The sequence below is a fragment of the Bradyrhizobium sp. BR 10289 genome (assembly GCF_019455385.1).
Lineage (GTDB): Bacteria > Pseudomonadota > Alphaproteobacteria > Rhizobiales > Xanthobacteraceae > Bradyrhizobium.
In genome coordinates this window covers 56,461-111,237 of sequence record NZ_JACOFR010000017.1, presented here as the reverse complement: position 1 = coordinate 111,237, position 54,777 = coordinate 56,461, and the positions used below count along the sequence as shown (strand labels likewise).

Sequence of the window (54,777 nt, the reverse complement as noted above, 5' to 3'; positions counted from 1 at the left end):
AGCAGTACCTCAAGACCATCAAGCGCACCGGCCTTGGCAAGGGGCTCTTCTCCGAGCAGCGCTACAAGGACGACGGCAGCGAGAATCCCGACTTCGTCCTCAACCAGCCCGCCTATCGCAATGCGAAGGTGCTGGTCGCCGGCGATAATTTCGGCTGCGGCTCGAGCCGCGAGCACGCGCCCTGGGCGCTGCTCGATTTCGGCATCCGCTGCGTGATCTCGACCTCGTTCGGCGACATCTTCTACAACAACTGCTTCAAGAACGGCATTCTGCCGATCCGCGTGTCGCAGGAAGACCTCGACAAGCTGTTCGACGACGCCGAGCGCGGCGCCAACGCGACGCTGACGATCGACCTGCCGAACCAGGAGATCCGCGGTCCCGACGGCGGCAAGGTCAAGTTCGAGATCGATCCGTTCCGCAAGCACTGCCTGATCAACGGCCTCGACGACATCGGTCTGACGATGGAGAAGAAGGCTTCGATCGACAGCTACGAGGACAAGCTCAAGCGCGAACGCGCCTGGGCCTGATCGCAGATTTTCGTTTGAGCCCCGGTGCCGCGAGCGCCGGGGCTTTTTCTTTGCCTTCGTTATCCCGTAAGCTTGCGCGCATGCCGCCTGACATCGTCACCTTCTGGCACGGCCCGATGGACGCACTGCGCCAGACCTGTCTGCGCTCGCAGCTCGCAGCCGGCCACAAGGTCACGGTCTACAGCTTCGACACCATTCCCGGCCTGCCCGCCGGCGTCGGCAACGCAGATGCCGAAGCGATCCTGCCGCACGCCTTCTCCGAACGCTTGCGGCCGCCGCAGCCGGACGGCAGCTGGCGCGACTGGACCACGCTGCAGTTCAGCGATTTCTTCCGCATGAAGCTGATGGCGAAGAATCTCGGCCTTTGGCTCGACGCCGACGTGCTGCTCTTGAAGCCCGTCGAGATCGATCCGGCAAAACCCTATTTCGCCTGGGAGCGGTCCCGCCAGCTCGGCAATTCCGTGATCTATCTGCCACCCAAGCACGGCATCGTTCGCGCGTTCGAAGAGCTGATGGAGCAGGAGGAGCTGACGCCGAACTGGCTGTCGCTGCGCCATCGCATCACCTTCGCGATGCGCCGCCTGCGCGGCGGCTCGAACCGTCTCTCGGACATTCGTGTCGCGATCTACGGGCCGGCGGCGCTCACCGCACTCGCCCGCCGCACCGGCGAATTGCACAACGCATTGCCGAAGCAATCGTTCTATGCCGTGCACGCCGAGCCAAAACTGTTCTTCGATCCTTCGAGCTATCTCGGCCTCGTCACCAACCCCGAGATCATCGGCCTGCATATCTCACCCAAAGGGCGCGGCGGCGAAAAGCCGATTCCGGGCAGCCTGTATGCGTGGGCGGCGGAGAGGTTTGCGTAACTCCCTCCGTGTCCCGGACGCGGTGCAGCGTGTAACGCTGCTCCGCAGAGCCGGGACCCAGTGATGCGGAGGCCTGGGCCCCGGCTCTGCAGCGCATCACTGCGTGCTGCGCAGCGTCCGGGGCACGAGATCGTTTCCTTGGCGGCGTTCCAAATTTGATCCAGCGCAACGCGCGCCTGCATCATTGTGCCTAGACTGGCTCCAATTCCAAGACTCCAACGGAGCTTCGCCATGAGCACCGCAAGCAGGCCGTATCCCCGCGTTCAGGATCTCATCGAGACCTTCGCAGGCTGGGTGAAGCATCGCCGCGAGATGAACGAGATGCGGCAGCTTGACCGCGCCGATTTCGACCGGATCGCGAGCGATCTCAGGATCGCGCCAGACGATCTCGAGGAGCTGATCCGTCACGGCAAGCATGCCGCCGACGAGCTGCCGAAGATGCTCGAACAGCTCGGCATCAGCGCCGAGGCGCTGGGACGCGCGCAGCCGCTGCTGCTGCGTGACATGGAGCGGGTCTGCTCGCTCTGCGGTCACAAGGGAGAGTGCGACCGCGACCTCGCTGACGGCACCGCTGCGGAGAATTTTCACGGCTATTGCGCTAACGCCGCGACGCTGGAATCGCTCGAACGCGCGGATATCGCGCCGCGCTGAGGCGGCTGCGGACAGTCGCTGCTGGAGCACTGATAGTGGCACCATGACAGGCTTCCTGCAGGCCTGACACGAGACAGCCTGCACTCTTGCCTGTAGCTTCACCATCGCTCGATTCGGATGGTGAACCCTGACATGCTCGATCTGCATGCGCTCCTATTGTTTTCGTTAGCGTGCCTGGCTCTGACCGCGACGCCGGGGCCGGATATGCTGCTGATCGCAAGTCGCAGCGTCGCGCAGGGGCGCTCCGCGGGATTTGCAACACTCGCGGGGATACAGGCCGGCACCTATTGCCACGCATTGGCCGCGGCCTTCGGCCTCTCCGAGTTATTCCTGCTGGTCCCGCTCGCCTACGACGCTGTCCGCTATGCGGGCGCCGCTTACTTGTTGTTCCTGGCGTCGCAGGCACTTCGTTCGAATCAACTGCTCGCTCTGCCGGCCGGCGAAAACCGACGCCGCTCCACACTGGTCGTATTTCGACAAGGACTCCTCACGAACTTGCTCAATCCGAAGATGGCCCTGTTCGTACTCGCCCTTTTTCCCCAGTTCGTCCGAACCGAAGCCGGATCAGTCGCGCTGCAAGTGATGATTCTGGCGACGGTGCTCAACGCAATCGGGCTCATCGTGAACGGGGTGGTCATCGTGCTCGCAAGCCGCGTCGGCACAAGGTTCTTTGGGAATAGCAAGCTTGGTCGCTGGCCTCAGTATTTGCTGGCAACCGTATTCGGCAGCCTCGCGCTGAAGCTGGCCTTCGACGGGAAACGGTGAGGTCCGCCTCAGCCCTTCCCCATCGCCGCGATCGCATCCGCGATTGCGATCGTCCGCCGCGCCATGTCGGCGTGCAGGCGCTCGACCATCGCGCCATCGAGGCGGATCGCGCCGCGCGAGACGTTCTCCGGCAGCTCGAACGCCGCGATGATTTTTCGGGCGCGCGCGACTTCTTCCTCGGGCGGTGTGAAGATGGCGTTGCAGGCCTCGATCTGCGAGGGATGGATCAGCGTCTTGCCGTCGAAGCCGAGGTCGCGGCCCTGCGCGCATTCGGTGGCGAAACCATCGGGGTTGGCGATGTCGCTGTAGGGACCATCGAGGATCTCGAGGCCGGCGGCGCGCGTCGCCAGGATGCAGTGGGTGATCATCGGCAGCATCGCGGCGCGGCCGGGCAGCATCCTGATGCGGGTCTCGCGCGAGATGTCGTTGGGACCGAACACGAAGCCCGACAGCCGCGTCTTCGGATCGCGTCCGGCCGTCGCCAGTTCCTCGGCATGCAGCACGGCCCGCGCGGTCTCGATCATCGCCCAGACTTTCACGGTCGGCGCGGCGCCGAGTTCGGCGAGATGGTGGCCGATGGTCTGGAGATCTTCGACGCTTGAAACTTTTGGAACCAGGATGCCGTCCGGCGAGGCCTTTGCGGCCATTGCAACGTCATCGGCCCACCAGGGCGTATCGAGGCCGTTGGTGCGGATCAGGATCTCGCGCTTGCCGAACCCTTTCTCCGCGATCGCGGTGGCGATGCCGTCACGCGCCACTCCCTTGAGGTCGGGGGCGACGGAATCCTCCAGATCGAGGATCAGGCCGTCGGCGGCGAGATTCTTGGCCTTTTCCAGCGCGCGGGGGTTGGAGCCGGGCATGAACAGATGGCTGCGGCGCGGGCGGGTCATGCTGATGGTCCTTCCGGTTTCCTCGTCTCTGGCTCTTCCCGAAGCCGATAGCATCTGGCATGCCTGTCCGAAAGGCTTGTTCGTTTCGCGGCTCTATGGTTAGGCATAGCCCATGATCACATTTCCGAAGCATTTGCTGGAAGGCTACCAGGCCTTCGCCACCCAGCGGCTGCCGACCGAGCAGACCCGCTTTCGCGAGCTCTCGGTGAAGGGACAGTCACCGGAAGTGATGGTGATCGGCTGTTGCGACAGCCGCGTCTCGCCCGAGGTGATCTTCGACGTCGGCCCAGGCGAATTGTTCGTGGTCCGCAACATCGCCAATCTGGTTCCGGTGTATCAGCCCGACGGCAACGCGCACGGCGTCTCGGCCGCGCTGGAATATGCCGTGACGGTGCTGAAGGTGAAGCACATCGTCGTGCTCGGCCACGCGCAATGCGGCGGCATCCGCGCCTTCGTCGACAAGATCGAGCCGCTCACGCCCGGCGACTTCATCGGCAAATGGATGCAGATGTTCATCAAGCCGGGCGAGGTGGTCGAGCAGCGCGACCACGAGACCATGGCGCAGTTCGTCGAGCGCATCGAGAAGGCCGCGGTGTTCCGCAGCCTGGAAAACCTGATGACGTTCCCGTTCGTGCGCAAGGCCGTGGATGCCGGCCAGATGCAGACCCACGGCGCCTATTTCGGGGTCGCGGAGGGGTCGCTGTTCGTGCTCGACAAGGCGAGCAAGGAATTCAAGAGCGTCACGGCCGCGCCGCCGGTCTAGCTTCTAACGATCCCGCCTCAAGCAGGATGAGTTTGATTGCATCGGTGCGAACCGAGAACTCTGATCACCTCTCCCGTGGGGAGAGGAGACCTCGTATGCCGATCGAACCTGACTTCATAGCGCTCTAGAAGCCTTGCAGGTCGGTGACCGGCTTGAGGCGCCGGGTACCGATGATGCGGCTGATGGCGCGGTTCACGACGTCGAGATTGTTGTCGAAAGAGCCGTGATTGGCGGGGATCGTTTCGTCCTTCTTCGGCTCGCGACGCGTCGGGACTTCGGTGTCGCTGATCGCCGGATCGAGGACGACGTCCGAGCCCACATCGAACCATTTGTCCAAGATCCTGTCCGAGCCCGACATGAAGGTGTCGTCGTCCGCCCGCCAATTCCGCCAGACCTTCTGCAATCCCAGGATCGGGGTCTTGTGGTCGGGCTCGAGCGCCCGCGAAACCAGATACAGAAGCGATTTGGAGTAGAGCGCAGGGACGCATGGGTCGCTGGTCTCGTTGGCGTCGCTGAGCACGTCGACGAACGTCGTCTTGGGATCGGCGACCTTGTCGGCGAAGGCGCTGCCGTATTTGTCGGTGGCAAAGGCGACGGTGCAGGCCGGCGCCCAGAGATGGATCGAGGTGGCCTTCAGCCCGCGGGCCTTCATCGGCGCCAGGAAATATCCCTGCATGATGGCGCCGGCGGAATGTCCGATCAGGTGAATCTGCGGCCGCTGGCTCCTGGTCATCGCGCCGAGCCCGCGCTCGAGCTCCCGCGCCGCGACGGCAAGGCCGCCGCCGGTACCGCTCGCGCCGGCGGCCCTGAATTTCATGTTCTCCCAGATCGCCTTGACGCCAGCATCGCGCGCGAACACCTCGAAGGCACGATCCTTGACCTCGTCGATCTTGCTGCGCAGCCAGCCCTTGTCCGCTGCCGACGGCGCCACCAGCTTGTCCACGGCGGACTTCAGGATATCGCCGGCCGATTCCAGCAGGCCGGTCTGCCACACCACGAAGATCGGCATGACGCGATTGGCCTCGAACCACGGGCCGAGCACCCGCGCCCTGGCGATACCGTCCTCGCGGCTGTTCAGCCCGCCGTGAACAATGATGGCCAGATCGGTGAATCCCTCCGCAGCGACCCGGTCCAGGCATTTCTGGACGACATGGGCGACGGCATCGTCGCCGGAGCCCGCCTCGACCAGCTCGCGCTCGGCACTGCCGTTGTGCCCGATGAAGATGATGTGCTCGGCTTCCTCGCCATGGATCCAGGGGGAAACCGCGCTCTCGTCGGCGGCCGCCTCGGAGCGAAGGATCGCCCGCTGGCGCAGCCGCTCGTCCAGCGACAGATCGGTCCGCATCGCCGGGCTGGCGAAGCGATGCCCGACCGGCGTTGCAGCCTTTTTAGCCGCGCCTTTGCCGGCCGAGCCCGTCTTGCCCTTGATCGGCGGCAGGATGACGCTCATGGGGGCGCCCAGTGTCAGTGCCCACGCATCGGTCCCGTAGCGGGTCCAGTCCTGATAAGGCAGCAGGCCAAATCCGTGGAAGCCCCAATCGGGCCCCCACGAGTTCTGCACGATGAAGCCATCCGAGGTGTAGCCGACCAGCGCGAAGGCGTGGCCGCCGACATCATTGGGCTTGTTTGGAGGCAGAATGAGCGCCGCGCCGAGCGTCTTGCAGTTCTTGCGAACGCGGTCCCAGCCATCATGGACGTCGGCGGAGACGTAGATCGCGTGCGTTTCGTAGATCGCCGACTGCATGTCGACAATGGATTTTCCATCGATGCGATAATAGGCCCCGAGCGGTGTGAGCGGCGCGTCCGTATCCCATCCGCTTTTGGGCAGTCCGGGCTTCTGCCGCTTCTCGAAGTTCGGCCAGAAGTCCACGCCGCAAACGCCATGCTTGTGAAATCCCTTCATGGCACCGCGACAGCTCGAGCCTTCGTAATCCTCGCCCTTCCATTCGTCATAGAGACGCGCGTTCTGGTACAGCATCCGCGCACTTCGCTTGGCGATCGGCTTGACGGCCTGCGGGTTGTCGGCGGCGATCGGGTCGGTGTTCTCCAGCTCCCATTTGAGATAGTTCACGACCGCGGCGAGGCCGAACCCGGTGCAGGATCCCTCCTGCCCCTGATCGAGAACCATGTCGGCGTGGCGATAAACCCCGAACCAGCGATCGATCAGCTGCTGGGACGGATAGGCCTGCGGCAGGCTCACCAGCCGCGCGCGATAGGGCAGGTCACGAAAATCGAAGCGATCCGGACGTGCGTCGAATTTGCGGTCGAAAAGGACCCTGGTCGGCATGCAATACCCCCTTGTTTTAAAAGCGGGACGGCTCCGGGCGGCAATATCACCCGCGCGCTCACGCAACCACTAATTGTGATCCAGCGGAGGCGTCCATGCAATCGGGGGTGTGGAGCAAAAATGGCGGACTTGCGCGACATGTCGGCGCAGCAGGCGGCGCCTCCAGAAGGGAGGTCCTTTGCGCGTAGGGCGGATCAGCGAAGCGTAATCCGCCACTGTCCGCGTCCGCAGAGACAGAAGAGGTGCATTACGCCTTCGGCTAATCCACCCTACGCTCTTTGTTACGCCGCCTGCTTCTTCGCAGCAATCAGCTTGCGGTTGATCAGCACCTCCGCGATCTGGATCGCATTCAGCGCTGCGCCCTTGCGCAAATTGTCGGACACGCACCAGAGCACGAGACCGTTCTCGACCGTCGCGTCCTCGCGGATACGGCTGATATAGGTGGCATCCTCGCCGGCCGCTTCATACGGCGTGGCGTAGCCGCCGGGCTCCTGCTTGTCGATGACGAGGCAGCCGGGCGCCTTGCGCAGGATGTCGCGCGCTTCGTCCGCGCTGATCGGGTTCTCGAACTCGATATTGACGGCCTCGGAATGGCCGACGAAGACAGGCACGCGCACGCAGGTGGCGGTGAGCTTGATCTTGGGATCGAGGATCTTCTTGGTCTCCGCCATCATCTTCCACTCTTCCTTGGTGAAGCCGTCTTCCATGAAGACGTCGATGTGGGGAATGACGTTGAAGGCGATGCGCTTCGGAAACTTCTTCGCGACCAGCTCGTCGTTGGTGTAGACGGCCTTGGTCTGCGAGAACAATTCGTCCATCGCGTCCTTGCCCGCGCCCGACACCGATTGATAGGTCGAGACCACGACGCGCTTGATGGTCGCCTTGTCGTGCAGCGGCTTCAGCGCCACCACGAGCTGCGCGGTCGAGCAGTTCGGGTTGGCGATGATGTTCTTCTTCTTGAAGCCCTCGGTCGCAGCCGCGTTAACTTCGGGCACGATCAGCGGCACGTCCGGATCCATCCGCCAGGCCGAGGAGTTGTCGATCACGACGGCACCGGCGGCGCCGATCTGCGGCGACCATTCCTTCGACACTGCGCCACCGGCCGACATCAGGCAGATGTCGACGTCGGAGAAATCGTAGTGCTCGAGCGCCTTGCACTTCAGGGTCCGGTCGCCATAGGAGACCTCGACGCCGACGCTGCGGCGTGACGCCAGGGCCACGACCTCGTCCGCGGGGAATTTGCGCTCATCGAGGATGCCCAGCATTTCCCGTCCGACATTGCCGGTCGCGCCGACGACTGCGACTTTGTAACCCATCGTTCACTCTCCGATGAAAAAGCCCGTTCCCGAAGCTGACGCTTAAACAGGAAGAGCAGCGCTTCTATGCGAGAACCGGCCTCAAGACAACGTTGGACCATGCCTGAAGGCCGTGGATGCAGTCGCCTGAGGCCAGCACGGCCGTTAGCCCCACCCAGATCCATCTGGCGCTTGCCAATTTCGCCGACGAGGTGGTCGGCACGCTGGCCCGCCTGTTCGCCTATGTAGGGGCCCTGGTGCTGTTTGCCATCCTGGGTCTTGCCGGCCTCGACCAGCTGCCTGCCTTGCGCGACGACGAGCCGGCGGAAAAGCCGGGCTGGAGCCAAGCCTCCCGCTCGCATCCGGCCTTCGCCGTCAGCCGGCTCGATTCATCCGAGAAAACAGCCTCTTATATCATCTTCCGGCACCCCGAGGGCGGCCGCAGGGACGTGCTGCGCTGGACGAGTGAGGCGGACAAGCCGCTGGCCGAGCTCGAGATTTACCGGCAAGGCGGCGAATTCGACGTGACCCGCCCGGCAACCGAGGGCCTTGCCGTCCGCATGGGGCTCAGCACCTCGGCCGGGCTCGAGCAGGCCGGCCTGATCGACACCAAATTCGGCCCCGTCGCCCTGTTCCGGCCGACCGGCACGGCGGGGACGCCGTCCTGCCTCGGCTATCTCAAGCGCAGCGAGGAGCCGGCGCTGCAGATCTCCGGCTTCTCCTGCCAGGGCGATACAATGCCCGCCCAGCGCGCGGCGGTCGCCTGCACGCTGAACCGGCTGACCCAGCTCGCCTCGGGCAACGAGCCGAAGCTGGCCGAATGGTTCGCCCGCGCCGAGCTCAAGCGCCAACCCTGCTCCGCTTCCAGCGCGCCGGACTGGCTGATGGGCGCCGCCAACGCGCAATTGCGCGGGACGCTTTGATCTGCCTCAAGCCTCTGCATCAGGCTCAAGTCGCTGGTATCCATGCAACTTTTGCCGGCGCGCACGATTATTCCCCCTTGGTGTGACCCAATAGACCTAGTTGCGGCCACCCCGGCCGGGCTAGTATGGGGGCGAAATCGACTGGCGGCTTGCCGCCGAAGGGGACGTGATGAGCTCGACATTTGCTGGTGTTAACAAGTTGGTCGCGAACAAATTGGCGACGCTGCTTGCGGCGGGGGCCGCGATTGCGATCGCCTTCGCGACGCCGGCTTCGGCCGACACCAAGCCCAAGCGCTATGACGATCGCGGCCGGCCCTATTACGGCCCGAGCGGCCCCAACGCGGTCTATCAGCAGGGCCGCACCCGCCTCTATGTGAGCAAGCGTTCCTGGCTCGATGGCGGCACCGAGGTCAATCCGGGCGACCGCAAGTTCACCGACTACGCCTTCCCGCCGGCGGTGGGCTATCCGTCCTTCGCGCGCGAGAACAACAACCGCCCGATCGACCGCCAGCCGCTCCCCACGCCGGCCGATCTCGGCGGCTATCCGCAGAATTTCCCGCTGTACTGAGCGGGGCTTAACGACTGAATCGAAAGGCCGGGCTCGCGGCCGGCCTTTTGTTTTTGCGAGATGAGTTCGATCTACGAATTGGCGGCCGGATCGTAACGCCGGCAAAACTCCTCGATCGCCTCGGAGCGGAAATCGGCGAGGCGCTCGAAGATCAGTTCGTCCGGCCAATCCCACCAGGCGATGCGGCGCAGGCTGGCCGCGACGGCGTCATCGAAGCGCGTGCGGATGGCGCGCGCGGGAACGCCACCGACGATGGTGTAGGGCGCGACATCGCGGCTGACCACCGCGCCCGCGCCGATCACCGCGCCGTCGCCGACCGTGACCCCGGGCAACAGGATCGCGGCGTGGCCGATCCAGACATCATTGCCGACGATGACGCGATCGCCGCGCCTTCCTGCGAAGAAGTCGCGGTCACGGCTCGCGCTCGCCTCATAATATTCGGGGACGTAAGTGAAGCGATGCTGCGAGGCGCGGCCCATCGGATGGTTGGGCGCGCCGATCCGCACCGCATTGGCGATGGCGGTGAATTTGCCGATGGTCGCGTCGGCGACATCGCAGTGCTCGCCGAGATAGGAGTAGTCGCCGAGCGAGGCGTATTCGATGCGGGTGTGGCTCAGGATCTCGCAGCGCCGCCCGATCTGCGCTTCGCGCTGACGCACCGTTTCATGGATGAAGGTTTCCGCGATCTTGGGGCGGGGTGAGGCATCCATGAAAGTAACTCCGAGAGCAGGTGCCGTAGGGTGGGCAAAGGCGCGGAGCGCCGTGCCCACCATCTCTCTCCAACAGCGATGAAGCGTGGGCACGCTTGCGCTTTGCCCACCCTACGAGAGCTGTGTTTGCCGCTACGCGTGCAGCTTCTGCAATTCCTTCAGAATCGCTTCGCCCATCTGCGTGGTCGAGGCAGCGGTCGTCCCTTCCGACTTGATGTCGGCGGTGCGCAGGCCACTGGCGAGCACCGCAGCGATCGCGGCGTCGACCTTGTCGGCGAGATCGCCCATGTCGAAGGAATAGCGCAGCGCCATGCCGAAGGACGAGATCATCGCAATGGGATTGGCGAGCCCCTTGCCGGCAATGTCAGGGGCCGAGCCGTGCACGGGCTCGTACAGCGCCTTGCGCTTTTTGCTCTTCGCATCGACTTCGCCGAGCGAGGCCGAGGGCAGCATGCCGAGCGAGCCGGTCAGCATCGCCGCGATGTCGGACAGCATGTCGCCGAACAGATTGTCGGTGACGATGACGTCGAACTGCTTCGGCCATTTCACCAGCATCATGCCGCCGGAATCGGCCAGCTGATGCTCGAGCGTGACATCGGGATATTCGCGCTTGTGGACCTGAGTCATGACCTCGTTCCAGAGCACGCCCGACTTCATGACGTTGCGCTTCTCCATCGACGTCACCTTGTTCTTGCGCTTCCGGGCAAGCTCGAAGGCGACGCGGCCGATGCGCTCGATCTCATAGGTGTCGTAGACCTGGGTATCGATGGCGCGCTTCTGGCCGTTGCCGAGATCGGTGATGGTCTTGGGCTCGCCGAAATAGACGCCGCCGGTGAGCTCGCGCACGATGACGATGTCGAGGCCCTCGACCGCCTCGCGCTTCAGGCTGGACGCATCGGCCAGCGCCGGATAGCACACGGCGGGACGGAGGTTGGCGAACAGGCCGAGATCCTTGCGCAGGCGCAAGAGGCCGGCCTCGGGACGCACTTCGTAGGGAACGGCATCCCATTTCGGGCCGCCGACCGCGCCGAAGATGATGGCGTCGGCGTCCGTGGCCTTGGCCATGTCACCCTCGGAGATCGACACCTTGTAGGCGTCATAGGCCGAGCCGCCGACGAGGCCAGTGTCGGTCTCGAATTTGGCGATCCCGGCCGAATTGAGCCAATCGATCAGCCGCTTCACCTCGCCCATCACCTCCGGGCCGATACCGTCGCCGGGGAGCAGCAGCAATTTGTGGGTCGCCATGGTCGTGTCCTCTCAGGTCGAATTCGGCCGGAGTGCTAGAGCGGCGTTGCGCGCTTGGCAAGACACCATTGCCGGGGAGACGGCTGTGCAAGGCGAATGGGGCCTGCCACACTGCGCCGGCCGGAGTATCCCTTGCACACCCCTGACCGCCCCCCGCCCGTCGCACATCCCGCGCGGCTGATCCTGACCCTGTCGCTGGCGGCGACGGTCGGGCTCGGCATCGGCCGCTTTGCCTATGCGCTGGTGCTGCCCGACATGCGCGAGGATCTCGGCTGGTCGTACGCGGCGGCGGGTTTCTTGAACACCATCAACGCGGTCGGCTATCTCGTGGGCGCGCTTGCAGCGTCCCGGTTGATCCAGCGCGCCGGCTGGTCGGCGGCGATCCGCGGCGGGACTTTGGCCTGCGTCGCCGCGCTCGCCACCTGCGCGCTGACGGGCAATTTCGTCGCGCTGAGCCTTGCACGCCTCGTGCTGGGCTTTGGGGCCGCGGCCGGCTTCGTCGCCGGCGGCGCGCTGGCTGCGACCATCGCGCAGGCGCGCCCCGAGCGGGCCAATTTCCTGCTCAGCCTGTTCTATGCCGGGCCCGGCATCGGCATTCTCGCCTCGGGGCTGATCGCGCCGTTCACGCTGCAGCATTTCGGCCCCGGTTCGTGGTGGATCGTGTGGTGGGCGCTGACGCTGCTGTCCGTCGCGATGACGATCCCGCTGTTCCTGATCCGCATCGAAAGCAGCGCGCGTTTCTCGGAAGGCAGTCACGCCTCGTTCGCGATCCTGCCCGTGCTGATTTATTTGGCCGCCTACTTCCTGTTCGGCGCCGGCTACATCGCCTACATGACCTTCATGATCGCCTATGTCCGCGACAGCGGCGGCGGGGCGGCGGCGCAGGCCGCGTTCTGGAGCTTGATCGGCCTCAGCGCTTTCGTCACCCCCTGGATCTGGCGCGGCGTGCTCGCACTCGACCGCGGCGGACTTGCGACCGCGATCATCCTCGGCACCAACGCGCTCGGTGCCGCCTTGCCGATGCTCGGGCATTCGCCGGCGTGGCTCGCCATCTCGGCCGTGGTGTTCGGTGTCGCCTTCTTCGCCGTGGTCGGCTCGACCACGGCCTTCATCCGCTTCAACTATCCGCCCGAGCTGTGGCCGACCGCGATCGCGGCAATGACGATCTCGTTCGGCGTCGGCCAGACGCTCGGCCCGATCGTGGTCGGCGCGATCACGGATGCATTGGGGAGCCTGAGTTACGCGCTGAATGTCTCGGCGGCGCTGCTGGCAGTGGGCGCGGTGCTGGCGCTATGCCAGCGCAAGGTCGGGCCAGCCAAGTCACCGGTCCCGTAGGGTGGGCAAAGGCGCGCTTGCGCCGTGCCCACCATCTCTCTCGATCACGAAAAATGCGTGGGCACGCTTCGCTTTGCCCACCCTACGGCAGCGGAGTGCCTATCCCGGCGCGGGGCCGTAATTGGTGAAGTCGATCTTGAACATGCTGGGGTCGAGCTTCTTGGTCGAGTCCAGATTGTAGACCGCGATCGTGGTGTCGTAGCCCTGCGGGTCGGTGACGGTCCATTGCTTGAGCTGGCCATCCTTGGCGCCGAACATCAGCAGCAGGCGGCTGGTGCCGACCAGCGCCTGCTTCTCCTCGATGGTGACGCTGACGAAGACGTCGTCGGCGGAGACATTCACGACATTGGTGTCCTTCATCAGGTCGATGCGATCGGACAACAGGAAACGCAGCGGCGTCTGCGACAGCGGATAGACGTCTTGCGTCGCGAGCTTGCGGTCGCGCACCACCAGCGAGGAGCCGTCGGCGACGATGTCGATCGGGCTCGGCGCGTCATATTCGAAGCGCACCTTGCCCGGCTTCTGGATGTAGAAATCGCCTTGGGTCTTGCTGCCGTCGGGGCCGACCTGGACGAAATTCCCGACCAGCGTCGACAGCGACGACAGATAGGCGCTGACCTTGGCAGCCTGCGCCTTCTGGTTGGCATCGAAGGTCTGGAAGATGCTGCTCGGCACGTTGCGGCGCGGATCGGGGATCACCGGATTGGGCGGCACCTGAGTCGCGCCTGTTACGGCGGGCCCGCCGGCATCACGGCCCTTGGGCGCCGGTTTCGGCACGGGAATGTTCTGCGCGAACGAGGCCGCGGTCACCATCGCGGCGGTGATGAGAAGCACGCCGGCCACGCGCGCGCTCCGCGCAGCGATGGTGGCAGCGAATCGAATGTCCTTATGTCTGATCAACGCGTCGTCCTGTTTGGCTGGCGCCTTTTTAGCGTGATTTCGGGCAAAAGCGGATAACGATTTCGCGTAAAATTGTGTTTTGAGGCTCCCTGCCTCACATATGGCTGTCTTCTTCCTCGACCAGAATCTCGCGCTTGCCGGCGTGGTTGGCGGGGCCGACGATGCCTTCGAGTTCCATGCGCTCCATCAGCGAGGCCGCGCGGTTATAGCCGATTTGCAGCCGGCGCTGGATGTAGCTGGTTGAGGCCTTGCGATCGCGTTTGACGATGGCAACGGCCTGCTGGAACAGATCGCCGCCGCCATCCGCGCCCATCCCGCTGGCGTCGAACACGGCGCCGCCGTCCTCGTCCTCGGTCGGCTCTTCGGCCGTGACCGCCTCGAGATATTCCGGCTGGCCCTGGGTCTTGAGGTGGCGCACCACCTTCTCCACCTCGTCGTCCGAGGCAAAGGGGCCGTGCACGCGGCTGATGCGGCCGCCGCCGGCCATGTAGAGCATGTCGCCCTGGCCGAGCAGCTGCTCGGCGCCCATCTCGCCCAGAATGGTGCGGCTGTCGATCTTGGACGTGACCTGGAAGGCGATGCGGGTCGGGAAGTTCGCCTTGATGGTGCCGGTGATGACGTCCACGGACGGTCGTTGTGTCGCGAGAATCACATGCAATCCGGCGGCGCGCGCCATTTGCGCGAGGCGCTGCACCGCGCCTTCGATGTCCTTGCCGGCGACCATCATCAGGTCGGCCATTTCGTCGACGATGATGACGATGTAGGGCAGCGGATCGAGCGAGAGTTTTTCTTCCTCGTAGATCGCCTTGCCGGTCTCCTTGTCGAAACCGGTGTGCACCGTGCGCGTGGGCTCCTCGCCCTTGGCCTTCAATTCGAGCAGGCGCGTGTTGTAGCCGTCGATGTTGCGCACACCGAGCTTGGCCATGTTCTTGTAGCGCTCTTCCATCTCGCGCACGGCCCATTTCAGCGCGACCACCGCCTTCTTCGGGTCGGTCACGACGGGCGTGAGCAGATGGGGAATGCCGTCATAGACGGAGAGTTCGAGCATCTTCGGATCGACCATGATCAGGCGGCACTGGTCCGGGCGCAGCCGGTAGACCAGGCTGAGGATCATGGTGTTGATGGCGACCGACTTGCCGGAGCCGGTGGTGCCGGCGATCAGCATGTGCGGCGTGCGCGCGAGGTCGATGATGACAGGGTCGCCGCCGATGGTCTTGCCGAGGCAGAGCGGCAGTTTCGCCACCGTGTCGGTGGCCTCCTTGGCGATCAGCAGCTCGCGCAGATAGACCTTCTCGCGATGCGCGTTGGGCAGCTCGATGCCAATGGCGTTACGGCCGGGCACGACAGCGACGCGCGCCGACAGCGCGCTCATCGAGCGCGCGATGTCGTCGGCGAGGCCGATCACGCGCGACGATTTGATGCCGGGCGCCGGCTCCAATTCGTACAGCGTGACGACAGGACCCGGATTGGCTTTCACGATCTCGCCGCGCACGCCGAAATCCTGCAGCACGCCTTCGAGCGAGCGCGAATTGGCTTCCAGCTCGGCCTTGCTGAGCGGCTGGCGATCGCCGGCCTTCGGCGCGGCCAGCACGGAGACGGACGGAAGCTCGAACTTGTCGGATTTCTTGGCAGCAGCTTTCGGCGCAGCCTTCTTGCGCGGGGCGCGCGCTGCGGGCTCCTCGTCTTCCTCGTCCTCCTCCTCGACGTCCTCTTCTTCCTCATGCTGGTCGTCTTCGTCGTGGGACTGCGGCGAGATCGAGGGGGCAGCGCGGCCGCCGCCGAGATTCGGCTCCTGGCGGCTGAAGCTGACGGCCTTGGTCTTGGGTCCGCTCGAGACCAGCGAGCGGTAGGCGGCACCACACAGCCAGATCAGCCGTGCCTTGGTGCTCATGAGCGCGTGGAACAGCCAGCCCAGCGACACCGAGCCGCGATCGTTCTCTTCGTCTTCGTCGAGCGGCTTGTCGTCATCCTCGATCTCGGCGAGCTCCTCGTCGTGCTCACGCGCGCCGAGGCCGCAGGCGATCAGGAAGGTCGCGGCCATGCCTGCGAACAGGATCACGCCGAGTATCATGCGATAGATCGTGCCAGGTGGCCCGAAGATCACCGCGGGCGCGCGCACCAGGGCGTCGCCGACCACGCCGCCGAGGCCGGTCGGCAACGGCCATGCGCCACCATGCGGCCAGCAGCTGACGAAGCCGGCCGCGATCACGGTGCAGAGAATCCAGCAGCCGAGCCGCAGCGCCTCGCGGTCGAACGGGCGATGCGTCATCATCCGCCAGCCCCAGACCGCGATGGTCAGCACCAGCATGATTGCGCCGAGCCCGAGGATCTGCATCGCAAGGTCGGCGCCGATCGCACCGGCATAGCCGAGGATGTTGCGGATCGGCCGCGAGGTGGCGTGGCTGAGGCTCGGATCCTGCACCGACCAGGTCATCAGCGCGGCGGAGGCGAGGCCCGACAGGCCGATCAGGCCGAGGCCTGTCAGCTCGCGCATGCGCCGCGCCAGACCCTCGCGGATCGACGGCGGCAAATGCCCGACCAATGGAATGACACGTTCGATTGCCGACATGCTCACGGGCCCCGCCTAACCCAGAGTCTCGACCAGGCGATGCAACGCCTGCGCCGTGGTCTCGCTATCCTGCACCAGCGCAAGGCGAATGTAGCCCGCACCCGGATTGAATCCGTCGGGCTGCTGCCGCGCCAGAAAGCTGCCGGGCACCACGCGCACGCCTGCTTCCTTGAAGAGTTTCAGGCACACCGACACGTCGTCGCCGAGCTCGGACGTGTCGAGCCAGACGCAGAAGCCGGCATCGGGCCGGCGATAACCGTAACGATTGCCAATGATCTGGTCGGCGAGATCGAACTTGATCCGGTAGAGCCGGCGGTTCTCCTCGACATGCACTTCATCGCCGTAAGCAGCGATCGCGACATGCTGGAGCGGCACCGGAACCTGGGGCGCCGCGATGTTGCGCAGCTCGAGGAACAAGCCGATGAACCTCTTGTCGCCGGCGGCGAAGCCGACACGCATGCCCGGCAGGTTGGAGCGCTTCGACAGCGACTGGAATGCAGCCACGCGGGTGAAATCGGGGCCGGCGCATTCGAGCGCGCTGCCCGGCGCCTCGCGGGTGTAGATCTCGGAGTAGCACTCGTCGCTGAGGATCATGAAATTGTAGCGATCGGCGAGCTGCTTCAGGCGCGTGAAATAATCGCGCGATGCGACCGAGCCCTGCGGATTGGCAGGCGAGGCCAGATAGAACGCCACAGTGCGCGCCAGAATCGCCTCGTCGAGGGCGTCGAGATCGGGGAGGAAACCGTTTTCGAGCGTGGTCGGCAGATAGACCTGTTCGCAGGCCGCAGCATCGGCGCCAGCGCCATAGACCGGATAGAACGGGTTCGGCATCAGGATGGCGGGCTTGCCGGGCTTCGGGCCGACATAGCGCGCGGCTGCGATCGCGGCGAGGAACAGCCCTTCCCGGCTGCCATTGAGGACGAGCATTTCGCTTCGGGGATCGAGCGCGCGCGGCAGCTTGAAGCGCGATGACAGCCAGGCGCTCGCGGCGTTGCGGAACGGCTCGGTGCCCTGGTTCATCGGGTAGCGGCCGAAATCGGCGATGTGCTTGGCAAGCACCGGGCCGACGAAATCGGGCACCGGATGCTGCGGTTCGCCGACCGCGAGCGAAATCAATGGCTTGCCGGGTTGATGGGGCGCCAGCAGCTCGTTCAGCCGGACAAAGGGCGAGCGTGCCGAATTGGAGCTACCACCGCCCTGCGGCGCACGGGATGAAGCGGTCATAGCCATTCTGGGCGCCAGTACTCTTGGAACAGCCGGTCGCACATAAGCGCCGGCGGGAAACGGTTCAGTTCACCATAGATAGGGCGAGGTTAAGACGCGATTAACCATCGGCTTTCCGCGCCATCAAGAGTCATTTCCGTGACCCGGATGGGACTTTCAGAGCAGCGCGCTCCCTCGCCCGCTTGCGGGGGAGGGCCGGGAAGAGGGTGTCTCCCCAATCGAGAACCCCCAAGAGGAGAGAACCCTCACCCGGCGCGCGGGACGATGCTTCGCATCGCCCGGGACGCGCCGACCTCTCCCGCAAGCGGGAGAGGTGCACCGACCTCGCGGCCAATCGATTCATCCAAGCGCATCATGCGCTCAGTGTCCCGGCAGCTTCTCGAACGTCGTCATGCCGGCGGGGATCGCGTGAAATTCCTGCTTGTCGCAAGTGTAGATCGCCATCTGCGGCTTGAATTGCTCCGGCTCGTCCAGCGTGCCGACCTTGAGGATCGCGGCGGGCAGGCCCGGAACCTTGGTCACGAGGTGCGTGCCGCACTCAGCGCAGAACTCGCGCGTGACAGCGCGTTCGAGATCCTTACGCGTGAATTGCTTGGGTTGCCCCAGGATGTAACTAAAGCCGGCCGCCGGCATCGCGATGAAGGTGTTGGGCGCGCCGCCCGAGATGTACTGGCACTCGCGGCAATGACACTGCGCCTGCATCATCGGATCGCCCTCCGAGACGTAGCGCACCTCACCGCAATAGCATCCGCCTTCCAATCGCATGACGAGCTCCCGGTTTTTGTTCGTTGTGGTCGATATTTCTGCGCCGGCAATCTGGAATGGCAATCTTTTTCTTGCGCACCTGCCGAAAAAGAAAATTTGCCAAAAAGAAAGGGGCTCCAACTTGCGCTGGAGCCCCTCAACGGTCGGGGCATTGCCGGGTATGTGCCCAAACCGTAGTTCTGGACGCGGCCCCGAGGAGAACCGCGCCCGGGAGGAGAGGTTACATGTTGTAGGCGCGCTCGGTGTGCTCGGTGATGTCGAGGCCTTCACGCTCGCTCTCGACATTGGCGCGGAGGCCAACGATCACATCGACGACCTTGTAGAGGATCGCCGAACCGATGCCCGACCACACCAGCGTGGTGCAGACGCCCCAGACCTGGGAGATCATCTGCGCCGCGAAGTCGTAATCGGCAACCTTCGGCGGAATGGCGGTGTAGTCGATGATGCCTGCACCACCCAGCGCCGGGTTGACGAGGATGCCGGTGCCGAGCGCGCCGACGATGCCGCCGATGCAGTGCACGCCGAACACGTCGAGCGAGTCGTCGTAGCCGAGGGCGTTCTTCACGACGGTGCAGAAGAACAGGCAGACCACACCGACGACGAGGCCGAGGACGATCGCGCCCATCACACCGGCGAAGCCGGCGGCAGGCGTGACGGCCACGAGACCCGCGACAGCGCCGGAGATGACGCCGAGCACCGACGGATGACCCTTCACGATCCACTCCGCGAACATCCACGACAGCGCGGCGGCCGCGGTGGCGACGAAGGAGTTGGTCATGGCGAGCGCAGCGCCGCCGTTGGCTTCGAGGTTGGAGCCGGCGTTGAAGCCGAACCAGCCGACCCAGAGCAGCGAGGCGCCGATCATCGACATGGTCAGCGAGTGCGGAGCCATCAGCTCCTTGCCGTAGCCGGTGCGCTTGCCGATCAGGAGAGCGCCGACGAGACCGGCGATGCCGGCGTTGATGTGCACCACGGTGCCGCCAGCGAAGTCGATCGCGCCCTTCTTGAAGATCCAGCCGGCGTCGGCGTTGATCTCGTCGAGCTTGGCCTGCGCCGCGGTCTTCGCCGCACCGTCAGCCGCAGCAGCGAGCGCCTTGGCAGCATCCTGGATCGCGTCCGGGCCGGGCCAGTACCAGACCATGTGCGCGATCGGGAAGTAGATCAGCGTGACCCAGAGCGGAATGAAGAGAGCGATCGCCGAGAACTTCATGCGTTCGGCGAAGGCGCCGACGATGAGGGCGGGCGTGATCGCCGCGAAGGTCATCTGGAAGCACATATAGATGAGCTCCGAGATGTTGGCGTCGACCGAGAAGGTCGCGGCCTTCGAGTCGGTGGTGACGCCCATCATGAAGGCCTTGGAGAAGCCGCCGATGAAGTCGGAACCGCCGGTGAAGGCGAGGCTGTAGCCGTAGACGGCCCAGATCACGGTGACGACGCAGACGGTGTAGAACACCTGCATCAGAACGGAGAGCATGTTCTTGGAACGGACGAGGCCGCCGTAAAACAGCGCGAGGCCGGGGATGGTCATCAACAGCACGAGGACTGTCGATGTCAGCATCCAGGCGTTGTCTCCCTTGTTGACCGTTGGCTCGGCATAGGCTGCGGTCGCAGCGAACAGGCCGACTGCGAGAGCCGCCAATCCCGCGCCAGTGGGACGCTTGAACGTCATTTTATTCACTCCTGATTGGTAATGGTTTGAGCGCGAAATCAGAGGGCCGCGGCATCGGCCTCGCCGGTGCGGATGCGAACCGCATGGTCGAGGTTGATGACGAAGATCTTGCCGTCACCGATCTGTCCGGTTTTCGCAGCGGACGTGATGGCGTCGATGGTCTTGTCGACCTGGTCGGAGGCGACAGCGACCTCGATCTTGATCTTGGGCAGGAAACTCACGGCATATTCAGCGCCGCGGTAGATTTCCGTATGGCCCTTCTGGCGGCCATATCCCTTGACTTCCGTCACCGTAAGACCGTGAACGCCGATGGCGGTCAGGGCGTCACGGACTTCTTCCAGCTTGAATGGCTTGATAATCGCCATAACAATTTTCATGGGTCCTATCCCCGCTTGGGCCCGGTCCGGACGTGGCCGGGCGTTTCTCGACTGGTTCGCCACGAGGGAGAAGTTTCACTACGCGGGCACAGCCACGCCCCCTAGAATCAAATGCCGTGCCAGATCGGGCGGATTGCCTAACGGACTATGAAAACGGGTGTTTTCGCGCTTGACGCGTATTGCGGCGCGGTGCGCTATTACGTCGCGCTTAAAACATGATCAGAGCTGATCACAAAAAAGGCACGACAGGCTGTCGACACAATGTTGCTCACGTGCCGGGCAGCGTGACGGTATTTTATTACAGCAACTGCTTATCATACGGCGCTGCCGTGCTGCGAAATATCGGGGCGCACGGGTTCCTGCTCATCGGATGCGCGCAGTCGCCCGATCAGCTTGAGCAGCCGAAGACGCCTTGAACGGTATTCGGCTGAGGGATGCGGACAGACGTCAGGCCGCGTCGCGCTGTGCAAAAACCCGGTCGACCAAGCCCCATTCGACCCCTTGCTCCGCGGTCATGAAGTGGTCGCGGTCGAGCGTCCGTTCGACCTCCTCTTCCGTGCGCCCGCAATGCTGCGCGTAGAGGCGGATGAGGCGCCGCTTGGTTTCCTGCATCTCGTTGGCATGGATCAGGATGTCGGAGGCCTGGCCCTGGAAGCCGCCGAGCGGCTGATGCACGTGGAGGCTGGCATTGGGCAGCGCGGCGCGATGGCCGGGCTCGCCGGCCATCAGCAGGAACGAGCCCATCGAGCGCGCGGTGCCCATGCAGAGCGTGTGAACCGGCGCCTTGATGAATTGCATGGTGTCGTACATCGCGAGGCCCGAGGTGACCACGCCGCCATAGGAGTTGATGTAGAGGTTGATCGGCCGGTTCGGATTCTCCGCCTCCAGGAACAGGAGTTGCGCGCAGACGAGGCCGGACATCGCATCATTGACGTCGCCGTTGAGGAAGATGATGCGCTCGCGCAGCAGCCGCGAATAGATGTCGAAGGAGCGTTCGCCGCGGGCGGATTGTTCGACGACCATGGGGACGAGCTGAAGCCTGTCGCGCATCGGCGACCTCCATGTCTTTGAGTGATGACGTCGTTGTGTGGTTAGGCCGCTGCGCGCGTCAGGCAGCAATTGCTGTTGGCGGCTTGCGGCAGTGTTACGCTGGTCCCGCAGGCCTGCTGGATGATGCGAAAGCGCGTGCCGCCTGACACATTCGGCTCGATCCGGAAGATGACGTGGCTTTCGCGATATGGCGGCTCGGAATCGCGAAGCCGGTAGCGCACCTCTTCGCCAGGGACCAATGCTTCGGGCTCAGTGCCCGCAAGATCGCAATCCGGCAGCCAGCGCTCGCGCAATTCAGGGATGGTCATCGCGCGCCAGACCTTTGCCGGCGGCGCATCGAACTCGAATTCGAGCACCAGCTTTGCGTCGGAACGATCGGCTTCGACGGCGTCGCTCATTGATCCATATCCTTCAGGAGGTCAGCGAGTGCTTCCATACGCTTCGGCCAATAGGCGCGGTAGCGCGCAAGCCAGGTCCCGATGGCGGCGATGCCGTCCGGGTCGACTTCGTAATTCACAAAGCGGCCCTGCCGCTGCTCGCGCACGAGGCCCGCCGCGCGCAGCACCGAAAGATGCTGCGACATCGCCGGCTGGCTGATCTCCAGCCCGTCACGCAAGGCGCTGGCATTCAGGCTGCCCCCAGCGAGCTTCTCGAAGACTTTTCGGCGCGTCGGGTCGGCCAGGGCCTTGAAGATGTCGGCTTCGATCATGGCAACACATAAGCACTTACTTATGTGTTGCGCAAGCCGATTATTGAAGCGCTTCGCCGTGCTGCGAGATATCGAGCCCTTCGAGCTCGTGCTCGCGAGAGACGCGGAGCGGCACGAACAGGCCGACCAGCTTGAGCAGGATGAAGCTGACGCCCGCCGCCCAGACGAAGGTGACGGCGACGCCATAGAGCTGGATCAACAGCTGTTGCGGATGGCCCTCGACCAGGCCGGCGGTGCCGCCGATCGCGCTGGTGGCGAACACGCCGGCGAGCAGCGTGCCGGTGAGACCGCCGATGCCGTGCACGCCGAACACGTCGAGCGAATCGTCATAGTCGAAGCGGTGCTTTAGCCAGGTGCAGGCCCAGTAGCAGATTGCGCCGGCGGCGATGCCGATGACGATGCCATGCCACGGTGCGACGAAGCCCGAGGCCGGCGTGATGGTGCCGAGGCCCGCGACCGCGCCTGAGATCATGCCGAGCACCGAGGGCTTGCGCCGGGTCGACCATTCGATCGCGCCCCAGGTCAGCGCGCCCGAGCAGGCCGCCAGATGCGTCGCGATGATCGCGAGCACCGCGCGCGAATTGGCCGCGCCCGCCGAGCCGCCGTTGAAGCCGAACCAGCCGACCCACAACAGGCCGGTACCCATCACTGCGAGCGACAGATCGAACGGCGAGAGATTTTCGGTGCCATAGCCGTGACGGCGCCCCATCACCTTGGCCGCGACGAGGCCCGCAGTGCCGGCCGACAGATGCACGACGAGACCGCCGGCGAAATCCAGCACGCCCATGCTGTTGAGGAAGCCACCACCCCACACCCAATGCGCCAGCGGGATGTAGACGAAAATGAACCAGCCGACGGAGAACAACAGATAGGCCGAGAACCGCATCCGGTCGGCGACCGAGCCCGCGACCAGCGCCACCGTGATGATCGCGAAGGTCATCTGGTACAGCATGAATAGCGCTTCCGGGATCGTCTTCGCCGCCGGGTTGACGCTGTCCATCGTCATGCCCGCGAGGAACCAGCGGTCGAGCGAGCCGATCCACGGGCCGTCGCCGACGAAGCACAGCGAATAGCCGAATGCGACCCAGAGAATCGAGATGATCGTCACGGCCGCAAGGCTCTGCGCCATGGTCGCGAGCACGTTCTTCTTGCGCACCATGCCGGAGTAGAACAGCGCCAGCCCCGGGATCGTCATCATCAGCACCAGCGCGGTGGCGACGATCATCCAGGCGGTGTCGGCGGTGTTGATCTCGCTTGCCGCCGCATGCGCCGGCGATGCGATGGCCGACGCCAATCCAATTCCCGCAGCCATACCGGCTACGTGGCGCAACACTCCCGCCATGTCGTTCCCCCAAGCATAGTGATTGCGTCGCACGTCGTGGCGTCGTTGCCCGGTGCGATCGAAGAAAAAATTACTAAAGCGCGTCGCTGTCGGTTTCGCCGGTGCGGATGCGCAGCGCGTGGTCGATCGGCGTGACGAAGATCTTGCCGTCGCCGATCTGCCCGGTGCGCGCCGTCGCGGTGATCACACTGACCGCCTTGTCGGCGACGTCGGAGGCGACTGCGATCTCGATCCGCAGCTTCGGCAGGAAGTTCACGACATATTCCGCGCCGCGATAGATCTCGGTGTGGCCCTTCTGGCGGCCATAGCCTTTCACCTCGGTCACGGTCATGCCGTGGACGCCGATCGCGGTCAGTGCCTGGCGGACTTCATCGAGCTTGAAGGGTTTGATGATCGCGACGACGAGTTTCATGGTCAGGCCTGTTTCCCCGGGATGCGCCGCGCCGTATGTCCCGGCGCCGCGTCAATCTGGCATCTTTCCGGGCAAATGGCATAAAAAAGTTGCAGGTTGAAGCGGAAAAACGTCTGGCCAGGGGACGGTCATATGAACAGCCGCCTCTGTACAGGGCAGCCGTCCATCTATCACAATGCATTTTCGGCATGGATGCGGTGAACCGAAGCGGTGAACCTAACCGTCTCTGCCGGTACATAAGTATGTTTGGGGGGACGTTTGATGGCGAGTTGGTTCTACGCATCCGAGGGCAAGCAGCAGGGGCCCTATCCGGAAGGGCAATTCCGCGACCTGATCGCGCAAGGCGTGGTTCGCCCCGATACGCTGGTATGGACCGAGGGCATGGCCGGCTGGCAGAAGGCCCTCGAAATTCCGGGCCTGATCGGCGGCAGCGGTGCACCCCCAATGATCCCCGCCGGAGGCCCGCCGATGGGTGGCGGAAGCTATGCCGCGGGCGGCTCGCTGTCGGCCGATTTCAGCGCGTTCGGTCTGCTCGGCCGCAGCATCGTATTCGTCATCGGCATGCTGCTGGTGATCCCGGCGCCCTGGGTCGCGGTCTGGTTCTACAAATACATCACGTCGCACATTCAGGTGCCGGGTCGTCCGAATTTCGGCTTCGCCGGTCAACCGATGGACATCTGGTGGGCGTGGATGGCGAATGCCCTGCTGACTTATGCCGGCGCCACCGGCGTTTCCTACGCGCCGCTCCTTGCCACGATCGTCAATGCCTTCCTGGGCTGGGTGATCCTCCGCTGGATCGTCGCCAATCTCAGCTCGAATGGCGAGCGGCTGCCGCTCTCATTCCAGGGCAGCGCGATCGGCTATGTCGGCTGGTATCTGCTGATGCTGATCTCGACCATCACCATCATCGGCTGGGCCTGGGTGCTGGCCTATTGGATGCGCTGGATCTGCCGCAACACCGAGGGCACGCGGCGCGAGATCCAATTCAACGGCAGCGGCTGGCAGCTGCTGTGGCGCACCCTCGTGTTCTCGCTGGCCTGCAGCTTCATCATCCCGATTCCGTGGATGCTGCGCTGGTACGGCAATTGGTACGTTTCGCAATTCGCGCTGGTCGACCGCGCGGCCGCCGCTGTTCGCAGCTACTAATGGCTACCTCCGCTCCCGCACCGAGCCTTCCTGCGCGACGGAGGCCACCAGCGTACCGTCAGGCTTGAAGATCGAGCCGCGCGTCAAGCCACGGCCCGATTGCGCGCTCGGCGAATCCTGCGCATAGAGCAGCCATTCGTCGGCACGGAACGGCCTGTGGAACCACATCGCGTGATCGAGGCTCGCCGGCATCATGCGCTTGTCGAACAGCGTGCGGCCGTAGCGCGCCATGATCGCATCGAGCAGCGAGAAGTCCGAGGCGTAGGCCAGCGCGCACATGTGCAGCGCCGGATCGTCGGGCAGCTTTGCCGCCGTCCTGATCCAGACGTGAATGCGGCCGTCCTCGATCTTCTGGCCGAAATAGCGGCCAAGCTCGACCGGGCGCAATTCGATCGGACGATCGGATTCGTAGTAGCGGCGGATGAACTCGGGCATCTCGCGGAACATCGGCTGCTTGGCCACCTCCTCCGCGGTCAGTTTTTCCGGCGGCGGGACGTCAGGCATCTTGTCCTGATGATCGAAATTGGTCTCCTCGTCGGCGTGGAACGACACCATGATCGAGAAGATCGCGTTGCCATGCTGGATCGCGGTGACGCGCCGGGTCGAATAGCTCTTGCCGTCGCGCAGGCGCTCGACCTGGTAGATGATCGGGATCTGCGGATCGCCGGGCAGAATGAAATAGCAATGCAGCGAATGCGGCAGCCGGCCCTCGACGGTGCGGCAGGCCGCGACCATCGCCTGCCCGATCACCTGGCCGCCGAACACCCGCTGCCAGCTCGTCTTCGGGCTGCTGCCGCGGAACAGATTCACCTCGAGCTGCTCGAGGTCGAGGATCGAGATCAGGTCGATCAGACTCTTGGACATGGATTGAACTTTCTTGCCGTCGTTCCGGGCTTTGCCGCCGCCAGACGCCCCGGAATGACACATGAGGGCCGTTCCGCCCTTGTTTCACCGCACTGTTTCGCCCAGCTCAAGTCTGCTAGCAAGACCAAGAGTTAGCCGGGAAAGCGGGTATGTCGGTACAGGGTCACATTGTCATTGGCGGCGGCGCATTTGCAGGCCTGGCGCTGGCGCTGGCGCTGCGCCAGGGGCTCGGGCCCGAGATCCCCGTCATCGTCGCCGATCCCGCGCTGGCGACGCAGCCGAGCCGCGATCCGCGCGCGACGGCGATCGTAGCCGCCTGCCGCCGCCTGTTCGAGGCGATCGGCGCCTGGGATGATGTCAGGGCCGATGCGCAGCCGATCCTCGACATGGTTGTCACCGATTCCAGGCTGGAGGACGCCACGCGTCCGGTGTTCCTGAACTTTGCCGGCGACGTCGCGCCGGGCGAGCCGTTTGCGCACATGGTCGAGAACCGCCGCCTGATCGACGCGCTGGTGGCGCGCGCCGAGGCCGAAGGCATCGATCTCCGCGCCACGACGGTCGCCTCGTATGACGCGCGTGCCGAGGGCATCGACGTGACGCTCGGCGATGGCAGCGTCATTGCGGCGAGCCTGCTGGTCGCCGCCGATGGCGCAAAGTCAAAGCTGCGCGAACGCGCCGGCATCGCCACCCATGGCTGGGAATACGACCAGTCCGGCATCGTCGTCACGGTCGGCCACGAACGTGATCATCAAGGTCGGGCCGAAGAGCACTTCCTACCGGCCGGTCCGTTCGCGATCCTGCCGCTGTCGGGCAAGCGATCGTCGCTGGTGTGGACCGAGCGCCGCAGCGAAGCCGCGCGCATCGTCGCGCTGAGCGACGAGGAATTTCACGCCGAGCTCGAGCAGCGCTTTGGCCTGCATCTCGGCGAGGTCAAGGCGCTCGACAAGCCACGCGCGTTCCCGCTGTCCTACTTCGTCGCGCGCTCCTTCATCGCCGAGCGCCTCGCGCTGGTCGGCGATTCCGCCCATGTCATTCACCCCATCGCGGGCCAGGGCCTCAACATGGGACTGAAGGATGTCGCGGCCTTGGCCGAGGTCGTCGTCGATGCCGCCCGGCTCGGCCTAGATCTCGGCGGCGCCGACGTGCTCGAACGCTACCAGCGCTGGCGCCGCTTCGACACCATGGCGATGGGCGTTGCCACCAACTCGCTGAACTTCCTGTTCTCCAACCAGTCGACGCTGTTGCGCACCGTGCGCGACATCGGCCTCGGCCTCGTCGACCGCGCGCCACCGTTGAAGAACCTGTTCATCCGGCAGGCCGCTGGTTTGACCGGCGAGGTGCCAAGATTGTTGAAGGGCGAGGCGCTGTAAGGCGGCGAATGGTGAGTGGCGAATAGCGAGTGGATCCATTCGCTACTCGCCATTCCCTATTCGCCATCCTCAGTCGATCTTCCGCGCCTCTTCCGGCAGCATGATCGGGATGCCGTCGCGGATCGGATAGGCGAGCTTTGCCGACCGCGAGATCAGCTCCTGCTTGGCGGAATCGAACTCCAGCGGGCCCTTGGTCAGCGGGCACACCAGGATCTCCAGCAATTTCGGATCGACACTGGCTTCGGGGCGTTCGGTGGGCGCGTTCATCGTGGTCTCCGGCGATCGCCTGCCTCTAGCATAGAAAATCGCTGCCGCCCATCGCGGTGCTCACGCGGAAACCATCCGCATGATCTCGTCGATCAGACCCTGGAGCCGCGCGGCCGGCACCGGCGGGCCTGACAGGGCGAAGCCGAGAAAGGTCCAGTACAGGATCTGCGCGCGGGCCTGCGCCCTCGCAGGCCCAAGCCCCCGCGTCTCCAGCAATGTCTCGATATAATCGATCCGGCGGCGGTCGATCGCACGCACCGCGCCTTGCGCGGCCGCATCGAACGCCGCCCAGTTGCGCACGGCGCGCTCGAGGTCGAGCCGCGCGCCAAAGCTCCTGCGCAACAGCGCCTGCAACGGCTCGTCGCCGGCCGCCTCGACATCGGCGATGATCTGCTCGGCCGCGATCTCGCGCCAGCGCATCAGCACGGCTGCGTGGAATGCGCCGAGATCGGCAAAATGCCAATAAAAGCTGCCGCGCGACACGCCCATGGTCTTGGCCAGCGGATCGGCCTTCAGCGCCGTAAAGCCGCTCCTGGCGAGCGCCTTCAGGCCTTCCTTGATCCAGTCGTCGGCGGAGAGCTGCTCGGTCATGTCGGGTCCCGGGAAACCGACCATACACTAGTGTATTGACAGGCGGCAGGCCAGCGCTTACTCAACCATACATAACTGTATGGAGATATCGATGCGTGATCTCTTGCTTCAGTGCGCCGGCGTCCTGGCCATTGCCGTGGCCCTGATCCACGGCTACCTCGGCGAGGCCAAGGTGTTTCCGCGCGTCCATATCGAGCCGGAGCGGCTGCGCATCCTGATCCGTCTGGTCTGGCAGGCCTCGACGGTCGCCTGGATTGGCGGCGGCGTGCTGCTGATCGCAACGCCCCGGATGGACTCGGAGCCTGCACGTCACTGGATCGTCGCCACCATGGCCTGCGTGTTCGGCCTCTCTGCCGTCGCCAACGCCTGGGCCACGCGCGGCCGGCATTTTGGCTGGATGGCGCTGAGCGTCGTCGTCGCGCTCGCGGTGGCGGGTTACTAGAAGTGAGGCGTAAGGCCGCAGCGGCGGCATGAATCCACGCTGCACTCGGAGCGCGCTGATCTTTTTCGGATCGTTAGAATAACTCTAAGGCCGTTCGGCCCCGAACCGGATTGACTTCACCCGCGCCTTCGCTTCCTTCGGTCCCGCTTCGCGCCACGCGCGCACGACAGAGGAGGAGAGGTTCGTGAAGGTTATTCGTGTTGTTGCAATTGCACTGACGGTCGGCATGGGGATGAGCTCGGCGGCCATGGCCGACGGCTTCAAGGACTGCACCGAGCTCGACAAGGCGTCGTGGAAGCCGGCCAGCGAAGCCGAAGCCAAGGCCAAGGCGCTGGGTTACGAAGTGCGGCGATCCAAGATCGAAGGTTCGTGCTATGAGGTCTACGGCGTCAAGGAAGGCAAGCTCTACGAGCTGTTCTACAGCCCCGAAGATCTCAGCTTGAAGAAGACGGTTGCCAAGTAAGGTTCTCGAGTAAGGTTTGAGGATAGTCGCGGCTTGATCGACGAAGCGGTCCCAGAAACGCGCGGGGCGTCCGACCGGACGCCCGCGGATCGAACCGCACCGCGGACGGTCGCAGTCTGGGACCTCCCGCTTCGCCTCTGGCACTGGGCCCTCGCGGCCAGCATCCTGGCCGCATGGTTCACGCCGACCATCTACGACAGGGCTCACCGCATCGTCGGCTATACGGTGCTCGGGCTTCTCGCCTTCCGTTTGATCTGGGGCTTCTACGGAAGCCGCTATTCGCGCTTCCGCATGGTCGGCGTCAGGCTGCGTGCCGCACCAGGCTATCTCTGGAATCTGCGCCGCGGCATCACCGGCCGCTATATCGGGCTCAATCCCGCCGGCACGTTGATGCTGGTCGCGCTGCTGCTGGCGACCGCCGTCTCGGCGATCACTGGCGCGCTGTCGGTGACCGTCACCTTCTTCGGCATCTGGTGGATCGAGGACACCCACGCCTACGCCTCGGACGCCGTGATGGTGCTGGCCGTGCTGCACGTGCTGGGCGTCGTGCTGATGGGACTGCTTCAGCGCGAGAACCTGATCCGCGCGATGTTCACCGGACGCAAGCGCATCCGGCATCACGGCTGAGGTCACTGCAACGGCGGATCGCCGCTGGTGCGCTTCTTGGCGAGGTCCATCTCGGTGACCGCGATCAGGATCTCGGCGCGGGTCTTCAGATCGGGCGCCTCCAGCATGGCCTGCTTTTCGGCGGGGCCATAGGGCGACATCATCGCCAGCGCGTTGACGAGCGCCTCATTGGGTGCGCTCTCGACGCCCTCCCAATCGACCTTGAGATTGTTGGCCTTCAGGAAGTCGGCGAGCACCGACAGCAGCGCCTCGCGATCGACCGCGTCCTCGCCCATGCGCGCGGTGAAATCGTCGACGAAGGCGAAGAAATCCACCTTGCACTGCCGGTAGGCGGTCAGCACCTCCAGTTCCTCGACCACCTTGAAGCGCGAGACGCCGGTGAGCTCGAGGATGTAGCGGCCGTCGCCGGATTCGGCGAGCTGGGTGATGCGCCCCACGCAGCCGACACGGAACAGCGCCGGTTTGTCGGAATTCTTCGGCGAGTGTGCGACATCAGGCTGGATCATGCCGATCAGGCGATGGCCGTCGCGAAAACTGTCGTCGACCATCGCGAGATAGCGCGGCTCGAAGATGTTGAGCGGCATCTGGCCGCGCGGCAACAGCAGCGCGCCCGGCAGCGGAAACACTGGAATGATTTCCGGCAGATCGGCGGGGCCGCGATATTCGATATTGATCGGCATCTGGTCCCCGCGTCGCTAGAGCAATCCCGTGCCTACGAAAACAGGATCGTCGACAAGCGCTTTCGACCCTCGACGGTTGCATCATCCGTGCCGCCCCAGGCCTCGAAGAACTGCACGAGCTGCTTGCGGGCGCCGTCGTCGTTCCATTTGCGGTCGCGCTTGACGATCGCGAGCAGCTGCTCGGTGGCCGCGGCCCGGTCGCCCTTCGCGTTCAGCGCGGTGGCGAGGTCGAATCGTGCCTGATGATCGAGCGGGTTTGCGGCGACTTTCTGCTCAAGCTCGGTGATCGGCCCGAGCTGCTCGGCCTGCTCGGCGAGATCGATCGCGGTCTGCACGGCCTTCACCGCGGGATCGTTGCGCTTGGATTCCGGCACCATCGCCAGCGTCTGCTTGGCCTGCTCCATCGCGCCTGATGTGGCGTAGCATTTGGCGAGGCCGGCAAGCGCGGGGATGTTGGTCGAATCGTACTGGAGCACTTCGGCGTAGATCTGCGCAGCCGCAGCCGCATCGCCCTCGGCAAGAACGGCCTCGGCCTCCTGGAGGATCTCGCCGATGTTGGGCTCACCCGGCGCGGTCACACCCTTGGTCAGCTTCTCGATGAAGGCATTGACCTGGCTCTCCGGCACCGCGCCCATGAAGCCGTCGGCGGGCTGGCCGTTGACGAAGGCGATCACGGCCGGGATCGACTGGATGCCCATCTGGCCCGGGATCGCCGGGTGGTGGTCGATATTCATCTTGACCAGCTTGACCTTGCCCTTGGCAGCCCGGACCGCCTTCTCCAGCACGGGGGTGAGCTGCTTGCAGGGGCCGCACCACTCCGCCCAGAAGTCGATCAGCACCGGCTGGCGCTTCGATTCCTCGATGACGTCCTTCACGAAGGTCTGGGTGGTGGTGTCCTTGATCAGATCGGCCGCAGCCGGGGCCGCTCCGTTACCCTGGTCGATGATCGTCACGGGATCCCCTCGTCATGTCTGGAATGGCGGCTCTTTAGCACGTCGCCAATTCATATGCTTCGTTGTCGGCTCCTAAATTGGGCCGAAAGGGCCGAATTTCAATCCGTCGGGGCCGATTCGCCGGTTCCGGGACAATTTCCGGCGATTCGGCCGCGTTCGGGTCGATTTAGCGTCCCCAATTGCGAATTGATGCTGCCGGTAGCTGTTGCATTCCCCTCCCGCTTTTGGCATACGACAGCCGTTGCCGGCGCGTCGCGCGACCGTCACAGGATGCGGGTGTAGCTCAGTGGTAGAGCACGACCTTGCCAAGGTCGGGGTCGAGGGTTCGAGCCCCTTCGCCCGCTCCAATTTTTCCGAGAGCATCCAGCCGGACTGACACCCCCACCGGGGCGTGGTCGCTGCGCCCGATTCTTGGTGTGGACTCGGCGTCCCAAAACCCTTGGTTCAGAGCGGTTCGCCTTGGCTATACAGCGCGAAGGAGGTCCTTGGTCTTTTCCAACGCTACTTTTGCGGTCGGCCGAAATGGATCTTTAATTAAAAGCTGATCAATCGCTGCCTTCACAAAGTCGGGCTTCAATCTGTCAATTGCGGTCAGCGTACTTGCGACGCGGTCGCGATAGCTCGCCAGCTCCTTGATGATCGATGCCGCATGCATTTCACTGCATGCCGCGATGTCGAATATGTCGCGTGGCGCGATGCGATCGCCCCGATGATAGACTTTCTTCGCAATGATTTCCGGGATTGTCTCCAACAGGACCGCTTCGCCTTCAACCTTCGCTGGCGTCGTCGGCGAACCTGTTAGTGACGGCACAGCGATAAAGTCGATCTCGCCAAATTCAAAGCCGAGCTTGAGAGACCGCGCTCCGTCCCCTTTGTAGTCAACAGGCTTAACCTCGAAATTGAAGTCATGCTTCTGCGGGTCGAGGAAGGAAAGAACTTGCGGGTCCGAGAGAAAGATATCAACATCGTGACTCAAGCGATGATCGATTTGCAGCATCATCGCCGTGCCGCCGCCGAACGTCCAATGATCAATGATTTTCTGTTCGACGTTCACTTGTCGGATCATCGCACAGGCAATGCGAAAAAGTTGCACCCAACCTGATTGAGCGCTCACGTGTTACGCCGCGAGTGGATAAGATTGCCCCGAAAATTCGGCGAACGCCTTCGCTGCGGCAACCAATTGATCGCGGCTGACGCCATGCATTTCAGCGAACGCGACTTGCAGCTCGGGTTCAACATCCCCAAAAAACGACGACATCGGACCGCAAGCCGCTTTCGCCGAAGAGGGATCCAGAAGGCAATCGACAAGCGCCTGCGCGTCTAGCTTTTGGCTATACGGCGCATTCACAGTCGCCAGAACCAGAACGGGGCTTTTCATCTGCGTCATTATCGAGATACCCCGTCAATATAGGGTTGACGGTGAAGTAGTTACATTCCCCCCGACGGCCTTCGCAGTCAATTTGTTTTCTTTTTGTTCCATCTGACGGGTCGGTCCATTCGGTCTCAAATGGCAATTCTGGTTACGGGCAGCGCGGGTCACCTTGGGGAAGCCATCCTGCGGACCCTCCGCAGGCACGGTTGCCCCGCTCGTGGCATCGACCTGAAGCCATCGCGCTTCACCGATGCCGTCGGCTCGATCGTCGATCCCGCGTTCGTGCGCCGCCAGATGTCCGGCGTCACCGCGGTGATCCACACCGCGACGCTGCACAAGCCGCATGTGGCGACCCATAGCAAGCAGGACTTTGTCGACACCAACGTCACCGGCACGCTCAATCTGCTCGAGGCGGCGGCGGACGCCGGCGTGAAGAGCTTCGTCTTCACCAGCACGACCAGCGCGTTCGGATCGCAGCTTCGCGCCGGGGCGGGACAGGCGGCGGTGTGGGTCACCGAGGATCTGCCGCCGGTGCCGAAGAATATCTACGGCACGACCAAACTGATGGCGGAAACTCTCTGCGAGCTGTTCTTCCGCGAGCGCGGGCTGCCGGTGATTGTCCTCCGGACGTCGCGCTTCTTCCCCGAAGACGACGACGACCCGGCGATGCGGTCGGCCTACTCGCTGGACAACGCCCAGGCCAACGAGCTGCTCTATAGACGGCTGGATATAGCGGATGCCGTGAGCGCCCATCTGCTCGCCGCCGAGCGCGCGCCGAAGATCGGCTTTGCCCGCTATATCGTGTCCGCCACCACGCCGTTCGAGCCGCATCATCTCGCGGACTTGACGCGCGATGCCGCAAGCGTCGTGCGCGCGCTCTATCCGGACTGCGCGGAACTCTACGCCGCGCGCGGCTGGCGGCTATTCCCCGAGATCGACCGCGTCTATGTCAACGCGCGGGCGCGGCGCGAGCTGGGCTGGCATCCCGAATTCGATTTCGCGCATGTGCTGCACAGCCTTCGCGGTAACGGCGATTTTCGCAGCGCGCTCGCGCGCGAGGTCGGGTCGAAAGGCTACCACGACATGACATTCGACGACGGACCTTACCCCGTCCAGCTGCCTCCAGATTAAGCTACGCCCGATGTCGATACCGCGTTGCAGCGAGATCGTTGCCGCTGCTGCATTCGCATCGGGAGAAAATCCGTCTCAACTTTTATTGAGCGCTACCGCGGCGCACGCGACGCGCTTCTCACCGCCGGCAGATGTGCTAACCTTTTTGCGTCTGCCTCTCGGGCGGACTTGAAAACTTCGCCTCTCGACTAGCCATAACAAAATAACGTGCAGCCCTGACGGCTGCCTTAGGGGAGTGACGCGATGACATCGATGTTCCATCGATCCGTGTTGGCGCTTGCAGCCGTGGCCCTTCTTGCAGGGACCAGCGCCGGCAGCGCGCAACAGCAGGACAAGAACCGGGCGCTGAAGAAATACGAATCCGGCACCAAGGAATTCTGGACCCATCCGCCGGATGACTGGTTCCTCGGCGACGAGACCGAGGCGCAGAAGGGTCTCGCGCCGCCCTCGGGTCCGCCGACCGGCGCCTCCGACGCCGAACTCGCCAACCTCGTCAAGAAGATCAAGCTGCCGCCGGGCTTCAAGATCGATGTCTACGCCTCAGGCGTGCTCGCCGCGCGGCAGATGGCTTGGGGCGACAAGGGCACACTGTTCGTCGGCTCGTTCGGCCTCGGCAACGTCTATGCCATCAAGGACAACAACGGCAAGAAAGAGGTCAAGACCATCCTGAAGGGGCTCAACATGCCCACGGGTCTGGCCGTCAAGGATGGCGCGCTCTATGTCATCGCGGTCGACAAGCTGATCCGCTACGACGACATCGAGAACAAGCTCGACAATCCGGGCGAGGGCAAGGTCGTCTATGACGACATGCCGTCCTATGCCGCACATGGCTGGAAGTACATCGCGGTCGACAAGGAGGGCTGGTTCTACATTCCATTCGGACCGCCTTTCAACGTCGGCATTCCCCCGACCAGCGTGTCGCAGATCCGCCGCGTCGATCCCAAGACCGGAAATGCGGAAATCTGGGCCCTCGGCGTCCGCAACTCGGTCGGCGGCGACGTCGATCCGCGCACCGGAAAGTACTGGTTCACCGAGAACGCCCGCGACTGGGTCAGCGACGATCTGCCCTCGGACAAGCTGAACATGATCAGCAAGATCGGCGAGCATTTCGGCTATCCCTACTGCCACCAGGGCGACCTGCCGGATCCGAAATTCGCGATGGGCCACAAATGCTCCGAGTTCACGCCGCCCGTGCTGAACCTCGGCGCCCACGTCGCTCCGCTCGGTATGAAGTTCTATACCGGCGATCAATTTCCGCCCGAGTACAAGAACAACATCCTGATCGCCGAGCACGGCTCCTGGAATCGCCACAAGTACCAGGGCGGCCGCATCATGCGCGTGATCGTCGGGCCCGACGGCAAGAACGCAAAGCAGGAAGTGTTCGCCTCCGGCTGGATTGAGGGCGATCAGGGCTATCTCGGCCGTCCCGACGACATCATCCTCGCCAAGGACGGCTCGATCCTCGTCGCCGACGACTGGGCCGGCGCGATCTACCGCATCAGCTACAGCAAGAAGTAGCGCGGCTACGATAACGAGGCTGCGACCAGGCTTGGCCGCAGCCTCTTTTGCTTGTGACGGGCCTGCTGTGGAACGCGTTCGTCGTGCCCGGACTTGATCCGGGCATCCATCAAACCAGAAACGCTTTGCAAACAGGATGGATTGCCGGGCCTGCGTCGCCTGGCAATGACAGTCGGAGAAATCAGCCATGCGGGTCGTTCGGTCTGGAATTCTGTTTGCGGCGTTGCTGCTCGCGCCGGCCGGTCAAGCCGCCGATAACGCCGCGATCAAGGAGAAAGCCGCGGTCTGCTCCGGCTGTCACGGCGAGAACGGCATCTCGCAGACCGAGAACATCCCCTCGCTGGCCGGCCAGCCCGATCAGTTCCTCCAGTGGCAGCTGGTGTTCTTCCGCGCCGGCTCGCGCAAGAACGACCAGATGCAGCCGATCGCGGAAGAAATCACCAACGAGGACATCCGCAATTTCGGCGCCTACTTCTCCCAAATGACGCCGCCTAAGGCAGAGGAAGACAAGGACCCGGATTTGTCGAAGAAGGGTGCGCAGGTCGCCATCGGTCGCCGCTGCGCCTCATGCCACACCGACAGCTTCGCCGGCACCAAGGCCGTCGCGCGGCTCGCAGGGCAGCGCGAGGAATATCTCGTGAAGGCGCTGCATGACTACAAGGCCGGCGCGCGCGTCGGCGGCGGTGTCGCCGCGATGGCCGATGTCGCCTATCACATGAGCGATGAGGAGATTACGGCGGTTTCGCATTATCTCGCGTATTTTAGGTAGCGGGGGCGAGCTACAAACACCGCTATCGTCCCGGACAAGCGCAGCGAAGCGGAGCGCCGATCCGGGACCCATAGCCACAGGATCGAATCGTCGCGTAAGCCGGTCACTACCAGCTTTCGACAAACCACGCGCAGTGGTGGGTCCCGGATCTGCGCGCGCTTGAGGCGCGCTTGTCCGGGACGACGGCGGAGCGTGTGGCTACCTACCCCGCCCGCTGCTTCTCATACGCCTTCAAATGCGTGTACGCGATGCGCAGCTTCGGCACCGGCACTTTCGCCGCGTCAGCGCGCGCGATGAGGTCGCCGATGACGTGATCGGCTTCGACCGGCAGGCCCGCCTTGATGTCGCGGAACATCGAGGCGGTCATCGGCGAGCCCTCGGTGGTGAGGTTGCCCTTGACGCGCTCGAAGAACGGGCCGCCCGGCGTGTAGCCGGAGGCGGTCGCGACCGCGCTGGTCTCATCCAGCATGCCGAGCAGGAAGTCGCGGCCGCCGGGCGCGGCAAGGATGTTGCCGACGGAGGTGCGCATCAGGCTGGTGGAAGCTGCAAGCGAGGACAGGAACACCCACTTCTCCCACATGTCCTGCATGATGTTCTGGCTGGCAGCGGCGCCATTGATACCGCTCCTGAAGGCCTCGTCGATCGCCTTGACGCGATCCGACAGCTTGCCGTCGCGCTCGCCGTAATTGAGCGACTGCATCGGCTGCAGCTGCACCACCTCGCGCTTCTCGTTCAAAGTCGCGGCGATGGCGCAGAGGCCGCCGAGCACGCGCTCCTTGCCGAACTTTGCGTCGAGCGTGTCGAGATGCTTCATGCCGTTGAGCATGGGGATGATCGACGTATTCGGCCCGACCGCCGGCGCAAACGACTTGATGGCATCGTCGAGGTCGAACGCCTTGCAGCTCAAGAGCACGACGTCGAATTTTTCCTTGAGCGCGTCGGCCTGCACCGTCGGCGGATTCTTCAAGGTGACATCGCCATTCGGGCTCTTGATGACGAGACCGGCGCTGGCGAGCTCACTGGCGCGCTTGGGGCGGACCAGGAAGGTGACGTCGCGGCCGGCCTGCAACAGCCTGCCACCAAAATAGCCGCCGATGGCGCCGGCGCCGACCACGAGAATGCGCATTGTAGAGCTCCGATTTTGTTATTGGCGAATGGCGAATAGGGAGTAGCGAATAGCAAGTGCAATTTCCACCCGCTATTCGCTACTCGCCATTCGCGCGCTTCACTTTCCCGACACCACCTCCTCGACCTCGCGCAATTGCTCCTTGCCGAAGAACATTTCGTTGCCGACGAAGAAGGTCGGCGAGCCGAACGCACCGCGGGCGACCGCTTCCTCGGTATTCTTGATCAGCTTGGCCTTGACCTCAGGGTCCTGGGCGCGCGCGAACAGCTTTTGGGCATCGAGCCCGGAGGAGGCCAGCGCTTTCGCCGCCACTTCAGGATCGTCCATCTTCTTCGGCTCGCGCCACATATGGTGGAAGGCAGCCTCGACATATTTCTCGAATACGCCCTCGGCCTGCGCTGCGATCGCGGTGCGCATCAGGTTCAGCGTGTTGACCGGGAAAAACGGGTTCATGACATAGGGCGGGACCTTGAAGCGCTTGATGAAGCGCTCGGTCTCGACCTGCTGGAATTCACGCTTGTTCTTGATACCGGCCAGCGTCTCGGCCGGCGACCTGTTGTTGGTCGATTTGAAGATGCCGCCGAGCAGGATCGGCACATAGTCGAATTTGACACCGATGCGCTGCTCGATCGCGGGGATCGCGAGATGGCTGAGATAGGCGTTCGGGCTGCCGAAATCGAACAGGAATTGCGGAGCTGTACGGGTCAAACTTGTTCTCCCTGACCTGGCTTCTTGAGACAGATTTTCTTCCATTGTGGCGCAGGGCGGGCCACAGGTCCACCGTTTAATGATGGTCATAATATCTTGATGATCAGACCAGACGCCGGATCGCCCGCTTCCGCCACACCATGAGGTAATAACCCGTCTGCAAGATGAGCATGGCGCAGAACACGATGGGATAGGCCGCCCACACGCCCGCGAGGCCGATGCTGCGGCTGAGGATCACCGCAGCCGGCAGCTCGATCGCGACAATGGCGAAGATCGACAGCAGCATCGGCGTCAGGGCCACGCCCGCCGCACGCATCGCGCCGGAGAATACCGTGGCGAGGCCGAACGGCACCGAACTCCACAGGGCGATGTACAGCAGCCCTTTCGCCAGGTCGAGCACGGCATCGTCGGTGATGAAGATGCCGAGCACCGCGCGTGGTGCGAGGTAGATCAGCGCCACCAGCCCGCCGGTCAGCACGAGGTTGAAGGCGAGGCCGGTGCGGACGATGCCGTCGAGCCGTGCCCTGTCGCCGCCGCCGACGGCCTGCGCGCCGAGGATCGAGACCGCGATCGAAATCGACATCGCTGTGAACTGGGTATAGCCCATCACCTGGTTGACGGCGCCATAGGCGGCGGTGGCGTCGGATCCATAACCGTTGACGAGGCCGAGCAGCACCAGTTCCGCCACCGCCATCACGACCATGCCGATTGCGCTCGGTAATCCGATGCCCAGAATTTTGCCCAGCATGGCACGGTTGAGCCGCAGATGGCTCAGCAGCGCGGCGTCCGGTGCAAGCGCGTGCTTCCTTCGCCGCAGATAGGCGGCCAACGCAATCAAGGTCAGCGCGTTGGCGATCGCGGACGCCCAGGCCGGGCTGGTGATGCCGGCGGCCGGCAGTCCAAACGACCCGCGGATCAGGAGCGGCGTCAGCATCAGGCCGATTGCCGTCGACAACGCCAGTGCCAGCAGCGGCGTGAGCGCATCGCCGACACCGCGGATCATCGCCGTCATCAGCAGGAAGACGAAGCCAAGCGGCATGGTGAGCAGCATGATGCGGGCATAGGCGCTGGCGGGAGCGAGAATGTCCGCGGGAGTCGCGAGCAGCATCATCAGTTGGCGGCTGAAGAGGCCGCCGATCAGCGCGATCGATATCGACAGCAGCAGCGCAATCGCGAGGGTCGTGCCCACGATGCTTTTGATTCTGCCGTGTTCGCCGGCGCCGAAGGCTTGCCCGATCAGCACCGTCGCACCGGTGCTGAGGCCCATGACAAAGGCGAACAGGAAGAACATCACCGGGAAGAACGTCGAGACGGCTGCAAGGGCCTCGACGCCAATCATCTGGCCGAGATAGATGTTGCTGACGGTGCCGAACAGCGATTGCAGCGCGTTGCTCAGCATCAGCGGCGCGAGAAAGCGGAGGAATGTTGTCCAGAGCGGCGTGGCGGCGGACATGGATGTGCCTTTCATCAGGGCGTGCAAAGCCGTTGCCGCGCGAAGCGCGGCTCGGCCGTCAATAGCAGTGTCAGCGCGCGCTAAGCCTTAGGCGCGGTCGCTGTAGGCGAGCTTGACGATGTGGTCGCGGATGTCGGTCGGCCAGTCCGCGATCAATCCGGTGAACCGTCGCCGGTCATCCGCGAACAGCGCACGCGAGGCTTCCTCGAACTGCGGCAGATTGCCGGCCATGGTCGACATGAAGTGATAGGCCGCATCGCGCGCCTGCCGCTCGCGGTCCTTGTCACCGCTGACACGCCGCGCCTCGTCGACGAGCTTTCGCAGCGCGACCGAGGCGCCGCCGGGCTGGGCCGCGAGCCATTCCCAGTGTCGCGGCAACAGCGTGACCTCGCGCGCAACTACGCCGAGTTTTGGCCGGCCGCGGCCGCGCGGCTCGCTCGGCGCCGCGGTCTCCGCGACCGGCGGCGGGATCAGCTTCGCCAGACGCGCCAGCACCTCGCGATCCCCGCCACGCAGATCGAAGTCGATCGACCGGCCGGTGGCGTCCTCGAAGATGATGATGGGCTCGTCCGGCCGCGGCGCGACGCGCTTGACGACCAGCGCGACTTCGCCGGCCGACCCCGAGGTCAGGCGGCGCGGGCCCTGGAAGGCGGTGAACGTCTTTTGCATTGGAATCATTGCCATATTGACGACGACATGGGCGACTTAATACCCGGGTAAATTAGTGGAGTCAATATACCCGGATGAAAATATCTGCCCCCGGACGGCTCGACATTGCAGTCCCGGGCTGGCACGAACGCGGCCGACCGACCACGCCTAGCCCGGGGACCACGCGATGCTGACCGTTCACCACCTCAACAATTCCCGATCGCAGCGCGTGCTGTGGCTGCTCGAGGAGCTGGGCGTGCCCTACGAGATCGTGCGCTATCAGCGCCAGCCCGACATGCGCGCGCCGAAGGAGCTGCGCGCCATCCATCCGCTCGGCAAGTCGCCCGTGATCACCGACAACGGCAACACCATCGCTGAATCAGGCGCGATCATCGAGTATCTCGTCGCCACTTACGGCAATGGCCGGCTGATCCCGCCGCCTGATACGCCGGAGCGGCTGCGCTTCACCTATTGGCTGCACTACGCGGAGGGCTCCGCGATGTCGCCGCTGCTCCTGAAGCTGCTGTTCACGCTGATGCCGAAGCGCGCCCCGGCCTTGCTGCGCCCGCTGGTGCGCAAGGTCTCGAACCAGGCGCTCACCGCGCTGGTCAATCCGCAGATCAAGCAGCACATGGATTATTGGGAAGGCGAACTCGGCAAGAGCGAATGGTTCGCCGGCAACGAATTCACCGCCGCCGACATCCAGATGAGCTTTCCGCTGGAAGCAGCCCAAGCGCGCGGCGGGCTCGAGCAGGGCCATCCCAAGGCGATGGCGTTCCTGGAGCGCATCCATGCGCGTCCGGCCTATGCGCGTGCGCTGGAAAAGGGCGGGCCGTATCAGGTGGGGCGGTAAGCTTCCTCACCGCCCCGGCATGAGCTGTCAGTCCGCGTGCAACACGCGGCCGCGCGTCTCCGGCAGCGCGAAGGCCGCGATGAAGAACACCGCGTAAGCCACCACCGCGAAGATTGCGATCGCATTCGCCAGCGACGTCGACGCCGAGAGCGCGCCGACGAGGAACGGAAACAACGCGCCGATGCCGCGGCCGAAATTGTAGCAAAAGCCCTGGCCGGAGCCGCGCAGCCGCGTCGGATAGAGTTCTGTCAGGAACGCGCCGATCCCGGAGAAATAGCCGGAGGCGAAGAAGCCGAGCGGGAATCCGAGCAGCCACAGGATCTCGTTGGTCAGCGGCAGCTGCGTGTAGAGCAGCACCACCGCCATGGCGCCGATCGAGAAGATCAGGAACAGGTTGCGCCGCCCGATCCGGTCGGCGAGCCAGGCGCCGGTGAGATAGCCGATGAAGGAGCCGATGATCAGCGTCGAGAGATAACCGGTCGAGCCGACGATCGACAGGTGCCGCTCCTTGGTCAGGAATTGCGGCACCCAGAAGGTGACGGCATAGTAGCCGCCCTGGCAGCCCGTCGCCATCAGCGACGCCAGCACCGTGGTCTTGACGATGGGGAAGGTGAAGATCTCCCAAAGCTTCGGATGACTGCCGGTTTCCGCATGCCTGGCGCGGGCTTCGGCCGCGATCTCCGGCTCGGTGACGGAGCGGCGGATGTAGAACACCAGCAGCGCCGGCAGCGCGCCGATCACGAACATCCAGCGCCACGCGGTCTCGGCCGGCAAAGCTGAAAACAGGATCGCCTGCGACAGCACGGCGAGACCCCAGCCGACCGCCCAGCCTGACTGCACCGAGCCGACCGCGCGTCCCCGATATTGCGGCCGGATCGCTTCGCCCATCAGCACGGCGCCCGCGGCCCACTCGCCGCCGAAGCCAAGCCCGAGCACGGCACGCGCGATCAGCAGCTGGTCGAAATTCTGCACGACCGCACAGACCAGCGAGAAGAACGAGAACCAGATGATGGTGACCTGAAGCGTCCGGACGCGGCCGATATGGTCGGAGAGATAGCCGCCGAGCCAGCCGCCGATCGCGGAGGCCAGCAGCGTCACCGTGCCGGCAAGGCCGGCGGAGGCCGCATCGACCTTCCACAGCGCGATGATGGTGCCGATCACCAGCGGATAGATCATGAAGTCCATGCCGTCGAGCGCCCAGCCTGCCGCGCAGGCCCAGAACGTCCGCCGCTCCGGCCCGTTCATGTCGCGATAGAAGGCGAGAAGGCTGGTGTCCTCGATCTCGGCGCGTTCGATGCGCTGGTTCGGATCGGCTGTGGTCATGTGCGTTTCCCCGGCAGTTTCTTTTGGCCGGGCGGTGGTAGCACGCGCGCCGGCGAGCGCAAGCGGATGGGCGCTGCCGTGCCATGCAGAGGCAGGGTTACTGTCCTGCTGCCTCTGCGCCACGTGTACGCGGATCGGGCGCGCCGAGCGGCCCGTTCGGCGTGACAGCGATGGTGTTGGCCGAGGTCTGCCCCATCGGCTCGACGATGACGTGGTCCATCGCCTTCAGCCCTGACAGGACCTCGTCGGGAAAGCCGGGCTCGATGCGCACCTCGTCCGGCAGCCATTGATGATGCAACCGTGGCGCAGCGACAGCGGCGGCAACGTCCATCTTGTAATCGAGAACGTCGACGATCACCTGAAGCGTCGTCGAGATGATGCGACTGCCGCCGGGCGATCCCGTCACCAGCACCGGCTTGCCGTCCTTGAGTACGATCGTCGGCGACATCGAGGACAGCGGCCGCTTGCCGGGGCCGGGCAGATTAGCCTCATAGCCGACGAGGCCGTAGGCGTTGGAGGCGCCGACTGCCGCGGTGAAATCGTCGAGCTCGTTGTTGAGCAGCACGCCGGTGCCCTCGGCGACGAGGCCGACGCCATAGCTGAAGTTGAGCGTGTAGGTGTTGCTGACCGCGTTGCCGCGACTGTCGACGACGGAGTAGTGCGTGGTGTTGGTGCCCTCGCGCGGCGCGGGAGGAGCGGACACGATCTGCTTCGACGGTGTGGCGCGATCGGTGGAAATGCCGGCACGCAGTTTGGCGGCATAGTCCTTTGCCGTCAGGGTTTCGATCGGCGCGTTGACGAAGGCGGGATCGCCGAGATAGCGCGCACGGTCCGCATAAGCACGCTTCATGGCTTCGATCAGCAGATGCAGCGATGCCGGCGAACCCTGCTTCAAATCGGCGAGCTGAAAGCCTTCGAGGATGTTGAGCGTCTCGACCAGCACCACGCCGCCGGAGGACGGCAGCGGCATCGAGACGATGTCGTAGCCCCGATAAGTGCCGCGCACCGGCGCGCGGATCACCGCCTGGTAGGATTTCAGATCCGCGGGCGTCATGATGCCGCCGGCATCGGAGACGGCCTTGGCCAATTTTTCCGCGACCGGCCCTTCATAGAAGCCACGCGGACCTTGCGCCGCGATGGCCGACAGGGTTTCGGCGAGATCACTCTGCACCAGACTGTCGCCCTCACCGAGCGACGTGCCATCAGGTCGAGAGAAGATCCTTGCCGAGGAGGGCCAGCGGGCGAGCCGCCTGTGCCAGCCCGGCAGCGTGTCGGCCATGTCGTCGGTGAGGACAAAACCGTCGCGGGCGAGCGCGACCGCGGGCTCAAGCAGTTGCGCCAGCGTGAATTGGCCCGAACCATACTTCTCCAATGCCAGCGCAAGGCCGGCAACGGTGCCGGGCACGCCGATTCCGAGCGCGGAATCCCGTGACTTCGCCGCATCCGGCTTGCCGTCCGCGCCGAGGAATATCTGCGGTGTGGTCGCGGCCGGCGCGGTCTCACGATAGTCGATCGTGATGTCTTCGTGACGTTCGGCCGAATGGATCACCATGAAGCCGCCGCCGCCGATATTGCCGGCGCGCGGATAGGTCACTGCCATCGCAAAGCCGGTGGCGACCGCGGCATCAACTGCGTTACCGCCGCGTCGCAGGATGTCGGCGCCGACCTGCGCCGATATCTTCTCCTGCGCCACCACCATGCCGTGCTCGGCGGCAACGGCATGCACCGTGTCGAGGGCAGGCGGCATATAGGCCCGCCGCGCATCCTGTGCGGACGCAGGGGCAAGACCAAACGCAAAGGTGGCGATGACTGCAACAAATCTCCGCCGTGTCGAAAATGACGACATCATCAAGCTTCCGTCGTAGTGGTCAGCCAGTTCACACGCGTCGCAGCAATGCTATACGGTTTGCCCCGAGAGCGGCAAAACTGTTCGTGATGAGGACTTTGGAATGACGACGATCGCCCCGGATGCGCGCATGGCGGGCGCACCACGGACCTATCCCCCGCGTTCGGCCGTCATCAGCTGGATCTTTTTCGACTGGGCTGCGCAGCCATATTTCACGCTGATCACGACTTTCGTGTTCGCGCCCTATTTCGCCACCAGCGTCGCGCCAGATGCTGCCACCGGCCAATCGCTGTGGGGCTTTGCGATGGCGGCCGCGGGCCTCGCCATTGCATTGATGTCGCCGATCCTGGGCGCCATCGCGGATGCCTCGGGCCGCAGGAAGCCGTGGATCGCAGGCTTCGGCGCCCTGCTGGTGCTGGCGTCCTGCACGCTGTGGATCGGCAAGCCCGGCGATCCCTCCATCATTCCGCCGCTGCTGACTGCGGTCGCGCTCGCAAGCGTCGGCGCCGAATTCGCCACCGTCTTCAACAATGCGATGATGCCGACGCTGGTGCCGCCGGATCGGATCGGCCGGCTCTCCGGCACCGGCTGGGCCACCGGCTATATCGGCGGCATCGTCAGCCTGATCATCGTGCTCGGTTTCCTCGCCGCCAATCCCGAGACGGGACGCACGCTGCTCGGTTTCAAGCCGCTGTTCGGGCTCGATCCCGCAACCCATCAGGGCGACCGCGCCGCGGGGCCGCTGACGGGATTGTGGTTCATCATCTTCGTGACGCCGCTGTTTCTGTTCACGCCGGATTATCCGGCAAAACGTCCGGTGCGCGAGGCGCTGCGCGCAGGCCTTGCCGAGCTGAAGCAATCGATCCGGAGCCTGCCGCGGCAGAAGTCCCTCGCTGCATTCCTGCTCGCCAACATGATCTACACCGACGGCCTGGTGTCGCTGTTCGCATTCGGCGGCATCTATGCGGCCGGCACCTTCGGCTGGCACACGATCCAGATCGGCACATTCGGCATCATCCTGGCGATCGCCGGCACCTTTGGCGCATGGCTCGGCGGCAAGCTGGACGATCGGCTCGGGCCGAAGCGCGTCATCGCCGGCAGCATGCTGGTGCTGCTGCTGTCGGTGGCGGCGATCCTGCTGGTCGAGAGGGATTCGATCTTCTTCATCAAGGTTGCGCCGCCCGAGCCCGGCGGCGCGCTGTTCGCGGCCGCCGCCGAGCGCGCCTATGTTGTGCTCGGTTGCCTGATCGGCGCGGCCGGCGGCCCGCTCCAGGCAGCATCACGCACGCTGCTGATCCGCCTCGCACCGAAGGATCGCATCGCGCAGTATTTCGGGCTGTTTGCGCTGACTGGAAAAGTCACGTCGTTCATCGGCCCGCTGCTGATCGGCGTGATCACCGCGGCTACCGCAAGCCAGAAGGCCGGCATGGCCGTGCTGGTGGTGTTTTTCGTGACGGGGCTGGGGTTGTTGATGCGGGTGCGGGAGTAGCATCCCCACGTAATTCCGGGGCGCGCCACTTGGCGCGAGCCCGGAATCCATTTCTCCGGACGGGACGCTGCACGATGGATTCCGGGCTCGCGCTTCGCGCGCCCCGGAATGACGGCGCCTCAGTGCCTGAAGTGCCGCGTGCCCGTGAACACCATGGCGATGCCGTGCTCGTCGGCGGCCTTGATCACTTCGTCGTCGCGCATCGAGCCGCCGGGTTGCACCACGGCGGTGGCGCCGGCCTCGATGCAGGCGAGCATGCCGTCGGCGAATGGGAAGAACGCGTCCGACGCCACGACCGAGCCCTTGGTGAGCGGCTCGGCAAGCTTCAGCTCATGAGCTGCATCCTGCGCCTTGCGCGCCGCGATCCGGGCTGAGTCCACCCGGCTCATTTGGCCGGCGCCGATGCCGACGGTGGCGAGATCTTTGGCGTAGATGATGGTGTTGGACTTGACGTGCTTGGCGACCCGGAACGCGAACTTCAGGTCGCGCATTTCGGCGTCTGTCGGCGCGCGCTTGGTCACGACCTTGAAGGTCATATCGTCGACCACGGCGTTGTCGCGGCTCTGCACGAGAAGACCGCCGGCGACCGTCTTGGCGGTGAGGCCGGGCGCGCGCGGATCGGGCAGGCTCCCGGCGAGCAGCAGGCGCAGATTCTTCTTTCCGCCGATGATGGCGATCGCCTCCTCGCTGGCGTCGGGCGCGATGATCACCTCGGTGAAGATCTTGGTGATCTCGCGCGCGGTGTCGGCATCGAGCGCTCGGTTCATCGCGATGATGCCGCCATAAGGGGAGACGGAATCGCAGGCGAACGCCTTACGATAGGCGTCGACGAGGTTCGCGCCCTCCGCGACGCCGCAAGGATTGGCGTGCTTGACGATCACGCAGGCCGCCGTGCGCCGGGGGTCGAACTCGCCGATGCACTCATAGGCGGCATCGGTGTCGTTGATGTTGTTGTAGGAGAGCTCCTTGCCCTGCACCTGCCGTGCAGTTGCGACGCCCGGACGCTTGTCGGGGGTCGCGTAGAATGCCGCGGTCTGGTGCGGGTTCTCGCCGTAGCGCAGCGACTGGATCAGTCTGCCGCCGAAGGCGCGGAAGTCGGGCGCCTCGATCTCGAGCTGGCGGTTGAACCAGTTCGAAATCGCGGCATCATAGGCCGCGGTGCGCGCATAGGCCTTGGCGGCCAGCCGCCGGCGCAGTTTTAGCGTGGTCGCGCCGTTGTTGGCGGCGAGTTCGTCGAGCACCGCCTTGTAGTCGTCGGCCTCCACCACGACGGCGACGTCGTCATGGTTCTTGGCGGCGGCGCGGATCATCGCGGGGCCGCCGATGTCGATGTTCTCGATGCAATCCTCGAAGCCCGCACCTTTGTCGACGGTCGCCTCGAACGGATAGAGATTGACGACGAGCAGGTCGATCGGCGCGATGCCATGCGCCTTCATCGCCTCGGCATGTTCCTTGTTGTCGCGGATCGCGAGCAGGCCGCCATGCACCTTGGGATGCAGCGTCTTGACGCGGCCGTCCATCATCTCGGGGAAGCCGGTGAGGTCGGACACGTCCTTCACCTGGAGGCCGGCCGCGGCAATTGCCTTCGCGGTGCCGCCGGTCGAGACCAGCTCGACATCATGCGCAGCGAGCGCTTTTGCGAATTCGATCAGGCCGGTCTTGTCGGAAACGGAGAGAAGGGCGCGGGTGACGCGGCGGGGATGGTCAGTCATGAGCAAGATCCTCTGTCTTAGGAGTGTCTATGCCCAGGCGCGCGGCAGATATGTGTCGCGCTTCCCGATGGTGCTCCATCCAAGGTCGCCAGTCGCGCGAACGAGCGCTCGATAGCAGCTTTTGGCCGTTTTCACAACGGCCGGATATGCCCGAATTGCGTGCGCTTACAGCGGAAGTTCCGGCTCGCGCCGGGCGTTGCGGCGGGCATTGGTCACCGCCGGCGAGGCTGTGGAGCGCACAAAGCTCCAGCGGATCGAGGGGGCCTGCCGCGCATCCTGCCGGATCACGATCTGGGCGGTGCGGCGCGGGCCGTCATTGCCGGCCAGGAACACGCTGTCCTCGAGATCGACCTTGTCGTCCAGGGCTTCAAAGGTCCAGACGTCGCGGTTCGGCAGCACCAGCATCACGCCCCGCGCATCCGACAGCCGGCTCGCCTTCACCGCGGGATGCAGGTGGAAGCGCAGCGCGAAATCGGCGTCCGCGCCCTTGAAGCGCCCGCCCTGCGGCGGCGACAGCGTATCCTCGCCGTCGATCCGCGCACCGTCATTGGCGACCATCAGCACGCGGCGATGGATCGCGCCGAATTTGGCGAGATAGCCGTCATGCGAGGTCGTGAGCAGCGTGCCGTTCTGCACCACCTCGCGATAGCTCTCGACTTCGACAGGGCCGCTGGTGATCGGCGATCCGTGCAGCAGCCGTTTCATCGCCGACATCTCCACGAACTGGCATGAGGACTTCTCATGATAGGTCAGCGTCGAATGTGCGGCGGTGCCGCGCGCGAACGGCCGCCAATTGTCGCGCCCCGTGGTCGGCATGCCGCAATTGGTGACGATGCGGCTGATGCCGGACGACAATTCGAACGACAGGCAGCCGGCATGGGCATCGTGGCTGACGCCGGCCGGCGGCGGCGGGCCGGTGTCGATGATCAGCGTGGTCTGGCCGGCGTCGAGGCGCTGAAAGCCGGTATGCGGCATGTTCGCCATCGGTGCGCCGTGGGTGTCGTCATAGGCGAGCAGGGTCGCGAGCAGGTCTGACGGCGTGGCGCTCATGCCGTTGAACAGCGCGAAATTGCCGTCGCCGTGCCGGAAGAAGCGCAGCATCGGCATCATGCGGTCGATCGCATTGAGCAGTGCCGGCGGCGGGGCAATGTTGCGCGCGGCAAAGGTCTGCCGCAGCGGCAAAAGGTCGATCAAGAGCTCGATCAGCGCGCCCGGATTGCGGGAGATGTGACCGCCGTCGGGCAGGATCTGCCGCTGCAATTCGTCCGAGAGTTTTTTCGAGGCGCTGCGGATGTGCCGAGCCTGGTTGGCGAGGCACAGCGCCGCGTAGCACAGCGCGATCAGCACCTGCAGCTTTGGCACGCCGTCCGGAATATCCACCATCGTGTAACGCAGGAAACGAATCTCGCGGGCGAGCGCACGTAGGTAACGGCGATAGAATTTGTTGTCGGTGTCGTTGAGCACCAGCGGCGCCTGCGACAGCAGCGAGATCACGCGCCGCGCCAGTACGTCGGCGCGGCGCGCGACGGGGCGGCGCTTGTTGGCGGGGTTGGCGATCCAATCTTCGACCAGCGCGCGCGCATTGGCCCGTGTCAGCGCGGTGTCGGCGGCGCGCAAGTGCCGCAACCAGCCGAAGCCGAGCAGCGCGACTTCCCAGTCCTCCGACGGCGGCTCGAGGTCGAAGATCGAGCGGCCATGGCAATTGACGATTTTGCCGGCGAAGACGAAGCGGCCGGCATAGATCTCGGCGGCACGGGTCGCATCCGCCGTGCGCAAATCATGCGGCGCGATGATCAGCCGGTCGGTACGGCCGGGCCAGACCCGCGACAGCGCAACGGAACCGCCGCTCGCGCGCGCAAGCATGTTCCGCGCGAAGCGGTTCATGACCAGCGTCGAGATACGTCTGCGTTGAGCGACCGACACGCCTTGCCTTGAAGGGGGAGAGGATTCCGACGAATCCTTATTAATCCCAAAATCGGACGGCTGACACCACCCTGAACGGGACGAATCAGCGTCGGGATTGCAAAAACCGGTGCAAAATCAGGATTTAACGAGCCGGGCCGCGAAAAATCCATCGAGCCCGCCGAGCTTGGGATCGGCGTTCGGCAGGTGGCTGGGCAGTGTGCGCAGGTCGCCGTCTTCGGTGATGATTTCGCTGAGGCCTGCGACTTCCGATGCCTCGATCGGAACGCGGCGAAGCGCGGGCTCGGCGGCCAGCAGGGTGGCGATCGCCTGCTCGCCCTCCTCGGGTTCCAGCGAACAGGTGCAGTAGATCAGCGTTCCGCCCGGCTTGAGCAGCGAGACGGATTTCTTCAGCAACCGCTGCTGGAGTGCGGTGAGGGCGGCGATATCGGATTCCTGCCGGAGCCAGGCCACATCCGGGTGGCGGCGGATCGTGCCGGTCGAGGTGCAGGGCGCATCGATCAGGATGCCGTCAAAACCCTCGGCCGGGCCGGCCCATTCCACGGCGTCGGCAACGACGGTCTCGGCCTGGAGCGACAAGCGCGTCAGATTCTCGCGCAAGCGCGCCACCCGGGCGGGCGACCGGTCGATCGCGGTGACATGCGCGCCTGCCAGCGCCAGCTGCGCGGTCTTGCCGCCGGGAGCAGCGCAGAGATCTGCAATGGACTTGCCCTTGATGTCGCCGAACAGCCGCGCCGGCAGCGCGGCTGCGGCGTCCTGCACCCACCATTGTCCTTCGGCAAAGCCGGGCAGCATGGTGACCGAGCCGTGCAACAACATCCGCACCGTTCCGGTCGGCAGCGTCTCGCCATGCAGCCGGCTCGCCCATTGTGCGGCGTCCGACTTCACGGTGAGGTCAAGCGATGGCTCATGACCGAGCGCCAGCGCCATCTCCCGCGCGGTCGCCTCGCCGTAATGCGCGCTCCAGCGCGCGAGCAGCCACGGCGGCAGGTCGAGCGATTGCGCCGCGACTTCCTCGACCAGCGCCTGGCCTTCACGTGCGCAGCGGCGCAGCACGGCATTGACGAGGCCGGCATAGCGCGCGGCGCGGCGGTCGGATTGCACGAGGCGGACGGAAAGATCGACCGCGGCATGATCGGGCACATCCATCCAGAGAATCTGCGCGGCGCCGATCAGCAGCGCGCTCTGCGCGCGCGGCGCGTCGGAGGGAACACCCTTGTCGAGCAGGCGGGACAGCACATGGCCGAGCGTGCCGAGCCGGCGCAAAACGGTCGCGACCAGACGGCGCATCAGCGCGCGGTCGCGATCGGCCAGCGTCTTCAGTCCGGGGTGGGCGCCGCCACCGTCAAGCTGGTCGTCGAGCGTGCGGTGCTTGTGCAGCACGCCGTCGACGATATCGGCGGCAATCCGCCGCGCCGCGAGACCAGGCACTTCGGACGGAGGGGCGAAACGTTGAGAAGGCATGCGGTAGCAAGGTTCTGAGCCAGCGGCAGTTCCGCCGCGATCGGCGCATGCCTTGAGAAGCCGATCTCTGGCACGCGAATATGCCAAATGTAAGAATCGCTTCCGGTTTTTTCAGCCCTCCGGACCCGATTTCAGGAATGCGTTATTGGCCATCGCGCTGCGGGCCGTCCTGCGCTAAAGAGCTGGCCATGAGCGACCAGCCTCCCGTTCCCGATCGCAAACAGCTCCCGCCGGCCGCCCAGCGCGCGCTGGCTGAAGCCGAGGCGCGCCGGCAGGCGGCCTTGGCCGAGGCCAAGGCGCGCCCGAAAGAGCTGCAGGGACCGAAGGGTCCCGAGCCCACCCGCTATGGCGACTGGGAAACCAAGGGTATCGCGTCGGATTTCTGAGTCTTCTGCCGGATTCCGTTCAGCCGTTACAGGTAATGGTGCTCGCGCAAGTAGCGGATGATGCGCTCGCAGGCGGCCTCGCTCGACAGTTCCGACGTGTCGATGGTGATCTCCGGCGCCTGCGGCGCCTCATAGGGCTGGTCGATGCCGGTGAATGCCGGCAGCTCGCCTGCCCTCGCCTTGCGATAGAGCCCCTTGGGATCACGACGCTCGCATTCGGCGAGCGGGGTTGCGACGTGGATCTCGATGAACTCGCCGGCTTCCACCCGCTGACGCGCTGTCTCTCGCTCGCTGCGGAACGGGGAGATCAGCGCCACCAGCGCGATCATGCCGGCGTCGACGAACAGGGCCGCGATCTCGGCGACACGCCGGACATTCTCTATCCTCTCGGTGCTGGAAAAGCCGAGATCGCGATTGATGCCGTGGCGGAGATTGTCGCCGTCGAGCAATGCGGCGTGGCGTCCGAGCTCGGCAAGCCTGCGGTCGACCAGATCGGCGATGGTCGATTTGCCGGCGCCGCTGAGGCCGGTGAACCAGAGCACGCAGGGCCGCTGTTGCTTCAACCGCGCCCGCACCGATTTGTCGACTGCGAGGCGCTGCCAATGAATGTTGGTGGCCCCGCGCAGCGACAGGTCGATCATTCCCGCGGCGGCGGTTCGATGGCTGATCGGATCGACGAGGATGAAGCTGCCCATCTCGCGGTCGTCGCGATAGGTCTCGAACACCAGCGGACGGTCGAGCTTGAGATGGACGTAGCCGATCTCGTTGACATCGAGCGTGGCGGCGCTTTCCTGCGCCATGGTGTCGATGGCGATGCGGTGCTTGAGCGTCGTGATCACCGCACCGGTCGAGGCCGTTCCGCATTTCAGCACGTAGCGCCGGCCCGCAACCATGGCCTCGTCGTCGAACCAGACGAGATGGGCGGCGAGCTGGTCCGAGACCAGCGGCGCGGGCCCGGCGCTCAGCACATCGCCGCGACTGACGTCGATCTCGTCGGCGAGGGTCAGCGTGATGGACTCGCCTGCCGTCGCACGATCGCATTCGCCTGTGGGTGTGAGAATCCGCGCGACGCGCGTCCGAAGGCCTGACGGCTGCACGGCGATGGTCTCGCCGGTCGCAATCGTCCCGCTCGCGATCCGTCCGCTAAAACCGCGAAAATCCGCATGCGGCCGGTTGACCCATTGCACCGGCAGCCGGAACGGCCGCTGCGAGACATCGCCGGAGACGTCCACTGATTCCAGGTAGGCTGTCACGGTCGGGCCCGTGTACCAGGGCATCCGCGTGCTCGCCGCGACGATATTGTCACCGCCGGGCGCTACCACCGGGATGCACTGGACCTGCGAGATCCCGAGCTGCCCGGCCAGGGTCAGATATTCGGCCGTGATGGCCGCAAAGCGGTCGCCGTCGAATCCGATCAGATCCATCTTGTTCACGGCGACCACGACGTGGCGGATGCCGAGCAGCGACAGGATGTGGCTGTGGCGCCGGGTCTGCGTGATCACGCCCTTGCGCGCGTCGACCAGCACGATGGCGAGATCGGCGTTGGAGGCACCGGTCGCCATGTTGCGCGTGTACTGCGCATGGCCGGGCGTATCGGCGACGATGAAGCGGCGCAGCCTGGTCGCGAAGAACCGGTAGGCGACGTCGATGGTGATGCCCTGCTCGCGCTCGGCCTGCAGGCCGTCGACCAGCAGCGCGAAATCGAGATCGCCGCCGGTGGTGCCTGATGTCTTGCTCTCCGAGGCCAGCGCGTCGAGCTGGTCGTCGAGCAGCGTCTTGGAATCGTAGAGCAGGCGGCCGACCAGCGTGCTCTTGCCGTCATCGACGCTGCCGCAGGTGACGAAACGCAATGTCGGGCGATCGTCCTGGTCCAGCCGCGGTGCATCGATCGCGGCGATCGTCGGAGCCTCGTGATAGGACATCAGAAATATCCTTCCGCCTTCTTGCGCTCCATCGACGCAGGACTGTCCCGGTCGATCATACGTCCCTGCCGTTCGGAGGTGCGCGAGGCCATCATCTCCTGCACGATCTCGGGAAGTGTTGCCGCCGTCGAGGCCGTTGCCCCGCTGAGGGGATAGCAGCCGAGGGTGCGAAATCTGACGGAGTGCCAGCGCGGCGCTTCGCCCGGATGGAGCGGTATCCGCTCGTCGTCCACCATGATCAGCGCGCCGTCGCGCTCGACCACCGGCCGTTTCGCAGCGAGATACAGCGGCACGATCGGGATATTCTCGACCAGGATGTAGTCCCAGATGTCGAGCTCGGTCCAGTTCGACAACGGAAACACCCGCATGCTTTCGCCCGGCGCGAGCAGCGTGTTGTAGAGGCTCCACAGCTCCGGCCGCTGATTCTTCGGGTCCCAGCGATGGGCCGTGCTCCGGTGCGAGAAGACGCGCTCCTTGGCGCGCGACTTCTCCTCGTCACGCCGTGCGCCGCCGATCGCGGCGTCGAAGCCGTGAAGGTCCAGCGCCTGCCGCAACGCCTGCGTCTTCATCACGTCGGTGTAGCGGGCCGAGCCGTGGGTGAAGGGGGTGATGCCCTGACTGAGGCCGTCCTGGTTGGTATGGACGATCAGATCGAGGCCGAGCTCGCGCGCACGCCGGTCGCGAAACGCGATCATCTCGCGGAACTTCCAGGTGGTGTCGACATGCAGCAGCGGAAACGGCGGCTTGCCGGGATGAAATGCCTTCATCGCCAGATGCAGCAGGACCGATGAATCCTTGCCGATCGAGTACAGCATCACCGGCTTGCGGAACTCGGCGGCCGTCTCGCGCAGGATGTGGATGCCCTCCGCTTCCAGCCGTCGAAGATGGCTGGTGGGGCTGCGGTGCTGCTTGCCATCGGCCATGCCGGGGACGGCTGGCGCGTCGATCGTGGGCACCTCCAACATGGTCATGCGGCCGCAGCGAACCAATTGCCAAACAGCTTCGCCGACGTCGCCCGAGTGAGGTCGAGATCGTCGACGCAGCCAGAAACCGAAGCGCGATAGGCGTCGTTGACGCCGCAACACTCAAGAATGTCCAGGACCCTCTCGCTCAGCGAGGACGTCGCGCGGCGTTGGTAGCGGTAGGCTGTATCGGAGGTGTGCAGATTGGGGACGTCGTAAATGATCGCCTCGCTTGGCCATATAACTCGCGTGTTATCGGCTTGGTCCGGTCCTGTCTCCCGCCAGCACGTCACCGCCTTTTCGGCAAAACTGTTCGAAAGACCGAGTCGGTCGAAGAGGATGCGCACCGATGATACGGGCTCCTTGCTCACCTCATAGACGTAACGGGTGACCGGAATGCCGTGTCGCCTGGCGTAATTCTCCACCCGCACGGCGTTGAGCGCAGCGGCAACGTAGTTGTGGACCAGCGTTTTTTCAGAAGCGCGGCCCGACCATTTTTCGATCCACGACGCCAGTGAACTTGCCGGTTCGCGATCGAGCATGATGCAATGGAGCCGGTCTCGCGGATAGCCCGCATCAATCAATATCTGTAGTGGATTGAACAGACTTTCCGCGAGCACATAGGGCCCCATCGTCTCCTTGCTGAAGATATTCGGACAATCGCTTGCAGAGGGCACGATCCAAGGTCTCATTGAGCCGCCCACCATTGCATCGCGCAGGATGGCTTTCACCGGCTGGTAGTATGAGGGCATTCCCATCGTGCCAAACAGGTTGGTCAGCGCCGTCGATCCGACGCGGCATTTCCCCCATGCGAAATGCAGCATCGGAAAATCGTGTGCCGGCCGCTGCTGAAAGCTTGCGGAAAGGCACTCAGTGACTTCCCGCATCAAAGTCTTGAGACTGACTGTTCTGGTTTGGAATTCGCCA

The 54,777-nt window shown here is 64.5% G+C and carries 54 protein-coding genes, 1 tRNA gene and 1 riboswitch (2 of these 56 cut by a window edge); of the genes, 20 read left to right on the top strand and 35 right to left on the bottom strand.

What is annotated here, in order from left to right; all coding sequences use genetic code 11:
• The 4 genes from leuD to HYH08_RS25225 all read left to right on the top strand — a co-directional run.
• A protein-coding gene (leuD, locus tag HYH08_RS25240) for a 3-isopropylmalate dehydratase small subunit (RefSeq protein WP_027573022.1) crosses the window boundary here: on the top strand, positions 1 to 527 show its 3' portion. 79 nt of this gene lie to the left of the window's left edge; 527 of the gene's 606 nt are visible here — the last part of the coding sequence; its start codon lies beyond the left edge, outside the window; it ends in the stop codon at positions 525 to 527.
• Between the two features lie 80 nt (positions 528 to 607).
• Positions 608 to 1,393, top strand: a complete 786-nt coding sequence (locus HYH08_RS25235) for a glycosyltransferase family 32 protein (protein ID WP_220012540.1) — start codon at positions 608 to 610, stop codon at positions 1,391 to 1,393.
• A 231-nt stretch (positions 1,394 to 1,624) separates the two neighbouring features.
• Complete coding sequence (locus HYH08_RS25230) at positions 1,625 to 2,044, top strand: DUF6455 family protein (RefSeq protein WP_220012539.1); 420 nt, start codon at positions 1,625 to 1,627, stop codon at positions 2,042 to 2,044.
• Between the two features lie 132 nt (positions 2,045 to 2,176).
• Entirely contained in the window at positions 2,177 to 2,809 is a 633-nt protein-coding gene (locus HYH08_RS25225; RefSeq protein ID WP_220012538.1) for a LysE family translocator, read from the top strand.
• 8 nt (positions 2,810 to 2,817) lie between these two features.
• Here the strand turns inward: HYH08_RS25225 and HYH08_RS25220 are convergent, their stop codons facing one another.
• Positions 2,818 to 3,699 carry an HpcH/HpaI aldolase/citrate lyase family protein gene (locus HYH08_RS25220; RefSeq protein WP_220012537.1) on the bottom strand — a complete coding sequence of 294 codons (882 nt, stop codon included), beginning with the start codon at positions 3,697 to 3,699 and terminating at the stop codon, positions 2,818 to 2,820.
• A gap of 112 nt (positions 3,700 to 3,811) precedes the next feature.
• Between HYH08_RS25220 and HYH08_RS25215 the strand changes: the two genes are divergently transcribed.
• Positions 3,812 to 4,462 (top strand): carbonic anhydrase, encoded by a 651-nt coding sequence (locus tag HYH08_RS25215; RefSeq protein WP_220012536.1) that lies wholly within the window; start codon positions 3,812 to 3,814, stop codon positions 4,460 to 4,462.
• A 124-nt stretch (positions 4,463 to 4,586) separates the two neighbouring features.
• Here HYH08_RS25215 and HYH08_RS25210 read toward each other — a convergent pair whose 3' ends face one another.
• Entirely contained in the window at positions 4,587 to 6,749 is a 2,163-nt protein-coding gene (locus HYH08_RS25210) for a C1 family peptidase (RefSeq protein ID WP_220012535.1), read from the bottom strand.
• Positions 6,750 to 7,030: 281 nt separating this feature from the next.
• Positions 7,031 to 8,065 (bottom strand): aspartate-semialdehyde dehydrogenase, encoded by a 1,035-nt coding sequence (locus HYH08_RS25205; protein ID WP_220012534.1) that lies wholly within the window; start codon positions 8,063 to 8,065, stop codon positions 7,031 to 7,033.
• Positions 8,066 to 8,181: 116 nt separating this feature from the next.
• On the opposite strand from HYH08_RS25205, the gene HYH08_RS25200 reads away from it, so the two are divergent.
• Both HYH08_RS25200 and HYH08_RS25195 read left to right on the top strand, forming a co-directional pair.
• The gene (locus HYH08_RS25200; protein WP_220012533.1) at positions 8,182 to 8,967 is read left to right on the top strand and encodes a hypothetical protein; all 786 of its coding nucleotides are present in this window, start codon (positions 8,182 to 8,184) and stop codon (positions 8,965 to 8,967) included.
• Positions 8,968 to 9,136: 169 nt separating this feature from the next.
• Positions 9,137 to 9,535, top strand: coding sequence for a hypothetical protein (locus HYH08_RS25195; RefSeq protein WP_220012532.1), 399 nt, complete (start codon positions 9,137 to 9,139; stop codon positions 9,533 to 9,535).
• A 71-nt stretch (positions 9,536 to 9,606) separates the two neighbouring features.
• Here the strand turns inward: HYH08_RS25195 and HYH08_RS25190 are convergent, their stop codons facing one another.
• Both HYH08_RS25190 and leuB read right to left on the bottom strand, forming a co-directional pair.
• Positions 9,607 to 10,245 carry a DapH/DapD/GlmU-related protein gene (locus HYH08_RS25190; protein ID WP_220012531.1) on the bottom strand — a complete coding sequence of 213 codons (639 nt, stop codon included), beginning with the start codon at positions 10,243 to 10,245 and terminating at the stop codon, positions 9,607 to 9,609.
• Positions 10,246 to 10,377: 132 nt separating this feature from the next.
• The gene (gene leuB / locus HYH08_RS25185; protein WP_220012530.1) at positions 10,378 to 11,490 is read right to left on the bottom strand and encodes a 3-isopropylmalate dehydrogenase; all 1,113 of its coding nucleotides are present in this window, start codon (positions 11,488 to 11,490) and stop codon (positions 10,378 to 10,380) included.
• 132 nt (positions 11,491 to 11,622) lie between these two features.
• On the opposite strand from leuB, the gene HYH08_RS25180 reads away from it, so the two are divergent.
• On the top strand, positions 11,623 to 12,825 hold the full coding sequence (locus tag HYH08_RS25180; protein WP_220012529.1) for a YbfB/YjiJ family MFS transporter: 1,203 nt from the start codon (positions 11,623 to 11,625) through the stop codon (positions 12,823 to 12,825).
• 99 nt (positions 12,826 to 12,924) lie between these two features.
• Here HYH08_RS25180 and HYH08_RS25175 read toward each other — a convergent pair whose 3' ends face one another.
• The 11 genes from HYH08_RS25175 to HYH08_RS25125 all read right to left on the bottom strand — a co-directional run bounded on the left by HYH08_RS25175 (position 12,925) and on the right by HYH08_RS25125 (position 23,842).
• Positions 12,925 to 13,668 carry an outer membrane lipoprotein carrier protein LolA gene (locus HYH08_RS25175; RefSeq protein WP_220012528.1) on the bottom strand — a complete coding sequence of 248 codons (744 nt, stop codon included), beginning with the start codon at positions 13,666 to 13,668 and terminating at the stop codon, positions 12,925 to 12,927.
• A 151-nt stretch (positions 13,669 to 13,819) separates the two neighbouring features.
• The gene (locus HYH08_RS25170) at positions 13,820 to 16,300 is read right to left on the bottom strand and encodes a DNA translocase FtsK (protein ID WP_220012527.1); all 2,481 of its coding nucleotides are present in this window, start codon (positions 16,298 to 16,300) and stop codon (positions 13,820 to 13,822) included.
• Positions 16,301 to 16,309: 9 nt separating this feature from the next.
• Positions 16,310 to 17,524, bottom strand: a complete 1,215-nt coding sequence (locus HYH08_RS25165; protein WP_220012526.1) for an aminotransferase class I/II-fold pyridoxal phosphate-dependent enzyme — start codon at positions 17,522 to 17,524, stop codon at positions 16,310 to 16,312.
• A 354-nt stretch (positions 17,525 to 17,878) separates the two neighbouring features.
• A complete protein-coding gene (locus HYH08_RS25160; RefSeq protein ID WP_220012525.1) occupies positions 17,879 to 18,283 on the bottom strand; it encodes a GFA family protein in 405 nt (134 codons plus the stop codon).
• Positions 18,284 to 18,503: 220 nt separating this feature from the next.
• Positions 18,504 to 19,952 carry an ammonium transporter gene (locus HYH08_RS25155; protein WP_220012524.1) on the bottom strand — a complete coding sequence of 483 codons (1,449 nt, stop codon included), beginning with the start codon at positions 19,950 to 19,952 and terminating at the stop codon, positions 18,504 to 18,506.
• A gap of 38 nt (positions 19,953 to 19,990) precedes the next feature.
• Positions 19,991 to 20,329, bottom strand: a complete 339-nt coding sequence (locus HYH08_RS25150; protein WP_008142813.1) for a P-II family nitrogen regulator — start codon at positions 20,327 to 20,329, stop codon at positions 19,991 to 19,993.
• Positions 20,330 to 20,776: 447 nt separating this feature from the next.
• Positions 20,777 to 21,379, bottom strand: a complete 603-nt coding sequence (locus HYH08_RS25145) for an ATP-dependent Clp protease proteolytic subunit (protein WP_220012523.1) — start codon at positions 21,377 to 21,379, stop codon at positions 20,777 to 20,779.
• A gap of 41 nt (positions 21,380 to 21,420) precedes the next feature.
• Positions 21,421 to 21,777 carry an SRPBCC family protein gene (locus tag HYH08_RS25140; protein WP_220012522.1) on the bottom strand — a complete coding sequence of 119 codons (357 nt, stop codon included), beginning with the start codon at positions 21,775 to 21,777 and terminating at the stop codon, positions 21,421 to 21,423.
• Positions 21,774 to 22,088, bottom strand: coding sequence for an ArsR/SmtB family transcription factor (locus tag HYH08_RS25135; protein WP_027561710.1), 315 nt, complete (start codon positions 22,086 to 22,088; stop codon positions 21,774 to 21,776). Before HYH08_RS25135 ends, HYH08_RS25140 begins: the two co-directional genes overlap by 4 nt.
• Positions 22,089 to 22,128: 40 nt before the next feature.
• Positions 22,129 to 23,430 (bottom strand): ammonium transporter, encoded by a 1,302-nt coding sequence (locus HYH08_RS25130; protein WP_220012521.1) that lies wholly within the window; start codon positions 23,428 to 23,430, stop codon positions 22,129 to 22,131.
• 73 nt (positions 23,431 to 23,503) lie between these two features.
• Positions 23,504 to 23,842: a P-II family nitrogen regulator gene (locus tag HYH08_RS25125; protein WP_028176997.1), complete on the bottom strand. Its 339-nt coding sequence runs from the start codon at positions 23,840 to 23,842 to the stop codon at positions 23,504 to 23,506.
• 261 nt (positions 23,843 to 24,103) lie between these two features.
• Between HYH08_RS25125 and HYH08_RS25120 the strand changes: the two genes are divergently transcribed.
• Positions 24,104 to 24,988: a DUF4339 domain-containing protein gene (locus HYH08_RS25120; RefSeq protein ID WP_220012520.1), complete on the top strand. Its 885-nt coding sequence runs from the start codon at positions 24,104 to 24,106 to the stop codon at positions 24,986 to 24,988.
• Between the two features lie 3 nt (positions 24,989 to 24,991).
• Here HYH08_RS25120 and tesB read toward each other — a convergent pair whose 3' ends face one another.
• The gene (gene tesB / locus HYH08_RS25115; RefSeq protein ID WP_220012519.1) at positions 24,992 to 25,852 is read right to left on the bottom strand and encodes an acyl-CoA thioesterase II; all 861 of its coding nucleotides are present in this window, start codon (positions 25,850 to 25,852) and stop codon (positions 24,992 to 24,994) included.
• A 149-nt stretch (positions 25,853 to 26,001) separates the two neighbouring features.
• Here tesB and HYH08_RS25110 point away from each other — a divergent pair, with 149 nt between their 5' ends.
• Positions 26,002 to 27,222, top strand: a complete 1,221-nt coding sequence (locus tag HYH08_RS25110) for a ubiquinone biosynthesis hydroxylase (RefSeq protein ID WP_220012518.1) — start codon at positions 26,002 to 26,004, stop codon at positions 27,220 to 27,222.
• 69 nt (positions 27,223 to 27,291) lie between these two features.
• Here HYH08_RS25110 and HYH08_RS25105 read toward each other — a convergent pair whose 3' ends face one another.
• Both HYH08_RS25105 and HYH08_RS25100 read right to left on the bottom strand, forming a co-directional pair.
• Entirely contained in the window at positions 27,292 to 27,489 is a 198-nt protein-coding gene (locus tag HYH08_RS25105) for a Trm112 family protein (RefSeq protein ID WP_007598651.1), read from the bottom strand.
• 60 nt (positions 27,490 to 27,549) lie between these two features.
• The gene (locus HYH08_RS25100) at positions 27,550 to 28,080 is read right to left on the bottom strand and encodes a TetR/AcrR family transcriptional regulator (RefSeq protein ID WP_220012517.1); all 531 of its coding nucleotides are present in this window, start codon (positions 28,078 to 28,080) and stop codon (positions 27,550 to 27,552) included.
• A 91-nt stretch (positions 28,081 to 28,171) separates the two neighbouring features.
• Between HYH08_RS25100 and HYH08_RS25095 the strand changes: the two genes are divergently transcribed.
• The 3 genes from HYH08_RS25095 to HYH08_RS25085 all read left to right on the top strand — a co-directional run bounded on the left by HYH08_RS25095 (position 28,172) and on the right by HYH08_RS25085 (position 29,612).
• Entirely contained in the window at positions 28,172 to 28,522 is a 351-nt protein-coding gene (locus tag HYH08_RS25095) for a hypothetical protein (protein ID WP_220012516.1), read from the top strand.
• A gap of 184 nt (positions 28,523 to 28,706) precedes the next feature.
• Positions 28,707 to 28,985: a PepSY domain-containing protein gene (locus HYH08_RS25090; RefSeq protein ID WP_220012515.1), complete on the top strand. Its 279-nt coding sequence runs from the start codon at positions 28,707 to 28,709 to the stop codon at positions 28,983 to 28,985.
• Positions 28,986 to 29,018: 33 nt separating this feature from the next.
• Complete coding sequence (locus tag HYH08_RS25085; RefSeq protein ID WP_220012514.1) at positions 29,019 to 29,612, top strand: cytochrome b/b6 domain-containing protein; 594 nt, start codon at positions 29,019 to 29,021, stop codon at positions 29,610 to 29,612.
• 2 nt (positions 29,613 to 29,614) lie between these two features.
• On the opposite strand, the gene HYH08_RS25080 is transcribed toward HYH08_RS25085, so the two are convergent.
• Positions 29,615 to 30,292, bottom strand: coding sequence for an LON peptidase substrate-binding domain-containing protein (locus tag HYH08_RS25080; RefSeq protein WP_220012513.1), 678 nt, complete (start codon positions 30,290 to 30,292; stop codon positions 29,615 to 29,617).
• A 32-nt stretch (positions 30,293 to 30,324) separates the two neighbouring features.
• Positions 30,325 to 31,245 carry a thioredoxin gene (gene trxA / locus HYH08_RS25075; protein ID WP_220012512.1) on the bottom strand — a complete coding sequence of 307 codons (921 nt, stop codon included), beginning with the start codon at positions 31,243 to 31,245 and terminating at the stop codon, positions 30,325 to 30,327.
• Positions 31,246 to 31,517: 272 nt separating this feature from the next.
• Here trxA and HYH08_RS25070 point away from each other — a divergent pair.
• Positions 31,518 to 31,592 (top strand) — tRNA-Gly (locus tag HYH08_RS25070).
• A 116-nt stretch (positions 31,593 to 31,708) separates the two neighbouring features.
• Here the strand turns inward: HYH08_RS25070 and HYH08_RS25065 are convergent.
• Entirely contained in the window at positions 31,709 to 32,359 is a 651-nt protein-coding gene (locus HYH08_RS25065; protein WP_349631462.1) for a nucleotidyl transferase AbiEii/AbiGii toxin family protein, read from the bottom strand.
• Between the two features lie 3 nt (positions 32,360 to 32,362).
• Positions 32,363 to 32,632 (bottom strand): hypothetical protein, encoded by a 270-nt coding sequence (locus HYH08_RS25060; protein WP_228748048.1) that lies wholly within the window; start codon positions 32,630 to 32,632, stop codon positions 32,363 to 32,365.
• Between the two features lie 120 nt (positions 32,633 to 32,752).
• Here HYH08_RS25060 and HYH08_RS25055 point away from each other — a divergent pair, with 120 nt between their 5' ends.
• From HYH08_RS25055 to HYH08_RS25045, 3 genes are all read left to right on the top strand, one after another.
• Positions 32,753 to 33,748 (top strand): NAD-dependent epimerase/dehydratase family protein, encoded by a 996-nt coding sequence (locus HYH08_RS25055; protein WP_220012511.1) that lies wholly within the window; start codon positions 32,753 to 32,755, stop codon positions 33,746 to 33,748.
• Positions 33,749 to 33,991: 243 nt separating this feature from the next.
• Positions 33,992 to 35,266, top strand: coding sequence for a PQQ-dependent sugar dehydrogenase (locus HYH08_RS25050; protein ID WP_220012510.1), 1,275 nt, complete (start codon positions 33,992 to 33,994; stop codon positions 35,264 to 35,266).
• Positions 35,267 to 35,453: 187 nt separating this feature from the next.
• Positions 35,454 to 36,035 (top strand): c-type cytochrome, encoded by a 582-nt coding sequence (locus HYH08_RS25045; RefSeq protein WP_220012509.1) that lies wholly within the window; start codon positions 35,454 to 35,456, stop codon positions 36,033 to 36,035.
• Positions 36,036 to 36,237: 202 nt separating this feature from the next.
• Here HYH08_RS25045 and panE read toward each other — a convergent pair whose 3' ends face one another.
• The 4 genes from panE to HYH08_RS25025 all read right to left on the bottom strand — a co-directional run bounded on the left by panE (position 36,238) and on the right by HYH08_RS25025 (position 40,006).
• On the bottom strand, positions 36,238 to 37,161 hold the full coding sequence (panE, locus tag HYH08_RS25040) for a 2-dehydropantoate 2-reductase (protein ID WP_220012508.1): 924 nt from the start codon (positions 37,159 to 37,161) through the stop codon (positions 36,238 to 36,240).
• A 99-nt stretch (positions 37,162 to 37,260) separates the two neighbouring features.
• Positions 37,261 to 37,869, bottom strand: coding sequence for a 2-hydroxychromene-2-carboxylate isomerase (locus HYH08_RS25035; protein ID WP_220012507.1), 609 nt, complete (start codon positions 37,867 to 37,869; stop codon positions 37,261 to 37,263).
• 103 nt (positions 37,870 to 37,972) lie between these two features.
• Positions 37,973 to 39,322: an MATE family efflux transporter gene (locus HYH08_RS25030; protein ID WP_220012506.1), complete on the bottom strand. Its 1,350-nt coding sequence runs from the start codon at positions 39,320 to 39,322 to the stop codon at positions 37,973 to 37,975.
• Between the two features lie 87 nt (positions 39,323 to 39,409).
• Complete coding sequence (locus HYH08_RS25025; RefSeq protein WP_220012503.1) at positions 39,410 to 40,006, bottom strand: DUF2239 family protein; 597 nt, start codon at positions 40,004 to 40,006, stop codon at positions 39,410 to 39,412.
• A gap of 151 nt (positions 40,007 to 40,157) precedes the next feature.
• Between HYH08_RS25025 and HYH08_RS25020 the strand changes: the two genes are divergently transcribed.
• Positions 40,158 to 40,823 (top strand): glutathione S-transferase family protein, encoded by a 666-nt coding sequence (locus tag HYH08_RS25020; RefSeq protein WP_220012502.1) that lies wholly within the window; start codon positions 40,158 to 40,160, stop codon positions 40,821 to 40,823.
• 27 nt (positions 40,824 to 40,850) lie between these two features.
• Here HYH08_RS25020 and HYH08_RS25015 read toward each other — a convergent pair whose 3' ends face one another.
• Positions 40,851 to 42,146: an MFS transporter gene (locus HYH08_RS25015; RefSeq protein ID WP_220012500.1), complete on the bottom strand. Its 1,296-nt coding sequence runs from the start codon at positions 42,144 to 42,146 to the stop codon at positions 40,851 to 40,853.
• A gap of 97 nt (positions 42,147 to 42,243) precedes the next feature.
• A complete protein-coding gene (gene ggt / locus HYH08_RS25010) occupies positions 42,244 to 43,995 on the bottom strand; it encodes a gamma-glutamyltransferase (protein WP_220012499.1) in 1,752 nt (583 codons plus the stop codon).
• Between the two features lie 100 nt (positions 43,996 to 44,095).
• Here ggt and HYH08_RS25005 point away from each other — a divergent pair, with 100 nt between their 5' ends.
• Positions 44,096 to 45,481, top strand: coding sequence for an MFS transporter (locus tag HYH08_RS25005; protein ID WP_220012498.1), 1,386 nt, complete (start codon positions 44,096 to 44,098; stop codon positions 45,479 to 45,481).
• 119 nt (positions 45,482 to 45,600) lie between these two features.
• On the opposite strand, the gene purH is transcribed toward HYH08_RS25005, so the two are convergent.
• From purH to HYH08_RS24990, 3 genes are all read right to left on the bottom strand, one after another.
• Positions 45,601 to 47,193: a bifunctional phosphoribosylaminoimidazolecarboxamide formyltransferase/IMP cyclohydrolase gene (gene purH / locus HYH08_RS25000; protein ID WP_220012497.1), complete on the bottom strand. Its 1,593-nt coding sequence runs from the start codon at positions 47,191 to 47,193 to the stop codon at positions 45,601 to 45,603.
• A 24-nt stretch (positions 47,194 to 47,217) separates the two neighbouring features.
• Positions 47,218 to 47,299, bottom strand: a riboswitch (ZMP/ZTP riboswitch).
• Between the two features lie 59 nt (positions 47,300 to 47,358).
• The gene (locus HYH08_RS24995; RefSeq protein WP_220012496.1) at positions 47,359 to 49,077 is read right to left on the bottom strand and encodes a heparinase II/III family protein; all 1,719 of its coding nucleotides are present in this window, start codon (positions 49,075 to 49,077) and stop codon (positions 47,359 to 47,361) included.
• A gap of 156 nt (positions 49,078 to 49,233) precedes the next feature.
• Entirely contained in the window at positions 49,234 to 50,580 is a 1,347-nt protein-coding gene (locus tag HYH08_RS24990) for an RsmB/NOP family class I SAM-dependent RNA methyltransferase (protein ID WP_220012495.1), read from the bottom strand.
• A gap of 188 nt (positions 50,581 to 50,768) precedes the next feature.
• Between HYH08_RS24990 and HYH08_RS24985 the strand changes: the two genes are divergently transcribed.
• The gene (locus HYH08_RS24985; RefSeq protein ID WP_220012494.1) at positions 50,769 to 50,966 is read left to right on the top strand and encodes a DUF1674 domain-containing protein; all 198 of its coding nucleotides are present in this window, start codon (positions 50,769 to 50,771) and stop codon (positions 50,964 to 50,966) included.
• A 26-nt stretch (positions 50,967 to 50,992) separates the two neighbouring features.
• Here HYH08_RS24985 and cysN read toward each other — a convergent pair whose 3' ends face one another.
• The 3 genes in view from cysN to HYH08_RS24970 are tightly spaced (at most 44 nt apart) and all read right to left on the bottom strand, a layout consistent with a single transcriptional unit that may run on beyond the window.
• Positions 50,993 to 52,888 carry a sulfate adenylyltransferase subunit CysN gene (cysN, locus tag HYH08_RS24980; RefSeq protein WP_220012493.1) on the bottom strand — a complete coding sequence of 632 codons (1,896 nt, stop codon included), beginning with the start codon at positions 52,886 to 52,888 and terminating at the stop codon, positions 50,993 to 50,995.
• Positions 52,888 to 53,811, bottom strand: coding sequence for a sulfate adenylyltransferase subunit CysD (cysD, locus tag HYH08_RS24975; protein ID WP_228748052.1), 924 nt, complete (start codon positions 53,809 to 53,811; stop codon positions 52,888 to 52,890). Before cysD ends, cysN begins: the two co-directional genes overlap by 1 nt.
• A 44-nt stretch (positions 53,812 to 53,855) precedes the next feature.
• Positions 53,856 to 54,777: the 3' portion of a sulfotransferase family protein gene (locus HYH08_RS24970; RefSeq protein ID WP_220012491.1), read on the bottom strand. 98 nt of this gene lie beyond the right edge of the window; only the last 922 of its 1,020 coding nucleotides appear in the window; its start codon lies beyond the right edge, outside the window; it ends in the stop codon at positions 53,856 to 53,858.

What these genes read in the sequence shown, in the direction of transcription:
- cysN (WP_220012493.1), bottom strand. Translation starts at nt 52,888, where the DNA reads ATGTCCTATCACGAGGCTCCGACGATCGCCGCGATCGATGCACCGCGG.
- purH (WP_220012497.1), bottom strand. Translation starts at nt 47,193, where the DNA reads ATGACTGACCATCCCCGCCGCGTCACCCGCGCCCTTCTCTCCGTTTCC.
- leuB (WP_220012530.1), bottom strand. Translation starts at nt 11,490, where the DNA reads ATGGCGACCCACAAATTGCTGCTGCTCCCCGGCGACGGTATCGGCCCG.
- HYH08_RS25215 (WP_220012536.1), top strand. Translation starts at nt 3,812, where the DNA reads ATGATCACATTTCCGAAGCATTTGCTGGAAGGCTACCAGGCCTTCGCC.
- HYH08_RS25225 (WP_220012538.1), top strand. Translation starts at nt 2,177, where the DNA reads ATGCTCGATCTGCATGCGCTCCTATTGTTTTCGTTAGCGTGCCTGGCT.
- HYH08_RS25100 (WP_220012517.1), bottom strand. Translation starts at nt 28,080, where the DNA reads ATGACCGAGCAGCTCTCCGCCGACGACTGGATCAAGGAAGGCCTGAAG.
- HYH08_RS25025 (WP_220012503.1), bottom strand. Translation starts at nt 40,006, where the DNA reads ATGGCAATGATTCCAATGCAAAAGACGTTCACCGCCTTCCAGGGCCCG.
- panE (WP_220012508.1), bottom strand. Translation starts at nt 37,161, where the DNA reads ATGCGCATTCTCGTGGTCGGCGCCGGCGCCATCGGCGGCTATTTTGGT.
- HYH08_RS25045 (WP_220012509.1), top strand. Translation starts at nt 35,454, where the DNA reads ATGCGGGTCGTTCGGTCTGGAATTCTGTTTGCGGCGTTGCTGCTCGCG.
- HYH08_RS25195 (WP_220012532.1), top strand. Translation starts at nt 9,137, where the DNA reads ATGAGCTCGACATTTGCTGGTGTTAACAAGTTGGTCGCGAACAAATTG.
- HYH08_RS25150 (WP_008142813.1), bottom strand. Translation starts at nt 20,329, where the DNA reads ATGAAAATTGTTATGGCGATTATCAAGCCATTCAAGCTGGAAGAAGTC.
- HYH08_RS25110 (WP_220012518.1), top strand. Translation starts at nt 26,002, where the DNA reads ATGTCGGTACAGGGTCACATTGTCATTGGCGGCGGCGCATTTGCAGGC.
- tesB (WP_220012519.1), bottom strand. Translation starts at nt 25,852, where the DNA reads ATGTCCAAGAGTCTGATCGACCTGATCTCGATCCTCGACCTCGAGCAG.
- HYH08_RS25105 (WP_007598651.1), bottom strand. Translation starts at nt 27,489, where the DNA reads ATGAACGCGCCCACCGAACGCCCCGAAGCCAGTGTCGATCCGAAATTG.
- HYH08_RS25095 (WP_220012516.1), top strand. Translation starts at nt 28,172, where the DNA reads ATGCGTGATCTCTTGCTTCAGTGCGCCGGCGTCCTGGCCATTGCCGTG.
- HYH08_RS25140 (WP_220012522.1), bottom strand. Translation starts at nt 21,777, where the DNA reads ATGAGCGACGCCGTCGAAGCCGATCGTTCCGACGCAAAGCTGGTGCTC.
- HYH08_RS25130 (WP_220012521.1), bottom strand. Translation starts at nt 23,430, where the DNA reads ATGGCGGGAGTGTTGCGCCACGTAGCCGGTATGGCTGCGGGAATTGGA.
- HYH08_RS25060 (WP_228748048.1), bottom strand. Translation starts at nt 32,632, where the DNA reads ATGACGCAGATGAAAAGCCCCGTTCTGGTTCTGGCGACTGTGAATGCG.
- HYH08_RS25235 (WP_220012540.1), top strand. Translation starts at nt 608, where the DNA reads ATGCCGCCTGACATCGTCACCTTCTGGCACGGCCCGATGGACGCACTG.
- HYH08_RS24990 (WP_220012495.1), bottom strand. Translation starts at nt 50,580, where the DNA reads ATGCCTTCTCAACGTTTCGCCCCTCCGTCCGAAGTGCCTGGTCTCGCG.
- ggt (WP_220012499.1), bottom strand. Translation starts at nt 43,995, where the DNA reads ATGATGTCGTCATTTTCGACACGGCGGAGATTTGTTGCAGTCATCGCC.
- cysD (WP_228748052.1), bottom strand. Translation starts at nt 53,811, where the DNA reads ATGGCCGATGGCAAGCAGCACCGCAGCCCCACCAGCCATCTTCGACGG.
- HYH08_RS25155 (WP_220012524.1), bottom strand. Translation starts at nt 19,952, where the DNA reads ATGACGTTCAAGCGTCCCACTGGCGCGGGATTGGCGGCTCTCGCAGTC.
- HYH08_RS25210 (WP_220012535.1), bottom strand. Translation starts at nt 6,749, where the DNA reads ATGCCGACCAGGGTCCTTTTCGACCGCAAATTCGACGCACGTCCGGAT.
- HYH08_RS25050 (WP_220012510.1), top strand. Translation starts at nt 33,992, where the DNA reads ATGACATCGATGTTCCATCGATCCGTGTTGGCGCTTGCAGCCGTGGCC.
- HYH08_RS25020 (WP_220012502.1), top strand. Translation starts at nt 40,158, where the DNA reads ATGCTGACCGTTCACCACCTCAACAATTCCCGATCGCAGCGCGTGCTG.
- HYH08_RS25030 (WP_220012506.1), bottom strand. Translation starts at nt 39,322, where the DNA reads ATGTCCGCCGCCACGCCGCTCTGGACAACATTCCTCCGCTTTCTCGCG.
- HYH08_RS24985 (WP_220012494.1), top strand. Translation starts at nt 50,769, where the DNA reads ATGAGCGACCAGCCTCCCGTTCCCGATCGCAAACAGCTCCCGCCGGCC.
- HYH08_RS25120 (WP_220012520.1), top strand. Translation starts at nt 24,104, where the DNA reads ATGGCGAGTTGGTTCTACGCATCCGAGGGCAAGCAGCAGGGGCCCTAT.
- HYH08_RS25135 (WP_027561710.1), bottom strand. Translation starts at nt 22,088, where the DNA reads ATGATCGAAGCCGACATCTTCAAGGCCCTGGCCGACCCGACGCGCCGA.
- HYH08_RS25190 (WP_220012531.1), bottom strand. Translation starts at nt 10,245, where the DNA reads ATGGATGCCTCACCCCGCCCCAAGATCGCGGAAACCTTCATCCATGAA.
- HYH08_RS25220 (WP_220012537.1), bottom strand. Translation starts at nt 3,699, where the DNA reads ATGACCCGCCCGCGCCGCAGCCATCTGTTCATGCCCGGCTCCAACCCC.
- HYH08_RS25165 (WP_220012526.1), bottom strand. Translation starts at nt 17,524, where the DNA reads ATGGCTATGACCGCTTCATCCCGTGCGCCGCAGGGCGGTGGTAGCTCC.
- HYH08_RS25200 (WP_220012533.1), top strand. Translation starts at nt 8,182, where the DNA reads ATGCAGTCGCCTGAGGCCAGCACGGCCGTTAGCCCCACCCAGATCCAT.
- HYH08_RS25125 (WP_028176997.1), bottom strand. Translation starts at nt 23,842, where the DNA reads ATGAAACTCGTCGTCGCGATCATCAAACCCTTCAAGCTCGATGAAGTC.
- HYH08_RS25055 (WP_220012511.1), top strand. Translation starts at nt 32,753, where the DNA reads ATGGCAATTCTGGTTACGGGCAGCGCGGGTCACCTTGGGGAAGCCATC.
- HYH08_RS25205 (WP_220012534.1), bottom strand. Translation starts at nt 8,065, where the DNA reads ATGGGTTACAAAGTCGCAGTCGTCGGCGCGACCGGCAATGTCGGACGG.
- HYH08_RS25160 (WP_220012525.1), bottom strand. Translation starts at nt 18,283, where the DNA reads ATGCGATTGGAAGGCGGATGCTATTGCGGTGAGGTGCGCTACGTCTCG.
- HYH08_RS25145 (WP_220012523.1), bottom strand. Translation starts at nt 21,379, where the DNA reads ATGCGCGACAGGCTTCAGCTCGTCCCCATGGTCGTCGAACAATCCGCC.
- HYH08_RS24995 (WP_220012496.1), bottom strand. Translation starts at nt 49,077, where the DNA reads ATGAACCGCTTCGCGCGGAACATGCTTGCGCGCGCGAGCGGCGGTTCC.
- HYH08_RS25230 (WP_220012539.1), top strand. Translation starts at nt 1,625, where the DNA reads ATGAGCACCGCAAGCAGGCCGTATCCCCGCGTTCAGGATCTCATCGAG.
- HYH08_RS25015 (WP_220012500.1), bottom strand. Translation starts at nt 42,146, where the DNA reads ATGACCACAGCCGATCCGAACCAGCGCATCGAACGCGCCGAGATCGAG.
- HYH08_RS25080 (WP_220012513.1), bottom strand. Translation starts at nt 30,292, where the DNA reads ATGCCGATCAATATCGAATATCGCGGCCCCGCCGATCTGCCGGAAATC.
- HYH08_RS25005 (WP_220012498.1), top strand. Translation starts at nt 44,096, where the DNA reads ATGACGACGATCGCCCCGGATGCGCGCATGGCGGGCGCACCACGGACC.